General features: G+C 47.2%; 35 protein-coding genes, 1 tRNA gene, 1 riboswitch and 1 other annotated feature (2 of these 38 running past the window's edge). Of the genes, 26 read left to right on the top strand and 10 right to left on the bottom strand.

Annotated elements, in window-relative coordinates:
• Together ICW23_RS05045 and yobK are read left to right on the top strand one after the other, a co-directional pair.
• Positions 1–1,505 carry the 3' portion of a T7SS effector LXG polymorphic toxin gene (locus tag ICW23_RS05045; RefSeq protein WP_188154134.1) on the top strand. The gene continues 298 nt to the left of window position 1, outside the view, so the window shows 1,505 of its 1,803 coding nt (coding positions 299–1,803); the start codon falls outside the window, past its left edge; the stop codon is at positions 1,503–1,505.
• Positions 1,506–1,519: 14 nt separating this feature from the next.
• Positions 1,520–1,978: a type VII secretion system immunity protein YobK gene (yobK, locus tag ICW23_RS05040; RefSeq protein WP_188154133.1), complete on the top strand. Its 459-nt coding sequence runs from the start codon at positions 1,520–1,522 to the stop codon at positions 1,976–1,978.
• 31 nt (positions 1,979–2,009) lie between these two features.
• Here the strand turns inward: yobK and ICW23_RS05035 are convergent, their stop codons facing one another.
• Together ICW23_RS05035 and ICW23_RS05030 are read right to left on the bottom strand one after the other, a co-directional pair.
• Positions 2,010–2,300, bottom strand: coding sequence for a hypothetical protein (locus tag ICW23_RS05035; RefSeq protein WP_016936579.1), 291 nt, complete (start codon positions 2,298–2,300; stop codon positions 2,010–2,012).
• Entirely contained in the window at positions 2,293–2,871 is a 579-nt protein-coding gene (locus tag ICW23_RS05030; protein WP_188154132.1) for a MarR family winged helix-turn-helix transcriptional regulator, read from the bottom strand. The genes ICW23_RS05035 and ICW23_RS05030 overlap by 8 nt, the downstream gene beginning before the upstream one ends.
• Positions 2,872–3,047: 176 nt before the next feature.
• On the opposite strand from ICW23_RS05030, the gene ICW23_RS05025 reads away from it, so the two are divergent.
• Positions 3,048–3,272 carry a hypothetical protein gene (locus ICW23_RS05025; RefSeq protein ID WP_045926188.1) on the top strand — a complete coding sequence of 75 codons (225 nt, stop codon included), beginning with the start codon at positions 3,048–3,050 and terminating at the stop codon, positions 3,270–3,272.
• A 45-nt stretch (positions 3,273–3,317) separates the two neighbouring features.
• Here the strand turns inward: ICW23_RS05025 and ICW23_RS05020 are convergent, their stop codons facing one another.
• On the bottom strand, positions 3,318–3,602 hold the full coding sequence (locus ICW23_RS05020) for a hypothetical protein (RefSeq protein ID WP_095241653.1): 285 nt from the start codon (positions 3,600–3,602) through the stop codon (positions 3,318–3,320).
• Between the two features lie 83 nt (positions 3,603–3,685).
• Positions 3,686–5,740, bottom strand: coding sequence for a molybdopterin oxidoreductase family protein (locus ICW23_RS05015; RefSeq protein ID WP_188154131.1), 2,055 nt, complete (start codon positions 5,738–5,740; stop codon positions 3,686–3,688).
• Positions 5,741–5,887: 147 nt separating this feature from the next.
• Positions 5,888–5,980: riboswitch (SAM riboswitch) on the top strand.
• A gap of 121 nt (positions 5,981–6,101) precedes the next feature.
• Between ICW23_RS05015 and ICW23_RS05010 the strand changes: the two genes are divergently transcribed.
• Genes ICW23_RS05010 through ICW23_RS05000 form a run of 3 tightly spaced genes read left to right on the top strand, consistent with a single transcriptional unit; the run spans position 6,102 to position 9,885 of the window.
• Positions 6,102–7,103, top strand: a complete 1,002-nt coding sequence (locus ICW23_RS05010; protein WP_188154130.1) for a 2-hydroxyacid dehydrogenase — start codon at positions 6,102–6,104, stop codon at positions 7,101–7,103.
• A gap of 18 nt (positions 7,104–7,121) precedes the next feature.
• Positions 7,122–8,600: an FGGY-family carbohydrate kinase gene (locus ICW23_RS05005; RefSeq protein WP_188154129.1), complete on the top strand. Its 1,479-nt coding sequence runs from the start codon at positions 7,122–7,124 to the stop codon at positions 8,598–8,600.
• A 37-nt stretch (positions 8,601–8,637) separates the two neighbouring features.
• Positions 8,638–9,885, top strand: a complete 1,248-nt coding sequence (locus ICW23_RS05000) for an RbtT/DalT/CsbX family MFS transporter (RefSeq protein WP_016936572.1) — start codon at positions 8,638–8,640, stop codon at positions 9,883–9,885.
• A 30-nt stretch (positions 9,886–9,915) separates the two neighbouring features.
• Here the strand turns inward: ICW23_RS05000 and ICW23_RS04995 are convergent, their stop codons facing one another.
• Entirely contained in the window at positions 9,916–10,677 is a 762-nt protein-coding gene (locus ICW23_RS04995) for a hypothetical protein (RefSeq protein ID WP_188154128.1), read from the bottom strand.
• A 64-nt stretch (positions 10,678–10,741) separates the two neighbouring features.
• Positions 10,742–11,047, bottom strand: a complete 306-nt coding sequence (locus ICW23_RS04990) for a DUF948 domain-containing protein (protein ID WP_016936570.1) — start codon at positions 11,045–11,047, stop codon at positions 10,742–10,744.
• A gap of 129 nt (positions 11,048–11,176) precedes the next feature.
• Here ICW23_RS04990 and ICW23_RS04985 point away from each other — a divergent pair, with 129 nt between their 5' ends.
• The 4 genes from ICW23_RS04985 to proB all read left to right on the top strand — a co-directional run bounded on the left by ICW23_RS04985 (position 11,177) and on the right by proB (position 14,709).
• Entirely contained in the window at positions 11,177–11,893 is a 717-nt protein-coding gene (locus ICW23_RS04985) for a 3-ketoacyl-ACP reductase (RefSeq protein WP_016936569.1), read from the top strand.
• A gap of 282 nt (positions 11,894–12,175) precedes the next feature.
• Positions 12,176–12,544, top strand: coding sequence for a replication termination protein (gene rtp, locus ICW23_RS04980; RefSeq protein WP_045926195.1), 369 nt, complete (start codon positions 12,176–12,178; stop codon positions 12,542–12,544).
• A gap of 176 nt (positions 12,545–12,720) precedes the next feature.
• On the top strand, positions 12,721–13,569 hold the full coding sequence (gene proC, locus ICW23_RS04975) for a pyrroline-5-carboxylate reductase (protein ID WP_016936567.1): 849 nt from the start codon (positions 12,721–12,723) through the stop codon (positions 13,567–13,569).
• 21 nt (positions 13,570–13,590) lie between these two features.
• Positions 13,591–14,709 (top strand): glutamate 5-kinase, encoded by a 1,119-nt coding sequence (gene proB, locus ICW23_RS04970; RefSeq protein WP_016936566.1) that lies wholly within the window; start codon positions 13,591–13,593, stop codon positions 14,707–14,709.
• Positions 14,710–14,767: 58 nt separating this feature from the next.
• On the opposite strand, the gene gltC is transcribed toward proB, so the two are convergent.
• Positions 14,768–15,670: a glutamate biosynthesis transcriptional regulator GltC gene (gene gltC, locus ICW23_RS04965; protein ID WP_016936565.1), complete on the bottom strand. Its 903-nt coding sequence runs from the start codon at positions 15,668–15,670 to the stop codon at positions 14,768–14,770.
• A gap of 145 nt (positions 15,671–15,815) precedes the next feature.
• Between gltC and gltB the strand changes: the two genes are divergently transcribed.
• From gltB to ICW23_RS18895, 3 genes are all read left to right on the top strand, one after another.
• On the top strand, positions 15,816–20,375 hold the full coding sequence (gene gltB / locus ICW23_RS04960) for a glutamate synthase large subunit (RefSeq protein ID WP_188154127.1): 4,560 nt from the start codon (positions 15,816–15,818) through the stop codon (positions 20,373–20,375).
• A gap of 16 nt (positions 20,376–20,391) precedes the next feature.
• On the top strand, positions 20,392–21,873 hold the full coding sequence (gltD, locus tag ICW23_RS04955) for a glutamate synthase small subunit (protein ID WP_045926200.1): 1,482 nt from the start codon (positions 20,392–20,394) through the stop codon (positions 21,871–21,873).
• Positions 21,874–22,031: 158 nt separating this feature from the next.
• Complete coding sequence (locus ICW23_RS18895; protein ID WP_223152200.1) at positions 22,032–22,169, top strand: hypothetical protein; 138 nt, start codon at positions 22,032–22,034, stop codon at positions 22,167–22,169.
• 80 nt (positions 22,170–22,249) lie between these two features.
• Here the strand turns inward: ICW23_RS18895 and ICW23_RS04945 are convergent, their stop codons facing one another.
• Complete coding sequence (locus ICW23_RS04945; RefSeq protein ID WP_188154126.1) at positions 22,250–23,230, bottom strand: zinc-binding dehydrogenase; 981 nt, start codon at positions 23,228–23,230, stop codon at positions 22,250–22,252.
• A 118-nt stretch (positions 23,231–23,348) separates the two neighbouring features.
• On the opposite strand from ICW23_RS04945, the gene ICW23_RS04940 reads away from it, so the two are divergent.
• The 4 genes from ICW23_RS04940 to ICW23_RS04925 all read left to right on the top strand — a co-directional run bounded on the left by ICW23_RS04940 (position 23,349) and on the right by ICW23_RS04925 (position 28,434).
• Positions 23,349–24,215: a LysR family transcriptional regulator gene (locus ICW23_RS04940; RefSeq protein WP_188154125.1), complete on the top strand. Its 867-nt coding sequence runs from the start codon at positions 23,349–23,351 to the stop codon at positions 24,213–24,215.
• 105 nt (positions 24,216–24,320) lie between these two features.
• Positions 24,321–24,545, top strand: a binding site (T-box leader).
• A gap of 310 nt (positions 24,546–24,855) precedes the next feature.
• Positions 24,856–26,784, top strand: a complete 1,929-nt coding sequence (thrS, locus tag ICW23_RS04935; protein WP_188154124.1) for a threonine--tRNA ligase — start codon at positions 24,856–24,858, stop codon at positions 26,782–26,784.
• Positions 26,785–26,815: 31 nt separating this feature from the next.
• Entirely contained in the window at positions 26,816–27,118 is a 303-nt protein-coding gene (locus tag ICW23_RS04930) for an ArsR/SmtB family transcription factor (protein WP_007407355.1), read from the top strand.
• A 140-nt stretch (positions 27,119–27,258) separates the two neighbouring features.
• Positions 27,259–28,434, top strand: coding sequence for an MFS transporter (locus ICW23_RS04925; RefSeq protein WP_188154123.1), 1,176 nt, complete (start codon positions 27,259–27,261; stop codon positions 28,432–28,434).
• 46 nt (positions 28,435–28,480) lie between these two features.
• Here the strand turns inward: ICW23_RS04925 and ggt are convergent, their stop codons facing one another.
• Positions 28,481–30,256 carry a gamma-glutamyltransferase gene (gene ggt / locus ICW23_RS04920; protein ID WP_188154122.1) on the bottom strand — a complete coding sequence of 592 codons (1,776 nt, stop codon included), beginning with the start codon at positions 30,254–30,256 and terminating at the stop codon, positions 28,481–28,483.
• Positions 30,257–30,499: 243 nt separating this feature from the next.
• Here ggt and ICW23_RS04915 point away from each other — a divergent pair, with 243 nt between their 5' ends.
• The 3 genes from ICW23_RS04915 (at position 30,500) to ICW23_RS04905 (ending at position 31,703) form a co-directional block, all read left to right on the top strand.
• Positions 30,500–30,730, top strand: coding sequence for an excisionase family DNA-binding protein (locus tag ICW23_RS04915; RefSeq protein ID WP_016936555.1), 231 nt, complete (start codon positions 30,500–30,502; stop codon positions 30,728–30,730).
• A gap of 315 nt (positions 30,731–31,045) precedes the next feature.
• Positions 31,046–31,591: a site-specific integrase gene (locus ICW23_RS04910; protein ID WP_016936554.1), complete on the top strand. Its 546-nt coding sequence runs from the start codon at positions 31,046–31,048 to the stop codon at positions 31,589–31,591.
• Between the two features lie 39 nt (positions 31,592–31,630).
• Positions 31,631–31,703 (top strand) — tRNA-Arg (locus ICW23_RS04905).
• 94 nt (positions 31,704–31,797) lie between these two features.
• On the opposite strand, the gene ICW23_RS04900 is transcribed toward ICW23_RS04905, so the two are convergent.
• Complete coding sequence (locus ICW23_RS04900; protein WP_045926206.1) at positions 31,798–32,340, bottom strand: IseA DL-endopeptidase inhibitor family protein; 543 nt, start codon at positions 32,338–32,340, stop codon at positions 31,798–31,800.
• Positions 32,341–32,568: 228 nt separating this feature from the next.
• Between ICW23_RS04900 and ICW23_RS04895 the strand changes: the two genes are divergently transcribed.
• The 6 genes from ICW23_RS04895 to ICW23_RS04870 form a co-directional block, all read left to right on the top strand.
• A complete protein-coding gene (locus ICW23_RS04895; RefSeq protein WP_016936552.1) occupies positions 32,569–33,957 on the top strand; it encodes an MATE family efflux transporter in 1,389 nt (462 codons plus the stop codon).
• Between the two features lie 115 nt (positions 33,958–34,072).
• Positions 34,073–35,041, top strand: a complete 969-nt coding sequence (locus ICW23_RS04890; RefSeq protein ID WP_188154121.1) for an aldose 1-epimerase — start codon at positions 34,073–34,075, stop codon at positions 35,039–35,041.
• 19 nt (positions 35,042–35,060) lie between these two features.
• A complete protein-coding gene (gene dacB / locus ICW23_RS04885; RefSeq protein ID WP_045926208.1) occupies positions 35,061–36,536 on the top strand; it encodes a D-alanyl-D-alanine carboxypeptidase/D-alanyl-D-alanine endopeptidase in 1,476 nt (491 codons plus the stop codon).
• Positions 36,537–37,010: 474 nt separating this feature from the next.
• Positions 37,011–44,669 carry a non-ribosomal peptide synthetase gene (locus ICW23_RS04880; protein WP_188154120.1) on the top strand — a complete coding sequence of 2,553 codons (7,659 nt, stop codon included), beginning with the start codon at positions 37,011–37,013 and terminating at the stop codon, positions 44,667–44,669.
• A gap of 25 nt (positions 44,670–44,694) precedes the next feature.
• Entirely contained in the window at positions 44,695–52,392 is a 7,698-nt protein-coding gene (locus tag ICW23_RS04875; RefSeq protein ID WP_188154119.1) for a non-ribosomal peptide synthetase, read from the top strand.
• A 15-nt stretch (positions 52,393–52,407) separates the two neighbouring features.
• On the top strand, positions 52,408–57,671 hold the 5' portion of the coding sequence (locus ICW23_RS04870) for a non-ribosomal peptide synthetase (RefSeq protein WP_188154118.1). Its footprint extends 2,383 nt past the window's final position; the window shows 5,264 of its 7,647 coding nt (coding positions 1–5,264); its start codon is at positions 52,408–52,410; its stop codon lies beyond the right edge, outside the window.

The following is a 57,671-nucleotide window of genomic DNA, read 5'->3' as shown; positions in this document are numbered from 1 at the left end:
TAGAACACGAGCTGATTTATGCGAAGAATAAATCACAAGCCATCATGCAAGAGCAACGGAATGAAATGAGGGATATTCTTAATGAGATAAGTGATATTGTTCATCTTGATGTTTTCTCTACAGAGGATGTCGATCAAAAGCTGGATTCAGCAGACAAGAAACGGGACAATACCATACACAAGCTCGGAAAGCTCGATCATGATCTAACGAGGGAATACGCAGAAACCGAAGCGAACGAGCATTTCATCCAAGCCGACTTTCAACAGCTCCAAAATGCCACGGGTAAAGGGAAAAACGCAACACCACTTCACTATAACGCCAAGGCGTACAGAGAAAGTGGCATACATAAGAAAAAAGGCGAGATTGCAAAACATTCGGATGCTTATTTGACGATTAAAAAGGAAGAGGCGAAAGAGCGGGAAATCAAGGATTTGAAGAAAAAGCTCGCTGACGGTGTGACCGATCCGGATGAATATTTAGAAATTGCGAAGAAGATCGGTTACGAGAATCTTGAACCTTCTCAGCAGCAATATGTCATTCAGCTTGAACAAGCAAAACAGATGGAAGAAGCCGGAGAAGTGACTTGGGATATTTTAAAAGGAGCCGGCGTCGGTCTTTATGATGTCGGGAAAGACACGCTAACCGGTTTATGGGATTTCATAACCGATCCGGGAGAAACCCTGTCAGCACTGGGGAATGCAGTGCTTCATCCAGTTGAAACATACGATGCTATTGCAACAGCAATAGAAGAATCGTATCAAAAGGATATGGTGAACGGAGATGCTTACTCCAGATCTAGATGGGTGACATATGCGGTCGGTTCAGTGGCTGTGGCTGTCGTCGGAACCAAAGGCGCAGGAGCCGTTAACAAAGCTGATGCGGCGGGGAAGATCATAAACAAGGCAGGACAGGCAGGTCAGAAAATTAAGGATGTTAAACTTCCAGATTTGCTTCCGTATAACTCTAAGTATGATCTTGCTCTGGCCGATAACGTACCATACAATGTGGTTGACAGCCAAAACCTTAAAAATGAACTTTTGACCAATGCAAAGAAAATCCCGGATGGAACGAGAAAGCCGTTTACCGGTCAAGAAATAAACCTTCCTTGGTTAAATAAAGAAAAGTATGGTGCTTTTGAGGTTAAGGGCAAGGTAAAAGCAAAAGGAAAAGTTAAAGACATAAGCCGCAGAGTGTATACTATGAAAGATATTGATATTAACCAAAAAACAGAATTTGGCGCAACAAATCTTCAGCTTATGAAAAACGGCAATGCTCCTTATGCAAAAGATGGCACACAGATTAATTTACATCACTTGATTCAAGAAGAACCTGGCCCAATGCTTGAAATCCCAAACAGTTTACATACAAAATATAGTGATGTGATTCATAAGCTTAAGACTGATGGTGAAAGTTTTAGAAATGATAAGATTTTAAAAGCACAGTATGAAAGCTTTCGAAAGAGATATTGGAAGTGGAGAGCGAAACAATTTGAGAATGAGAATTGAGGTGTTTAAATTAAATGATTTATTCGAAGGTTGAAAACTTTATTAATGAAAACAAACAAAATGGTATATTCACAGAGGGTGCAAGCCATGAAAACATAACTCGCATTGAAGAAAAACTTCAATGCCAACTTCCTATTAGTTATAAATGGTTTTTAGAAAAATACGGTGCTGGCGGTTTATTCGGTGTTTTAGTTTTAGGCTACAACTTTGATCATGCATCAGTTGTAAATAGAACTAATGAATATAAAGAACACTATAGCCTTACTGATGGACTTGTGGTTATTGAAGATGTTGATTACTTTGCTTACTGTCTAGATACGAATAAAATGAAAGACGGAGAATGTCCTGTAGTTGAATGGGATAGGGTAATTGGTTATCAAGATACTGTTGCAGAAAGCTTTATTGAATTTTTTTATAATAAGATTAAGGAAGCGAAAGATGACTGGGAAGAAGATGAAGACTGGGACGATTAATAAAAGAAAGCTCTCTTTTAGAGAGCTTTTTTCAGGTTTTTAATTTTTTAACAGGATTTATAATGAGCAAACAGGCATTGCTCAAAATACTCGCCGCACCTATCCAAAGCAGCCATTGTGTTTCGGTCAGCCACGAGGCAGTTAGGATAAAGAGTCCAATGGCAATTGATATATAATTGCCGGCTCGGTCCAGTTTGCGTTTGCGATGAATTTTATATTTGGCATGAGAAATAAATTGATCAATTTTATCTTTCAGCTCATAGCTTTTTTCCTTTATCTTATTCTCTGCCTCTTTTACTTTTCGATAAAGCATATTATTCATCGTCTCCACTCCCGTATCGCCGTTTTGAAAATTCAGCCATGATTTTTTCCTCATAGTTATCTGAGATGAATTGAGCCTGGTTTTCAACTTTCAAATGTGCTTTTTCTTCAAAACCATCCTGTTCTTCACCATCAAAACGATAAAGTTTTTGCAATAGCCTCCAGAATGTTTCAACTTCTTCAGTTGTGAACTCATGAAACATATCCGCTAAAAAATAGGTGGATTTTTCTGAACAGGAAACTAACGCTTTTTTTCCTTCAGGGGTAATCTCAATATTGATTGCACGTTTATCCAGTTTGCTTGGCACAGTGTGAACATATCCTTTTTTCGCGAGGCTTGAAATTAGCTTGTTAGCGGTTTGTTTTGTTGTGCCCAGCTTTTTAGCGATATTCATAAGTGTGGTATCTTCCGTCGGTAAATGGGCAATAGCGATAAGAGTCATGTGCTGTCGGGAAGTCAACATTTCTAAGTATTCGTCTCCGCGAGTTTGCACCTTATTGACAACCGAAAACAGTGATGCGTAACTTTGTTGCATAAAATGCAGTTCTTTCATTAGTAAATTAATATCCATAAGTTATCTCCAATCTAAATTGTCACCATGTTGACAATTATAATATACATTGAAATGGGAAATAAGTCAACATGGTGACTAAAAGAGGGGGGTACGGCTGTTTTACAAATGTCACAGGCAGTCGGAGTATTTTCAAAAGGTGAAATAAATATAATAAATGCGAGAAGGTGTTTGGCATGCAGAAAGTGAACTGGTCAGAACAGTATGAATGGTTCAATAAACAGGATGAAAAAGACGGGCGTTTAATGGCGCTCCTTCGTCATGAGCTTGCATATGAGGAAGTCATACGGTTATATACGAAAGGGTTTTATTTGAAATCCAAAGAAGGGGATGTTTCGTTAAGTAAGAACGATATCTGTCGTATGTTTGGGGTTGAAGAGAGGCAGGGCGGCAAATCTTAATGAACGGGAAGAGGAGAACTCTCTTCCCGCTATTCACGGCAGCTGTTATTCTTTTTCCAGCATGGAAGTCAGCCATTCTCGTAATGCAGTTTTCTGTACATACCGCTTTCCGTTTCTGGTGATATGCGGAATATCGGAAGTGTCAGGCACGATTTGTTTTGCTTCTTCCTTAGTCACTCCTAAATAATAGCCAATGTAGAAGTGAAGATCTTTTTCTTTGATGAGAATTTGGTCAGTGTGTTCATGAGGATCAGGTGATTTAAAGTTTTTTAATCCGTCTCCTATGAAATATCCGGCTAAAGCGGTGCCAATGCCGGTAATAATATCCATACAGCAAACCTCCAATAAAAGTCATTATGTTTTATACGGTCAAATCCGCCGAAAGGATTCACTTTCAGTAAGACCGGGGGAGCTTATTTTTGCTTTCCGATCTTTTCCACCTGTACCTTTCCGGAGAAGAAAACAGCGCCTCCGCCCATATCTGCAAGCCGATCGGGAGTGAGTGAATTGACCAGCTGTTTTTTATCATCCGCGTCTGCCCAAAGCCCTTGGCTGACTGCAACGCCGGGAAGCACTTGTTCGCCGACTGAAACTGTCAATTCACATTCGCCGCGGTTGTTCCAAATTCTCACGGTTTCCCCGTCTTCGATGTTCCGGCGCTCAGCATCTTTTGTATGAATAAAAAGCTTTGGCGCTTTTTCCAGTTTTACGTGTTTTTCATTATTCGAAAATGTCGAGTTTAAAAAGTTATGATTCGGTCCCGGGACAAATAACAGCGGGAAATCATCATCGCTCTCAAGAGGGATGTGTGTGGGCAGCGCCGGATAACCGTCCTGTTTCATCTTTTCAGAATATAACTCGATTTTTCCGCTCGGTGTCTTGAGCTTGCCAGGAAAAAGCGGTTTTTTCCGATTGGCTCTCATGAAAGAATAGGATGAAAGCGAATCGTAATCAATATCCTCGATATACGGATTGGCGGGAAAGTCCAGCGCCTGTCTGATTAATTCTTCATCGGAATCCTGAAGCTCCTGCTCGGTAAAGCCCATCGCCCCAGCAAGCAAACGGAACACTTCCGTATTCGATTTGCTGTCCCCATATGGTTCGATCACCGGTTTTTGCAGCTGAATAAAATGATGCCAGTAAGACGTGTAAAAATCCGTGTTTTCAAAGGCGGATGAAGCAGGGAGCACGATATCCGCATATTTGGCGGTTTCCGTTAAAAACAGATCGTGAACGACTGTAAATAAATCCTCCCGCTGCAGGCCTTTTCTGACTTTATTCGCTTCCGGCGCAACCACTGCGGGATTCGTACCGTAAATAAACAGGGAGCGCACGGGCGGTTTTGTTTCTAAAAGAACGCTTCCGAGCCTGTTCATATTAAATGATCTTGGCTTCCTGCCATAAAGCAGATCAGGCCGCTGGAGCGCTTGTCTGTTATAGTTTAATATCGCGCTGTTGTGCTTGATTGCGCCTCCCCCAGTGCGGAGCCACTGTCCTGTCACAGCCGGAAGGCAGGCAACGGTGCGGACGATCATTCCGCCATTGTCATGGTGCTGAATGCCGTTTCCGATCCTGATAAGGGAAGGGGAGGTTTCGCCGTACATTCTCGCAAGGCGTCTGATATCGTCTGCTTTAACGCCTGTTATAACAGAAACCGTTTCAGGATCATACTGTTTGACATGCGCTTTTAATTCTTCACTGCCTTCGGTGTATTCTGTGAGAAATGCTTCATCGTGAAGGTTCTCGGCAAATAAAACATGCATGATACCGAGAGCGAGTGCGGCATCTGTGCCGGGGCGAATGGGAATAAACCAATCGGCAAGCCGGCCTGTTTGGTTCTTATGTACATCGATAACGACAATTTTAGCTCCTTTTTTCCGGGCTTTTTGAGCAATCATGACCTGATGCATATTCGTGCTGACGGCATTGATTCCCCAGAAAATAAAGAGCTTTGCATGTATGGTCTCTTCCGGATCAGTACCTGCGCCTTCTCCCATTGTATAGTTATAGCCCTCCGATCCGGCTTTGCTGCAGATCGTCCGTTCGAGCTGGCTCGCCCCGAGTCGGTGGAAAAAGCGGCGGTCCATTCCCTCTGCCGCCAGTTTTCCCATATTGCCGTAAAAGCTGTACGGGAGAATGCTTTCCGCTCCTTCTTCGGCAATAAGCTCTTTCCAGCGCGCACTGATCGTATTGATTGCTTCATCCCATGAAATAGGCGCAAACACAGCTTTGCCTTTTTCGCCGATCCGTTTTAACGGGACGGTTAAACGTTTTTCATCATAAATGCGCTCAGCCATGTGCCGGACTTTGTTGCAAATATTCCCTGATGTGCCGGGGTGATCCGGGTCTCCCTGAATGTTAACGATTTTTCCGTCTTTTTTTGTCACAAGTAAGCCGCATTGATCGGGACAGTCCAGTGAGCACACCGACTTAAAGACGCCGTTTGGCTGTTTTGCAGCAGAATTCATAGCCCATTTCTCCTCTTTTTTTATATTGTAAGCATTATAACATTTCGAAATAGATCGTCAATTCAGAAAAAAAGTGTTGACATCACGGAAAGACTTATCTATGATGAGTTTATTCTTTTTAAAAGCCTGACAATTTCATCATTTTATTTTCTATCAAGAGAGGTGGAGGGACTGGCCCTATGAAACCTCGGCAACATTTATTGTGCCAATTCCAGCAAGCGTATGCTTGAAAGATAGGAAAGAATGGTCTATACATATTTGTGCGCTTCAAGCGGATAAAGACGGTATATGAATCTCTTTCCTTCTTCGGGGAAAGAGATTTTTTTGTGAAAAAATTTATGTGAAAAGGATGTTTTGCACCATGACGGTTTTAATTACCGCACCATATCACGACGAGGGGCTGAAGGAGCTGACAGATCTGTTCGGCCGGACTGTACACCTGCCGTGGAAGAAGCACGGCCGGGCCTATCGGGAAGATGAATTAATCCGGATGATTCAAGAGACAAACGCGTCGGGGCTTATTACCGAACTTGATGAGGTATCAGAGCGAGTGATTGATATATTGCCGGATTCCGCTTTTATCGGCGTCTGCAGAGGGATGCCGTCTAATGTGGATATCACGGCGGCGACTAAAAGAAAAATTCCTGTCTTCTTTACACCGGCCCGCAATGCCCAGGCTGTTGCTGAAATGTTTATCGGAAATGTCATTTCATTTTTGCGCCACACGTATTCTTCTCATCAATGGCTGAAGGCCGGGAAGTGGAATGGTGATTATTTGCAGGCTTACGTCAAATTCAGGGGAAATGAGCTGACGGGGAAAACAGTCGGCCTTATCGGTTTCGGAGCTGTCGGACAGAGAATCGCCCGGCTATTGTCGGCTTTTGACTGCAAGGTGCTGTACTATGACCCCTTTGTTAATCATGAGAACCGGGAGTATGAAAAAACGACGATTGAACGGGTATTTTCTGAAAGTGATATTGTCTCCGTTCATTTGCCGCGCACCGAAGAAACCATCGGCATAATCGGCGCCCGGCATTTTCAATTGATGAAGCAAGAAGCTGTTTTTGTCAATACATCAAGAGCAGCAGTTACAGACCGAAAAGAGCTGCTGCGGGTGCTGAAAGAACGGCGGATTAAAGGAGCGATCCTTGACGTGTTTTATCACGAACCGCCTGAATCTTCTGATTATGAATTGATCTCATTGCCGAATGTGTTCGCGACTCCCCATTTAGCGGGCGCAACATTTGAGGTGGAGGATCATCATGTGAGGATTTTAAATGAGGCGCTTTTCAAATGGAAAAAAGATCAGCTTTGCTCAATACGTGAACTTTATAACAAAAGAGAACTTGAGATGGAAGGATAGAAAAAGGAGGAGGCTGTAATGGCTGAACAAAAAGGCTACCTTGTATTTGACATCGGGACAGGGAATGCGCGAGTCGCGGTTGTGACTGCCGGCGGCGACGTGACCGCACTGGAAAGGGAAGACATTGAATATGTGACGGATCCGCTTTATCCGGACGGCCGTTATTTCTCGCCGGAAAGATTATGGGCGCAAATCAGCGCTATAGCAAAAAAGGCTATTGCTAAAAGCCCTCATATTACATTAATCGGAATCACCTCAACAAGCCAGAGGCAGGGAATTGTTCTGATTAATAAAGATAAAAAGGCGTTTCTCGGTCTGCCCAACATTGATAATAGAGGGCGCGAATGGGAGGGAGAGATCGAGTTAAAAGAAGAAGTGCATCAGCGCGCCGGACGCCTTCCGAGCGCTTTATTTTCCGCCATGAAACTTGTCGGGTTAAAAAAAAGACAGCCGTCATTATGGAAAGAAGTGAAGTACATCACAAGCATCAGTGACTGGGTGACATTTGAGCTGAGCGGAATTTTAAGCTATGAACCGTCACAGGCCGCTGAAACACTGCTGTTTGACGTAAGGGAAAAGGCGTGGTCAGAGAAATTATGCAGCATCTTCGGGGTGCCTTCTGCCATTCTTCCTTCACTCGTCCGATCTGGGACGGTTGTCGGAATGTTAACGTTTAAAAAAGCGGCTGTTCTCGGTCTTTCTGAAAGAGTGCCTGTGATTGCAGGCGGAGGAGACACACAGCTTGCCATTAAAAGTGCAGATGCAAAGCCGGGAGATATCGTCATCGTATCCGGTACGACGACGCCGATTACAAAGATAACAGCGGAGCCCGGAACCGAAAGTTTAGAGAATGCATGGCTGAATTGCCATACAGAAGAAGGTCAATGGCTTCTTGAAACTAATCCGGGTGTAACAGGACTCAATTATCAAAAATTAAAATCCATTTTTTATCCGAATGAATCCTACGGCGTCATGGAACGGGAAATCGCCAGTCTGCCGAAACATGATCAAGCGTGTGTTTCTGCGTTAGGCTCCTATTTATCGCCTGAAAAAAACGCACTCGCAAAAGGCGGATTTATTTTTGATGCCCCGCTATCCCAAAGTTTAAGCCGAGCGCATTTTGTCAAAGCCGCTCTGATGGAAATCGCTTTTTCAATCAAATGGAACTATGAGGCGTTAACAGAAGTGACTTCCTTTTCAAAAAATGATGTGAAGGTGTGCGGCGGCGGTTTCCAAAGTGATGCGTTGACACAGTTTCTTGCTAACCTTCTGCAAAAGAAGATTTATAAGAGAGAAGGCTTCAGCCAGGCATCCGTAATGGGGGCGGCGATGATTTGCAACGAAGCTCTCGGTGTGAAAGAAGAACTTTCGAACCGCACAAAGGTAATTGAACCGGAATCGGATCAGACGGATCTCTTCCTATATGAAGAATGGAAACATACGCAAAAATTATTTGCGCATTTTCAGCCCAGCGGTGAAAGCCTGACTTGGGGATGAGATGACAACATGAAAGATTGCTGAGGAGGAACAAAAAATGCTTAATAAAATAGGAATTCCGAAACAGCTTGCCTGGGGATTTTTAGGGGTCGTGCTGTTTATGATGGGGGACGGCCTTGAACAAGGCTGGCTCAGCCCGTTTTTAGTTGAAAACGGCTTGACGGTACAGCAATCAGCATCCTTGTTTACGGTTTACGGTATTTCTCTCGCAATAGCGTCTTGGTTTTCAGGCGTCTGTCTCGAAGCCTTCGGCGCAAAGCGGACGATGTTTATGGGGCTGTTATTTTATGTTATCGGAACAGCCGCGTTTATCGCATACGGATTTGAAAATCTTAATTTGCCGGTAATGTATGTCACGTATTTTATTAAAGGGCTGGGCTATCCGCTGTTTGCCTATTCTTTTTTGACATGGGTGATTTACCGGTCGCCGAAAAGCAAGCTCAGTACGGCGGTCGGCTGGTTCTGGATTGCTTATTGCTGCGGCATGTTTGTATTCGGTGCTTGGTATTCTAGCTGGGCCATCAAATCCTTCGGCTATTTGAATACGCTGTGGAGTTCGATTTTTTGGGTATGCCTCGGCGCGTTTTTTGCTTTGATTTTAAATAGGGACCGCTTTGAAAAGAAAAAAGCAAGTAAACAGGAAAAGGTGCAGGAATTAATGAAAGGAATCACCATCCTTGCTGAAAATCCGCGTGTGCTTTCTGGGGGGATTGTTCGGATCATCAACAGTATCGGAACATACGGATTTCCGGTATTTCTCCCAATGCATATGGCGCAGCACGGCATTTCTACAAATGTATGGCTGCAGATTTGGGGCACGATCTTTCTCGGCAATATCGTCTTTAACTTAATCTTCGGTGCAGTCGGCGATGCGTTCGGCTGGAAAAAGACTGTCATGTGGTTCGGAGGAGCGGGCTGCGGCATTTTTACCCTTTTATTATATTATGCCCCTGTTGTATCACATGGGAACTTGCTTTTCGTCAGCATTGTCGGCTTTATTTGGGGAGGGCTTCTGGCCGGATTCGTTCCGATCGGAGCTATCGTGCCGACGGCGGCCGGCAGCGATAAAGGTGCTGCCATGTCTGTGTTAAATCTGGCCGCGGGCCTGTCGGCATTTGCCGGCCCCGCGCTTGCCTGGGCGTTTATCGGGCTTGTCGGCGCACAAGGCGTAGTATGGATTTTCGCGGCGCTCTATTTCGCAAGTGCAATCCTGACAAATCAAATCAAAATACCTGAAGAAAAAACGGCAAAACACGATAAATCATTGCCTGAATATGCTTCTTAACAGAAACGCCCCGAAGGCTCGGGGCGTTTTTTACAGCTTCTGAAGAAACTCGGCAAAGCGCTGAATTTGTTCACGTAACGATTGTTTGTTTTCGTGAAATTGTTTGAAACGATGTCCGTTTGCGCCGGACGGATGCGGGAAGCCTTCCAAAATGACCGCATGATTCATCCTCCCGTTCTTCTTCAGCATGCGGCAGGCGGATTCTGCTGCTTTACCGAGAGGGACGAGCAGAATGTCCTTTTTCATTATTTCTATTTCGTCCGGAAAATATTTCAGCGCATAACGGCTGAGAAGAGCTGACCTGCTGATTAGCGGCTGATGTCCCGTATAGTTTTTCTGTTTATAAAAAACAGGGTGTTTGATAACGGATGTCGTATGAAGCAGCTCCCGTTTTGAACCAAATAAACAGGATGAATTCTCAACTCGGAGCGCGGCCGGCAGACCGCATTCATTAAGCATTTCGATCATGTGCTGCCTCATGGAACCGGAAAGCCCGGCCGCTTTTTTTGTCTCATATGCTACCACCTCAAGAGATTCGCCGTTTTTTAAAAGCTGTGCCGCTGCTTTGTAAGCCCGCTGCATCTGAAAAAAACCGGGTGTAATTCCGGAGATGACAACTGCAGCATGAGGGTTGATATACTCATTATGAGGCGAATAATACATATCCAGATCTCCGTCCTTCGCTAAATGGAACTCCGGAGTCAGCAAATCCGATTTTGTAAATTCTCCCGAAGATGATAATGCTTTAAGCTGGCGCAAAAAATGTGCAAGCCGCTCACGATTGCAAATCATATTATGCCTCCTTGAACCCGCTCATTCTCTTAGTGTCAGCAAAAACGGCGGATGACATGCAGGCTCATAAATCGCTTTTACCGGCGTTCCAGAGCATCTTCAGGACATGAGGCGTTCCTTTTGCTTCGGCAGCCGTCGTTTGCACGGCTGTTTTTTTAGTGAGAAAGTCTTCCTGCAGTTCTTTCTGCTTTTGTGATAACCGACGGGTTTCTGTTTTGATTTCTTCAACGGATGTCTGCATGGACGCTGCCGTGACGTTAATCTTCTTTATATCAGGCGCTGTGTTTCTTTTAAAACGCACGGCTGATATGGCTAAATAAACCAAGGCGGCAGCCGCAACGGCAGCACTGATATACAAAATGATAATCATCTGCTTTTCACTCCTTTTTTTCAGTTGATACCCTTTATAGAGATTGATGAATCATTTTATTTGCTAATTGTTTTTTTTCTGCTTATAATGTGAAATCGTACATAAGGACATTCAGAAAGGGTGAAAGACGTGGAAAATATACAGAACAAAACGGCTCTTATCACGGGTGCGGGCAGAGGAATCGGCCGCGCCGCCGCTATTGCTTTAGCGAAAGAAGGAGTCAATATCGGTTTAATCGGCCGCACTGAAGCAAATGTGAAAAAGGTTGCAGAAGAAGTAGAAGCCCTTGGTGTAAAGGCATCATTCGCTGCTGCCGATGTGAAAAGCCAAAAAGAGGTCGAACAAGCCGTCGCTTCTATTAAAGAAGATCTCGGTGAGATTGACATCCTGATAAACAATGCCGGAATCAGCAAATTCGGCGGATTTTTAGATCTTACGCCAGAAGAGTGGGAAGACATCATTCAAGTTAATGTAATGGGTGTATACCATGTGACACGCGCCGTTCTTCCTGAAATGATTGAGAGAAAATCAGGAGATATCATTAATATTTCCTCTACGGCCGGCCAAAGAGGCGCCGCGGCGACAAGTGCGTACAGCGCTTCGAAATTTGCCGTTCTCGGTCTGACTGAATCTCTCATGCAGGAAGTCAGAAAACACAATATCCGTGTCAGCGCAATGACTCCGAGCACGGTTGCCAGCGATATGTCAATTGAATTAAATCTGACAGACGGCAATCCGGAAAAAGTCATGCAGCCTGAGGATCTTGCAGAATATATGGTTGCTCAATTGAAATTACATCCGCGCATTTTCATCAAAACTGCCGGTTTATGGTCAACCAATCCTTAAAAAACGGGATCTGTCTTTTTAGACAGGTCTTTTTTTGTTTCCTTAAAACTGAATGAGCAGATATAAAGGATTTGTGCGAAAAAAAGGAATGAAAAAGAAACCGATATCAGTTATAATTAAACTAAATAAACTATGTACCAAATGTTCAATTATATTTTTTCCCGCCGCTCTAAAAAACAAATAAATACAAATTAAACTGTTCGCACAATAAAAGGGGAAACGGAATATAAAGAGAATATTTAGTACATGGAATAATTTGTTATATGGAAGGGTGTGCACATATTGAAAGAAGAAAAAAGAAGTTCAACCGGTTTTTTAGTGAAACAAAGGGCTTTTTTAAAGCTTTACCTGATTACAATGACAGAGCAGGAACGGCTTTACGGACTGAAGCTTCTCGAGGTGCTGCGCTCCGAATTTAAACCCATCGGTTTTAAGCCGAATCATACTGAGGTATACCGGTCACTCCACGAACTCTTGGATGACGGGATCTTAAAACAGGTAAAGGTCAAAAAAGAAGGAGCCAAACTCCAGGAAGTCGTTCTCTATCAATTTAAAGACTATGAAGCTGCGAAGCTTTACAAAAAACAGCTTAAGACAGAGCTTGACCGCTGCAAAAAGCTGATAGAAAAAGCCCTTTCCGATAATTTTTAAATCTGTCCGGAACACACCCCGCCGCCCGGGCTCAGGCGGTGTGTTCTGTGATTCATTATACATAATAGCAGACAGGGAACAATACATATCAATAAAACCTTCAAACTTGACATTGACTCCTGACATGATAACATAAAAAACGTGTGAAAAATGCGAACAAAATACGAACAAGGGAGATGTTACCGATCTTAGATCAAAAGAAAGTTGCTTTTATAGGAGCAGGATCAATGGCTGAAGGAATGATATCAGGCATGGTCCGCGCAAAAAAAATTCCCAATCAAAACATCTGCGTGACAAACCGCCGAAATACAGAGCGACTCGCTGAATTGGAACATCAATACGGAATTCAAGGCACAGCTTTTGACAGCATGAAAACCGAAGACATTGATGTCTTTATTTTAGCTATGAAACCGAAGGATGCTGAAATCGCTCTGGAGACGCTGAAACGGCGTATTCAACCTCATCAAATCATCCTGTCTGTCTTGGCAGGCATAACAACCTCATTTATACAACAATCATTACATGAGAATCAGCCGGTTGTAAGAGTCATGCCGAACACATCCAGCATGATCGGCGAATCGGCAACAGCTGCGGCTTTCGGAGACCATATCTCTCAAAGTTCAGCACAAACTGCGGTATCCCTTCTGGAATGTCTCGGTGAAGTATATGTGATCAAAGAAGATCAGATGGACATTTTCACCGGCATCGCAGGCAGCGGACCGGCGTACTTTTATTATTTAATGGAGTTTATCGAAAAAGCAGGTGAAGAAGCCGGCTTAGATAAACAACTGTCCCGCAAAATTGGCGCGCAAACATTATTAGGCGCAGCAAAAATGCTGATGGAGACGGGGGAAAAACCGGATGTGCTGCGAGAAAACATCACCTCTCCAAACGGCACGACTGCAGCCGGCCTTGATGCGCTCAGGTCTGAAGGCGGCGGGGAAGCCATTGCCAAAGCCATTAAACATGCGACCGAACGTTCTATTGAGATCAGCAAAACAATTGAAAAAACAGCAGCACTATAAAATAAAAACAGGAGTGATACAGTGACGTCTCGGACGGAGATCAAAAGAGTCGCGGTGAAAATCGGCAGCAGCTCACTGACGAGCCTGCACGGAGAAATCAGCAGAAGAAAACTGGAGACATTGGTGGATCAAATCGCACAGCTGAAAGACAGCGGTTATGAAGTGATTTTAGTATCTTCCGGCGCAGTGGCGGCAGGTTATCGGAAGCTCGGCTTTATTCAGAAACCGGAAAGCCTCCCCGAAAAACAGGCTTCTGCTTCCATTGGGCAGGGATTATTAATGGAAGCTTATTCAAAGCTGTTTTTAGCTCACGGTTATGTCGCGTCACAAATTTTAATTACAAGAAGCGACTTTTCTGATGAATACCGCTATCATAATGTCCGCAATACGATGAATGTCCTTTTAGAACGAGGCATTATTCCGATTATTAATGAAAATGACACCGTCACAGTCAATCGGCTGAAATTCGGTGATAATGATACACTCGCGGCAAAGGTCGCAGGCTTAATTGATGCCGACATGCTTGTGATTTTATCAGATATCGACGGTTTATATGATGATAATCCGCGCAGCAACCCGGAAGCGGCACGAATCAGACATGTAAGTGACATCACCCCGGAAATAGAAGCAAGCGCGGGAGATGCCGGGAGTGAGATAGGGACCGGCGGAATGCGTTCAAAGCTGGATGCTTTTAAAATTGTGATGGCCTCCGGTATTAAAGGCTTCCTCGGGCAGGCTAACGCCCCGGACATTCTGCTTCAAGCGGTAGAAGAGGCGGCTGAAGGAACTTATTTTGAAGCGGAAGGAACCCTCCCGTTAAACCACAAAGAACAATGGCTTGCATTTAATTCCGGCCCCGAAGGCGAGATTGTGATGGAGAAGAAAAGCAGCCGCGATATAGCGAACGGAAATGTGGCGCTGTCACCGCAGGATATCGAACAGATTAACGGCAGATTCAGCAGCGGGGCGGTTGTCAGACTGCTTGATCAGCAGGGAGAGGAGCTTGGGCTCGGCATCGTCAATTATTCCTCAGCTCAGCTGAAGACATATAAAGAAACGCCGCATAAACAGACCGGCCAATCAGTCATTGATCCGGAAGCGTTTGTCTGCCACGTTGAACTGTCCATCCCGATCGGCTGAGAAAAATCAATAAAACATGGCAAAGCCCGAGGCTTCGTTTTGAAGCTCGGGTTTGTTTTTATTGATATTGTTCAAGTTTGGAGAAAAATTGAATGACAAAATGATAGAAATCATTCGCAGACGGAGCCAGTTCTCTGCCTTTTGGCTTAATAATGCCTACGGTGCGCTTCACTTGAGGGAATTCAATCGGAATTTTGACCGTGAACCGAGGTGTGGTTTCCGCAAAGGTGCTTTCAGGTAATAAAGTAACGCCCATGCCTGCGGAGACTAATCCTTTAATGGCATCTAAATCCTCGCCCTCCGTTGATACAAGCGGCGCAAAGCCAGCCTGTCTGCAAGCGTCAATCGCCATATTGCGGAGAATAAATCCTTCAGGAAATAAAACAAATTGGTCGCCGCGCAGATCAATTAAATGGATATTTTTTTGTTTGGCAAGCGGATGATGCAGCGGAACAAGCGCGTAAATCTTTTCTGTGAATAAGATATTGCCTGTTATGTCGGGAAATTCCGTCGGAACGGGGCCGAGCAGCGCCGCATCTATGTCCCTGTTTCTCACGGCTTCAATTAAAAACTTATAAGATCCTTGGCGGAGCAAAAACTCAACGTTCGGGTGCTCCTCTTTAAATGCTGAAATCACTGTCGGCAAAAGCTGACTTGCAAGGCTCGTCGGGAATCCTATTTTGACGGTTCCACGATTAGGATCAAGATATTCATCGATTTGTTCCTTCGCGTAATCAATTGCTTTCATCGCTGTTTTAACATGTTCTAAAAATTGTTTGCCGATCGGCGTTAACTTAATATTTCTGCCTTCCCGTTCAAATAAAGTGACCTTCAACTCTTCTTCAAGATTTGCAATCTGCCTGCTGATGGCGGATTGGGCGACATGAAGATGATCAGCCGCTTCTGACACATGTTCCCGTTCTGCTACCTCCATAAAATACCGAAGCTGGCGTAATTCCATTGCGTTCACACCTATCTATCTCATTTTGAGATGTATTTGATCTAAATTATATATTGTTTATATTGTTTTGAAAACTTACAATTAATTTAAAGTTGTCAGATTTTATGACCGATAATTAACGGAAACTGATCGGGGGAGAGGAATTATGACTTACAATCAAATGCCGAAAGCACAAGGTCTCTACCGTCCGGAATTTGAGCATGATGCATGCGGAATCGGCTTGTATGCCCATTTAAAAGGGAAACCTTCACATGACATTGTGAAAAAAGGACTGCAGATGCTTTGCCAGCTGGATCACAGAGGAGGACAGGGCAGTGACCCGAATACGGGAGACGGCGCCGGCCTGATGGTTCAGATCCCTGATGCTTTTTTTAAGAAGGAGTGCGGAGAAATGAAGCTGCCTGAAAAAGGCCGTTACGGGGTAGGAATGGTCTTTTTCTCGCAAAATGAAGAGGAAAGAAAAAAGATCGAGAAACAGGTGAATGCATTCATTGAGCAGGAAGGGCAGACCGTTCTCGGCTGGAGAACCGTCCCCGTTAATGTCGGAAAAATCGGAACAGTGGCACAAAGTACTTGCCCGTACGTGCGCCAAGTATTTATCGGTGCCGCAAACGATTTGAAAGACAGCCTTGCTTTTGAACGCAAACTGTATGTCATCCGGAAGCAGGCGGAAAATTGGGGCGTCCAAGAACAGCTTGATTTTTACTTCGCAAGCCTGTCAAGCCAGACTATCGTTTATAAAGGTTTGTTAACGCCTGAGCAGGTTGACGCGTTTTATTTGGATTTGCAGGATGAAACCTTCGTATCTGCATTTTCACTCGTACATTCACGGTTCAGCACAAATACCTTTCCTACTTGGGAACGTGCCCATCCGAACCGCTATCTGATCCATAACGGAGAAATCAATACGCTCCGGGGCAATATCAATTGGATGCGGGCGAGAGAGCAGCAGTTTGTTTCAGAAAGCTTCGGAGACGATCTTCATAAAGTGCTGCCGATTTTAAATGCTGAGGGCAGTGACTCATCCATTCTTGATAATGCGTTTGAATTTTTCGTGATGGCGGGACGGAAGCCGGCACATACGGCAATGATGCTGATCCCGGAACCATGGACCGAAAACACTCACATGTCTAAAGCGAAACGGGCTTTTTACGAATATCACAGCTCTTTAATGGAGCCGTGGGACGGACCGACCGCCATTTCGTTTACGGACGGTAAACAAATCGGCGCCATCCTTGACCGTAACGGCCTGCGTCCGGCACGTTACTATGTGACAAAAGATGACCATATTATTTTCTCATCTGAGGTGGGCGTTATTGAAGTGGAGCAGGAAAACATTCTTCATAAAAAACGCCTGGAACCCGGAAAAATGCTGCTCATTGACTTAGAGGAAGGCCGGATTATTTCAGATGAAGAAGTAAAAACGGAAATCGCCAATGAATTCCCGTATCAAAAATGGCTTGAAGAGGAATTGGTTCAAGTGAATCCTGATCCGGAAATCCGGGAAGAGGAACAATTCGATGATCTTCTCGTCCGGCAAAAAGCATTTGGCTATACGTATGAAGATATTCAGAAATATTTAATTCCTGTTATTAAAGAAGGCAAAGACCCGCTCGGCTCCATGGGAAATGACTCGCCGCTCGCCGTTTTATCCGACCGTGCCCAATCACTGTTTCATTATTTTAAACAGCTGTTTGCGCAAGTCACAAACCCGCCGATTGACGCGATCCGCGAGCAGCTGGTGACCTCCACGGTGACATGGCTCGGAGCTGAAGGCGATCTGCTACATCCGAGTGAAAGAAATGCCCGCCGCATTAAACTGTACACTCCTGTATTATCTAACGAACAGTTTTATGCGCTGAAAACACTTGTGCATCCTGACATTAAGAGCCAGAACATCCGCACGCTGTTTTCCGATGACCTGGAAAAAGGCCTGAAGGATTTGTTTCAGCAGGCGGAAAAAGCGATCAAGGAAGGCGTATCTCTGTTAATTTTATCTGACAGGGCAATGAGTAAAGAATTGACACCGATTCCGCCGCTTTTGGCCGTCAGTGCGCTGCATCAGCATTTAATCCGTCAAGGTCTGCGTACTAAAGCAAGCATTATCGTTGAATCAGGCGAAGCGCGTGAAGTTCATCACTTTGCGGCTCTCATCGGATATGGGGCCGATGCTGTCAATCCATATTTGACTTATGCTACGTATAAGCAGGAAATCGATGAAGGACGGCTTGATATTCCGTATGAAGAAGCTGTCAGCAAATACGGAAAGAGCGTGACAGAAGGCGTCGTGAAAGTGATGTCAAAAATGGGGATTTCAACTGTGCAAAGTTACAGAGGCGCCCAAATTTTTGAAGCGGTCGGCATCGGTGAAGACGTCATTTCCAAATACTTTACGGGAACTGCATCCCAGCTTGGCGGAATCGATATCGAAACGATCGCGCAAGAAGCAAAACAGCGTCATCAAGCGGCTTACAAGGATGATTACAGCCAAACTCTTGAACCGGGTAGTGAATTCCAATGGCGAAACGGGGGAGAGCACCACGCTTTCAATCCGAAAACCATCCATACCCTGCAATGGGCGTGCCGCAAGAATGATTACAGCCTGTTTAAGCAATATTCTCATGCAGCGGATGAAGAACGAATCGGGTTTTTACGTAATCTGTTCGCATTCAAAGAAGACCGCAAACCTTTAAAATTAGAAGAAGTCGAATCAGCTGCGTCCATCGTAAAACGTTTTAAAACAGGGGCGATGTCGTTCGGTTCATTAAGCAAGGAAGCGCATGAAGCTTTGGCAATAGCGATGAACCGGCTCGGCGGAAGAAGCAACAGCGGAGAAGGCGGCGAAGACCCGAAACGTTTTATTCCGGATGAAAATGGCGACGACAGAAGAAGTGCAATTAAACAGATCGCATCCGGCCGTTTCGGCGTAAAAAGCCATTATCTCGTCAATGCGGATGAATTGCAGATCAAAATGGCGCAAGGGGCGAAGCCGGGAGAAGGCGGCCAGCTTCCGGGCAACAAAGTATATCCTTGGGTCGCGGATGTCCGCGGTTCTACACCAGGTGTCGGGCTGATTTCACCGCCTCCTCATCATGACATTTATTCAATTGAAGATCTGGCTCAGCTGATCCATGATTTGAAAAATGCAAATCGAAACGCGCGAATCAGCGTCAAGCTCGTGTCAAAAGCCGGCGTCGGCACGATTGCGGCCGGTGTGGCAAAAGGTACGGCCGATGTCATCGTCATCAGCGGGTACGACGGCGGAACGGGTGCTTCACCGAAAACGAGTATTAAACATACAGGTCTTCCGTGGGAGCTTGGCCTTGCAGAAGCTCACCAAACGCTGATGCTGAACGGTTTACGGGATCGCGTGGTATTGGAAACGGATGGTAAGCTGATGACAGGGCGCGACGTCGTGATGGCCGCCTTGCTAGGCGCGGAAGAATTCGGATTTGCCACAGCGCCGCTCGTCGTTCTAGGCTGCGTCATGATGCGCGCCTGTCACTTAGATACATGTCCTGTAGGTGTCGCGACGCAAAATCCGGAGCTTCGCAAAAAGTTTATGGGCGATCCTGATCATATCGTAAACTACATGCTGTTTGTCGCGGAAGAAGTGCGTGAATATATGGCGCAGTTAGGTTTTAAAACGCTGGATGAAATGATCGGCCGCACAGACGTTCTTCATGTAAGCGAACGTGCAAAAGCGCATTGGAAAGCGGGACAGCTTGATTTGTCTACGCTGCTGTATCAGCCTGAAGGCGTGCGCACTTTCCGGACTGCGCAAAATCATAAAATCGGTCAGTCACTTGATATGACGGAAATTCTTCCGGCGGTGCAGGCTGCAATTGAAGCCGGTCAGGAAGCGGAAGCGGAAATCAAGATCAATAATACAAATCGCGTAGCCGGAACCGTGACGGGAAGTGAAATTTCCAAACGCTACGGAGCGGAAGGACTGCCGGATGATACGATCAGGCTCCATTTCACCGGATCAGCCGGACAGAGTTTCGGCGCATTTGTCCCTAAAGGGATGACGCTTCATTTGACTGGGGATTCAAATGACTACGTAGGAAAAGGGCTGTCAGGCGGAAAAATCATCGTGAAAGCGCCTGATGCCTTCAATTGCGAAACGCATGAGAACGTTATTATCGGGAACGTCGCCTTTTACGGAGCAACAAGCGGGGAAGCGTACATTAACGGGCGAGCCGGTGAACGTTTTGCGGTCCGCAACAGCGGAGTCAATGTCGTTGTAGAAGGTATCGGAGATCACGGCTGTGAATACATGACAGGCGGCCGGGTTGTCGTCCTCGGTGAAGTCGGCAAAAACTTCGGAGCGGGGATGTCAGGCGGTATCGCATACGTCCTGAGCGATGATACCAAAGCATTTAAACGCAAATGCAACATGGAAATGATTTCATTTGAAAAACTGACGGATGAAACGGAGATCAAAGAAGTGAAAGAAATGGTCAAACGGCATGCGGCGCTGACAAACAGCAAAAAAGCCGCAGACCTCCTGGATCATTGGGAAGACGCCGCAGAAACCTTTATCAAAGTCATTCCGAAAAACTATAAACAAATGCTCCTCAGCATCGAAGAACAAAAAGCGGCGGGTTTATCAGAAGAAGACGCCATTATGTATGCTTTTGAAGCCAACACAAAGGCTCACCAAACGCCGGCCAAAGATCAAAAACAAGCGGTAGTGCAGTAAGAAAGGGGAGAGGAACATGGGGAAACCAACTGGATTCATGGAAGAAAAACGAGAAAAACCGGCTGAGCGGGACCCTCTCACTCGCTTAAAAGATTGGAAAGAGTATTCGGCTCCATTTTCAGATGAAGCGTCAAAGCGGCAGGGGGCGCGGTGTATGGATTGCGGCACACCGTTTTGCCAAATCGGCGCTGATATTAACGGTTTTACATCCGGATGTCCGATTTATAATTTAATACCGGAATGGAATGACCTCGTCTATCGGGGGCGCTGGAAAGAAGCACTGGAGCGCCTTTTGAAAACGAATAACTTTCCTGAATTCACAGGGCGGGTCTGTCCCGCTCCTTGTGAAGGATCTTGTACACTGGCCATTTCAGATCCGGCTGTTTCAATTAAAAACATCGAGCGGACGATCATTGACAAAGGTTTTGAGAACGGATGGATTCAGCCGAGAATTCCAGCGAAACGCACAGGTAAGAAAGTCGCTGTTGTCGGTTCAGGCCCGGCAGGTCTGGCAAGCGCTGATCAGCTGAACCAAGCCGGTCATTCCGTAACGGTCTATGAACGTGCTGACAGAGCCGGCGGCCTGCTGATGTACGGCATTCCGAGCATGAAGCTTGAGAAAAATGTCGTCGAACGCCGTATTAAGCTTTTGACGCAGGAAGGTATAGATTTTGTGACAAATACCGAAATCGGCGTTGACATAACGGCTGATGAGCTCAAAGAACAATTTGATGCCGTCATTTTGTGCACAGGCGCCCAAAAGCAGCGCAATCTGCTGATTGAAGGCCGGGAAGCAAAAGGCGTCCATTACGCAATGGATTATTTAACACTGGCGACGAAAAGCTACTTAGATTCCAACTTCAAAGATAAACAATTCATAGACGCTAAAGGGAAAGACGTCATCGTGATCGGCGGGGGAGACACAGGAGCTGACTGCGTAGCAACCGCGCTGCGCCAAAAAGCGCGCAGCGTGCATCAGTTCGGGAAACACCCTAAACTTCCTCAGACGCGCACGAATGACAATATGTGGCCTGAACAGCCGCACGTCTTCACCCTTGAATACGCCTATGAAGAAGCGCAGGCAAAGTTCGGCAAAGATCCGAGAGAATATTCAATTCAGACGACAAAAATGGTGGCCGATAAACAAGGCCGCTTAAAAGAGATCCACACCATCCAAATGGAAAAAGTCAGAAATGAATTCGGTAAGTATGAATTTCATGAACTGCCCGGAACGGAGAAAGTATGGCCTGCTCAGCTGGTGTTTATCGCCATCGGTTTTGAAGGAACTGAACAGCCATTATTGAAGCAGTTTGGTGTCGATTCGGCAAATCATAAAATTCAGGCGGCATATGGGGATTATAAAACGAATGTTGACGGTGTTTTCGCCGCAGGGGATGCGAGAAGAGGCCAAAGCCTGATTGTATGGGCGATTAATGAAGGCCGGGAAGCAGCGCGCGAAGTCGACAGTTATTTAATGGGGAGCACTGTTTTACCGTAAATAAAGGGGATTAATTATAGAACCGGCTGGGCTCAGCCGGTTTTTTCATATGTCATGGAACTGAACTGTTAACATGATCTGCTTTCTGAAACAGAGCGACGTATGATTTGTTCTTCCGTTCAGCAGTTTCAAATCGGTGAACGTTTAGAAGGCCTGTTTTGATAGCTGCCGCAAAACGTTACGTAAAGGCTTGTGCTGACACAAGTTATCTGGAAGGGCTGTGCAAGCTCGGGCGGCGCCGTTTAAAGACACTTTTGCTGTGCATTTTATTGACGGGCATCATCGAAAAGTTTTAAAAACCGGGAAAACACTTTTTTATATTTTTGATAGAAATATATCAAGAGTATGTCAGAGCGGAGGGGGTCCGCTCCTCTTTTTAGACATCTATATGAAAGCCGATATTGCCGAACTGCCGTCCTTCCTGCATTCTCTTAATGGCATCGGCTGCTTCTCTAAGAGGGTACATATGGTCGATAATGGGGCGGATGCCGCAGCGTTTTATCAATTCCAGCATTTGCGCGAATTCCTCATTGCTTCCCATTGATGTACCGAGAATATGAATCTGCGGAAAAAACAGCGAGCGAATAGGAAATCCAAGCTGATCACCTGAACTGGCACCGAATGTTACGATCCGGCCATTCGGTTTCATAATGTCAAGGTAGTGTTGATATAAAGCGGGACCGACACCGTCAAGTATGATATCTGCTTTTTGGCCATTGAGCGCTTCATTCCAGTCGCCGTAACTGTCAATTGCCCGGTCTGCACCGTATGACAGTGCGGTTTGTTTTTTGTTTTCACTGCGGGAGGTGACGCTGACTGTCGCTCCGATTGCTTTTGCCATTCGTAAAGCGTATGTTGCCACGCCGCTTCCGATGCCCGGAAGGATAAGGTGTTCGCCCTTTTTCAATTGTCCTTTTGTAAATAAGGCGCGATAAGCGGTTAATGCTGATAACGGCAGCACGCCCGCTTCCTCCCATGTCAGATGATCGGGTTTTACAATGGCATTTTCCGCAGGAACGATGACATAAGGTGAAAAAGTTCCGTCGCTTGGACCGCCTAAAATATCAGGGACGTCTGGTACATCCTCAACAGTCTTCCAATTCAGCACCGGGTTGATGATGACTTCCGCATGCAGTAAATGAGAACGGACGCCGTGTCCTATTTCAGTTACGATTCCCGCGCCGTCTGAACCGAGAATAAATTCACGGTTTCCGGTTTCGTGGTTTTTCATTAAAAACAAATCCCGATGGTTTAATCCGGCTGTTTTCAGCTTTATTTTGACTTGTCCGTTCCCCGGATGTTTGTCAGGTATCTGCCTGAAATGAAAGCTATTTTCGTGTATGATAATGGCATCCATTATTTTTCTCTCCTTTATGGTTGATGAGAAAAATTTTACAGGCTGTAACAGCTGCAGTAAATGAAGGAAAATTGATAGCCGGCTATCAATAAAAATCATAGCAAGAAGGTGTCCTTACATGGAAAGCGGAGACTTAAAGATTTTTCAGGCTGTCGCCCGAAAAGGCAGTATTTCAAAGGCGGCCGAAAGTCTGCATTATGTTCAATCAAATGTGACAAACCGGATTCAGCAGCTGGAACGGCAATTGCAAACACAGCTGTTTTACCGGACGAATCGGGGAATGACGCTGACGCCAGCAGGTGAAAGCTTATTGAAAGATGCAGACAGAATTCTGCAGCTGCTATATGAGGCGCAAAAAAATGCGCAAGAGGCAGGACATCCGAACGGCCCGCTCCGCATCGGTTCTTTAGAAACGGCGGCAGCCGTCCATCTCCCTCAATTTTTCACGGAGTATTGCAGACGATATCCGAAAGTACAGCTGTCACTGTCAACCGGTGATACACATACCTTAGTGCAGCGCGTCCTGCAGTATGAGCTGGACGGGGCTTTTGTTTATGGGCCGGTCGAACACGAAGACCTTAAGCAATCCGCCGTATTCCAAGAAGAATTGATCGTGGTCTCAAATGTGCGGGAAGGCAGCTTGCAAAACCTGCTGCGAGAGCCGATTCTGTTTTTTGCCGCCGGCTGTTCGCACCGCCGTAAAATAAAAAACATATTGAAAGAGGAAGCAGTGCCTGAACAGAAAATCATTGAATTCGGAACGCTGGAAGCCATTATTGGAGCGGTGCAGGCAGGGTTGGGTGTTTCCTTTTTGCCTGCGTCAGCCGCCCGTTATTTTAAAAACCGGGAAAATCTTTTTCATCATCAGCTCCCTGAACGTTTTCGGGATATGAATATATCATTCATCTACCGGCGTGATTTATTTTTGACATCGGCGTTTGAAGAACTGTTGAATGGATTAAAAGCGTTACCGAATGGAAGATGACGTAACAGGACAGCTGAATATGCCGAATTTTTTACCGATTTTTTTTAAAAAAACTTTCTTTTCGCGGAAATTTATGTATAATAAAAGAAAGTTTTTTCGGATAATGAATCTGCAATGATAAGGACATGAGTCATTCGAACCGGCCATACAGAGAGGGAAGGCAAGGCTGAGACCTTCCCGGCACGAAGAATGGGCTTACCGCCTTTTGAGCTGTATCGGTGAACGAAAGCAGCCGATACCGTACAGCCGCGTTACGGCAACAATGAGCCGCCGCTTGAAGCGGCGGGAATTTGGGTGGAACCGCGGGTCTGACACACACTCGTCCCTTATTTTGGGATGAGTGTGTTTTTATGTTGATATAAGAAAAATGGCAATGATAAGGACATGAGTTATTCGAACCGGCCATACAGAGAGGGGAGGCAAGGCTGAGACCTTCCCGGCACGAAGAATGAGCTTACCGCCTTTTGAGCTGTATCGGTGAACGAAAGCAGCCGGTACCGTACAGCCGCGTTACGGCAACAATGAGCCGCCGCTTGAAGTGGCGGGAATTTGGGTGGAACCGCGGGTCTGACACACACTCGTCCCTTGTTTTGGGATGAGTGTGTTTTTATTTTCTTAAAAATAAAGGAGAGATCAGACCGTGAAGAAACCGCACATTGTGATTACTTTTCCTGACGGGAAACAAAAAGAATACCAAAAAGGCGTTACGTTAGAAGAGATCGCCCAATCAATCAGTCCGGCTTTGAAAAAGACATCAGCCGCCGGCAAGGTAAACGGATCGTTATATGACCTTAGAAGAAGCATTCATGAAGATGCTGAAATTGAACTGTGCAGTTTTCAATCTGAAGAAGGGCTGGGAGTGATGAGACACACAGCAGCGCACGTATTGGCGCAAGCGGTAAAACGTCTGTATCCGAAGGTCTGTTTAGGGATCGGTCCCGTTATTGAAAATGGCTTTTATTATGATTTTGACATGAATGAAACGATTACAGAAAAAGACCTGGCCGCCATTGAGAAAGAAATGAACAGAATCATTTCAGAAAATCCGGAAATCATCAGAGAAGAAATCTCCAGAGAAGAGGCAGAGCATCTGTTTGCTCACGAGCCGCTGAAGCTCGAGCTTTTAGCCGATATTCCGCAGCAGGATACAATCAGTATTTACCGTCAGAGCGACTTCATTGATTTATGCTGGGGGCCGCACTTGGCGTCTGCCGGTCAGATAAAAGCTTTTTCGCTCACTCATGTGTCAGGGGCTTATTGGCGGGGCGACAGCAATCAAAAAATGCTGCAGCGCATTTATGGGAAGGCATTTTCTTCAAAAAAGGAGCTGAACAGGCATTTTCAGCTGATAAAAGAGGCGGAGAAGAGAAATCATCGAAAATTGGGAGCGGAATTACAGCTTTTTATGTTTTCAGAAGAAGCGCCGGGTATGCCTTTTTATCTGCCGAACGGTCAGTTCATCCGAAATACGCTTGAATCATTTCTGCGTTCAAAGCAGGATGCCTATCATTATCAGGAAGTGCGCACACCTATGATGATGAACCAGCGTCTTTGGGAGCAATCAGGCCATTGGGATCATTATAAAGAGAATATGTATTTCTCAGAAGCCGATCTCCAGCGCTTCGCGTTAAAGCCGATGAACTGCCCCGGCCACATGCTCATTTTTAAAGAAAAGCTTCGTTCTTATCGCGATCTTCCGATTCGGATGGCTGAATTCGGCCAGGTGCACCGTCACGAATTCAGCGGGGCGCTCAATGGCCTGCTTCGCGTCAGGTCCTTTTGCCAGGATGATGCGCATATTTTTGTAACGCCCGATCAGATCGAGAGCGAAATTACTTCAGCGCTTCAGCTGATTCACGAGGTGTACACCGCATTCGGTTTTTCCTATGATATTGAGCTGTCAACAAGACCGGACAATTACATGGGAAGCGAACATTTGTGGGACCGGGCGGAGAGCGCATTAGAGAAAGTATTAAAAGAACAGGGATATCGTTTTCGATTTAATCGGGGGGATGGCGCATTTTACGGCCCGAAAATTGATATTCATATAAAAGATGCGCTGAATCGAAGCCATCAATGCGCTACTGTCCAGCTCGATTTTCAAATGCCGGAGAAATTTGATTTAACATATATTGATGAAAAAAATCAAAAAGTCCGTCCTGTTGTTATTCACCGGGCGGTATTCGGATCTCTTGACAGATTTTTCGGAATCATTACCGAACATTTCGGGGGAGCGTTCCCTTTATGGCTTGCTCCGGTACAGGCAAAAATCATCCCGGTATCAAATACCGCACACCGGGACTGCGCAGAACAGGCGCACCGGCAGCTGAAGAACGCGGGGATCAGGGCTGAGCTTGATCTGCGCGATGAAAAACTCGGGTATAAAATCAGAGAAGCACAAATGAAAAAAATACCGTATATTGCTGTTGTGGGGGATCACGAGTGCCGCCATCAATCTGTACAGGTAAGACAATACGGACGGGACGACACATTTGAAGAGAGTGTGAGTGATTTTGTTTCCCGGATCATAAATGAAACAAAACAAGAGATTCAAGTAAATCGACATTGACATATCGTAAAATCACGATATAATAAAACGTATGAAACCTATTGATGTTTTTAAAGCGTTGTCTAATGAGTCCCGGCTTGAGATTTTACAATGGCTGAAAGAGCCGGACCGTCACTTCGCCCCGCATGATGGCATTGATATGAATGAAATCGGAGTATGTGTGAGTCAGATCACCGATAAGCTTCAGATGACACAGTCAACGGCGTCTCAATATCTTTCCATCCTTCAGCGGGCGGGCCTTATCCAAACGAAACGGATCGGCAAATATACCTATTATAAAAGAGATGAAGAAGCGATAAAGGCGATGGCCGATTATTTTCAGCGCGAAATGTAGGGCTGAATCCTTTGAAGAGGGATTCAGTTTCTTTTTCTGATTACATATCGACATATTGCGATTTGTTTCTGTTTTTAATCTTTTATATCGATATATCACAATATATCTTTATATAAATCATCAATGAAGGAGTGTATCAGATGCAAAATACATGGAAGGTTTACATTTTAGCGATTATCAGCTTTTTAGTTGGGACCTCTGAATATGTGATATCCGGGGTGCTTGATAAAATTGCAGGATCTTTGGGCGTCACTGTGGCAGCGGCAGGGCAGCTGATTACAATTTTTTCACTCGTTTATGCAATCGGAACGCCCGTCGTGATGGTTCTGACAGCAAGGCTGGACAGAAGGAAGCTTATGATCTATGCTCTGGGGCTGTTTGTTATCGGAAATATCATTTCTTTCCTTGTGCAGGGATTCGGCTTATTTGCGGGAGCACGGGTGATCATGGCGCTTGGAGCGGGAAGCGTGGTGGTAACCGCGCTTACGATTGCAGCAAAAATTGCTCCTCCGGGAAAGCAGGCAAGCTCTCTTGCGACAGTCATTATGGGATTTACGGCGGCACTCATTATCGGTGTGCCGATCGGAAGAACCGTGTCTGAAGCTTTCGGCTGGAAGATGGTTTTCGCCGGTATTGCGGCACTCGGAATCATTGCCATGCTGATTATACGTTTCGCGCTGCCTGAGATAAAAGGAGATAAACCCGTGCCGCTCATTCAGCAACTTTCTTTTTTGAAGAAACGAAAAGTGGCTGTCGGCCTGGCCATCACGTTTTTTTGGCTTGGAGGCTATTCGGTTGCGTATACGTACCTTTCGCCATTTTTACTGAACGTTACTCATATCAGCAGCGGAATGCTGAGCACATTGCTCCTTATTTTCGGGGTTGCAAGTCTTGCCGGCTCTAAAGCAGGCGGTTTCAGTGCAGACAAATGGGGGGCGCGTGTCACATTGACCGGCGGAATGGCGCTTCATGCTATCATGCTCATGTTATTGCCCTTTGTTACACATTCTGCTGCCGGAGCAGCGGCAGTGCTTATTTTTTGGTCCTTTTCCGCCTGGTCATCCGGGCCGGCTCAGCAATATCATTTGGCAACGATGGAGCCGGAATCATCAGGTGTATTACTTGGCCTCAACCAGTCTATGATGCAGCTGGCTATGGCTGCCGGGGCAGGTATCGGGGGCGTTGTTGTCACTCATCTGTCTCTTGCGTCAGTGACATGGATTGGTGCAGGCGGTGTTGTTATTGCGATGTGCGGCGTACTTTCACTTATGTTGTTAATGTCTGAAAAAACCTCATCCGAATACAGTGCCGAATAAACAAAAGCCTCGTTTCTCAGTTTGAGAAATGAGGCTTTTTGTCTTGTTATTTTTCACATTTCTTCAAGTTTACGCCGATTGCAGCTCCATTTCGGCTGGAGTCGGCAACGCCGGTGAAGGTGCCGTTTTCACGATCAATCAGGATGCTTTGCACGTTTCCGATATCAATCGGACTGCTGCCGAATTTATGCCCCATTTCGTTCAGTTTTGCACGGGCTTCTTCCGGCACTCCTTTTTCATAACGATAGGACGTCATACTGTTTGTGTAAATTCTCGGCTCTTCGACCGCCGCTTTCAGATCCATGCCGTACTCGACTTTGTTCAGGATCGTTTGCAAAACGGAAGAAATAATCGTTGCTCCGCCGGGGGAGCCGACAGTCAGGACGGGTTCGTTATTTTTAAATAAAATGGTCGGAGTCATGCTGCTGAGCGGACGTTTATTCGGCTGCACTTCATTTGCGCCGCCCGGCACCGCGTCGAAGTCTGTTAATTCGTTGTTCAAAACAACGCCATATCCGGGAACCATAATGCCGGAACCGAACAGCTGTTCAATCGTTGTTGTATAAGATACAACATTGCCGAAGCGATCGGTTACTGTGAAGTGAGTCGTTTGACCCTCTTGTTTATCAGTCGGCTGTTCGACTTGTTTATAGTTTGCAGCGCCTTCCTGATAAGCCCAAGGATCACCGGCTTTCGGTTTTTTATTCACTTTATTAATATCTATCAGCTGTCTGCGGGCATTGATATAATCTGGATTCAAGAGACCTTTGAGGGGGACGTTGACGAATTCTGGGTCCCCGGCAAATGCGGCGCGGTCAGCATAAGCCAAATGCATTGTTTCTGCGAGAAGCTGATATTTTTGCCAAGAACGGATATCATATTGGGAAAGCTTAAAATCATCCAGAAGGTTCAGCATTTGCAACAGGAAAACACCGCCGGAGCTTGGAGGAGGAGCAGTTGCGATATGATAGCCCTGGTAATCTCCCCAGATCGGTTCATCAATCGTTACATTGAAGTTTTTAATATCTTTTTCTGTCATTGAGCCGCCGAATTCCCGCACTGTTTCCGCGAGCTTTTTGGAGAATGCTCCGTCATAGAACGCTTTTGTGCCTTTGTACTTAATAGCTGTAAATGTTTTGGCTAAGTCTTTTTGGACCAGTGTGTCTCCTTCTTTCAGAGGTTCTCCGTCCGGAAGAAACACGTCTTTTGCAGCAGTGTGTGATAATTTGTCTTTATAATCTGAGATGGCGTCAGCTAAAACCGAATCAATCGGAAAGCCTTTTGAGGCAAGTTTAATGGAAGGGGTGATGAGTTGTTTCATGGAGCGGGTGCCCCATTTGTCGAGCGCTTTTTCAAGTCCTTTTAATGTTCCCGGAACACCGACTGCAGTCCCTTTTGTAACCCGCTCAGAGAAAGGAATGGCTTTGCCGTTTTCGTCCAGGAACATATCCGGTGTTGCGCCTTCGGGTGCGCGTTCCCGGCTGTCGATAATGGTGGTGTCTTTCGTTTTCGCATCATAAACCATCATAAATCCGCCGCCGCCGATACCCGACATCATCGGTTCGGTTACGTTTAATGCAAATTGAATGGCCACCGCGGCGTCAATTGCATTGCCGCCTTTTTTCAGCACGTCGGCACCGATTTGTGAAGCGAGAGGATGGGCGGTGGCGACCATGCCGTCTTTGCCGACATCTACCTGTTTGTAGTCATCATAGGAAAACGGGTGTTTCTTAGCCTGAGCGTGATAAGGGATGCTTCCGGCTGCGAGCAAAGTACTGAGCAGAACGATAAAACAGAGATTCATAAACTTTTTCTTTTTCATAGTCTGCCTCCTTTGTTTTCCGCTTACAATTATAGAGTAAGTAAAATGTGCTGTTTTCACAAGTGACAAACGGAATAGTCCGGTGTGCAAAAAAACGGGGTTTCTGTGTGAATGTAATCAGTCGGAAATGGGATAAATGGGAAACCGGACAGAAAAAGCTGTGAAACAAGCATTAAGGCAAAAAATAAGCTACAATAAATAAAACAGAATTCACTCACATGACATATGAAAGGAACGTGAGCCATGTATTTAACCATTAAAGAGACAGCGGAGTTTACCAGTCTTCCTGAAGAATATGTACACAATCTTATTTTGACGAATAAAATAAGAGCGGTCCATGACGGGCAGCAATATTTAATCAACAAAGAACAATTTCAAACCCATCTTGAACAGCTGGAGAAATATAAAGAAATGATACAAGAGTTTTTAAATGAACCGCTCCCTGAAGACATTGATGTAAAAGACGAAGATTAGGACACAATTTCATATTGTGTCTTTTTTTTGCATTTCTTCAGCTGTTCACAAAAAAATCGGACGCTCATATTTCGTTTTAAGGGCGCTGTTTTCTTTTTTGAATACTAAGAGACTCCGATGTCTCAAAATCCCGTCACGGGGATATAAACGATGTTTTTGGGGATCTTTTTGAAAACAGGTGTTTTATTTTCTTTATGTAACACTATGTATATTATGTTACATAAGAGGCTTTATCCTTTATCATTCAATGGGTTTCAGCTATAATAGTAACATAATCCTCAATATGTTACTTTACCAATTATAAGGGGTTTTTTGATGCATATCGTACAGCCGATCCGAAGTTTGGAGAAGATCCAGGAAGTCAAACAGTATTTAATGAAGAAAAGTGAACGTGATTATTTTTTATTTATTTTCGGCATGAACAGTGCACTGCGGATTTCTGATGTTCTGCCGCTTCGCGTAAGGGATGTCAGAAACAAAGATCATGTATGGGCGACTGAGAGCAAAACGAGAAAGAAAAGAAAAATTCTGATATTGGAATCTCTAAAGGCCGACATATACGCATATACAAAAGATATGAAAGAGAATGACTATTTGTTTAAATCGAAACGGACGAATAAGCCTATTTCGCGGATTCAGGCATACAGAATATTAAAAGAAGCAGCTGCTGCGTGCGGATTGGAGGAGATCGGGACGCATACGCTGAGAAAGACGTTCGGGTATCATTTTTATCAGAGGACGAAAGATATTGCCGAACTCCAGCGGATATTAAATCATTCTTCTCCGTCTATTACGATGCGTTATATCGGAATAGATGAGGATACGACGAGAGCGGCTTATAAAGTGTTCGGCGGGCTGTAGGCTTGAAAAAAACGGCCGCCAGCGTTACTATATAAGCAGGCTCTAGTAGCACAGCGGATAGTGCAGCAGTTTCCTAAACTGCAGGTCGGGAGTTCGAATCTCTCCTAGAGCGTTTCATTTTAATCACATCTGCCAAATATAAAAATCCCTTGTTATACAAGGGGTTTTTTATCATTCAAAAAAGCCCGCTAAAAGCGGGCTTTTCTTTATATAACAGCATCAAATTGATTGACTTTCCAAACGTTGTTTTCTTTTACGAATGTAACGTCGCGTTTTGCTGACGGAGAACCGTCAAGAGTCGGTACAGTGAAGCGGTACGTTTGGACGCTTCCTTTTTTAGAAAGAAGGGTCATTTTTGCTTTTTTCCAATTCAGGAGGTTATCTCCGTCGCCGACCGGAACAGCCAATTTGCCGTCTTTTACAGTGAAGTGGTACTCTTTAAGCCCTTTATCAATCGCCTGCTTTGTAAAAGCGGGTGTCAGATATTTTACGGCTTTCGCTTTTGTTCCGAGTTCTTTGCACATGAATACATATTGAAGATTTTGATATTCGAACTGCTCGGATGTGCAGTTTGCTTTTGACTTAAGCGTTCCTCCGCTCATGGTGTTCCAAAAATGTTCTCTTGCTGACAGAGCCAGCTGAAGTGCTTGTTTTTGTGTTAGGTCATTAGGCGTATTTTTGGCAGTCGCCGCAGTGCCCAGTGATAGAATCAATGTAATAGTAGTGAGGAATAATAGCCATTTTTTCATGATATAATCTCTCCTTCAACGAATCTCTTTCTCTTATGTTACAAATGTTACAATAATTACGGTAAGATTACAATACCTTTTCAGAAATATTTTCCGCACTTTTTATTTTTATGATTTATTTCCATGTAAGACGGTAGAAAAAGATAAAGAGTTTCATTGAACAAAAGGTTTTTACAAGCTGTCTGCTGAATAATAAAATGGAAGAAAATCAAAAAAGGAGTCCTACATATGGAGGTACAAGATAATCTGGAGACAGCGGAAGGCCCTGGCCAGTCTGTCTGGCGGTCTATGTCATTATTTTTAGTCCCGCTGCTATTAAGCAACGTATTGCAATCTGTCGGCCAGTTGGTCGGAATGGTGTTTGTCGGGAGGTGGCTCGGAGTCGATGCGCTTGCCGCCGTATCGTCTTTTTTTCCGCTGTTTTTCCTGCTGATTTCCTTTACAATCGGAATCGGTTCAGGAAGTTCCATTCTGATCGGGCAGGCTTACGGCGCGAAAAACGAAGAGAGAATGAAAGCGATTGTCGGCACTACGCTGACGTTTACCTTTATGCTCGGTATTGTTCTGGCAGTTGTCGGCAGTGTGTTTACGCTTGATATTTTGCGGCTGATGGGAACGCCGGAAAACGTAATAGATGTCAGTGTCCGATATGCGCGCATTCTGTTTTGCGCGATGCCGCTGATGTTTTTATATTTTGCTTATACAACATTTTTACGCGGAACGGGAGATTCAAAGACCCCGTTTTATACGTTAATCGTCAGTACGGTCATTAACATCGGGCTTTTGCCTTTATTGATTCTCGGACTTTTCGGGCTTCCGAAGTTCGGCATTTACGGATCAGCGTATGCAACGGTCATTTCAAACATCGTGACATTTATCGTGCTGATGGTTTATTTGCGGAAAAAGAAGCACCCGCTTGCATTTGACCAGACTGCGTTCCGCTCTCTTAAAATGGACAAAAAGCTGCTCGCGCTTTTACTGCGGCTCGGTATTCCGTCGAGCATCAATATGATTCTCGTATCGCTTTCTGAAATCGCGGTCATCTCTTTTGTGAATCATTACGGATCAAATGCGACTGCTGCTTACGGGGTTGTCAACCAAGTGGCGAGTTATGTGCAGATGCCGGCGGTAAGCCTCGGTATCGCCGTTTCAATTTTTGCCGCCCAATCCATAGGAGCCAATCAATTCGGCCGGCTGAAGCAGGTCATCAAAGTCGGCATCGGCCTGAATTATTTGATCGGCGGGGTTTTGATTGTGCTGATTTACACCTTCTCCCGGCAGATACTGGCTTTGTTTTTAACCGATCAGGACACGCTTCATATTGCCCGCAATCTTATTATGATTACACTTTGGAGCTATCTGATTTTCGGTCACGCTCAGATCGTTTCAGCGACAATGCGGGCGAGCGGTACGGTATTATGGCCGACTGTTATCAGCATTTTTGCGATTTGGGGAATCGAGGTGCCTATCGCCTTTATACTATCTCATTACACGAAACTCGGCATTCTCGGCATTTGGGTCGGTTATCCGGCGGCTTTTGTCATCAGCCTGCTGCTGCAGTACGGGTATTACCGGTTTGTATGGAAGAAAAAACAGATTACCCGGCTGATTCAATAAGGTTTTACCGCACATCGCTCAGTTCATACGGGCGATGTTTTTTTCAGAGAAGGAAAATGAGTTTAGAAAATGGAATTCCTATACATGCTAGAAAACAAGGAAAGGGCAGGTGCTTATGACGATTGAACATACGACTTATTTAGGGGCTTCGGCCGTAAAAGCGGAAACTGAACAGGCTGAATGCATCATTGTGCCGGAATGGGGCTCACATGTCATTTCGATCCGGGATAAAAAAACCGGTATGCAGATTCTGAGAGAACCGGAAACCGCGGAACAATTTCGCGAAAAACCGATGCTGTACGGTATTCCCGTTTTATTCCCGCCGAACCGGATTACGGACGGGACGTTTCGTTTTGACGGCCGCACGTATCAATTTGACATAAACGAAGAGGATAAACATAATCATATTCACGGCTTTCTTCACAACCAGCATTGGAAGTTGGCAGCGGCGAAAGAAGAGGCGGATGAACTGACAGTCGAAACAGAAATTGATCTTACAGAAATTCCCCGTGTCCATAAACAATTTCCGCACGATGTCATTGTCCGGATGACTTATACATTAAAAAACAATGTGTTTACGCAGCGGGCGCTGATTATCAACAAGGGAACCGAGGCTTTTCCTTGGGGGCTGGGCTATCATTCAACTTTTGTTTTCAATGAGGAGCGATCACGTCTTTTTCTGACGGCTGACCGCATGTGGGAATTAAATGAACGTTTCGTGCCGACGGGCCGTTTATTGGATGTGCCTGATAAAGAAGCGTTCCGTAACGGAATGTCTTTAAAAAATAAGCAGTTTGACGATGTTTTTCTTTCTTCCGGACGGAATGGCGGCAATAACGAAGCTGTTATTTATCATCCTGATGAGCAGCTATCCGTTTTGTATCAGGCAGACACGTCTTTCAAGCATTGGGTGGTATATAACGGTGACGGAAAGCAAGGGTTTGTCAGTCTTGAGCCTTATACCTCCGTTACAGATGCATTTAATCTGAATCAGCCTGCATCACTGACGGGGCTTCAGATACTGAAACCGGGCGAAGAAGCGGCGGCGTCATCCCGGATCACCATTTTGCATGACGAAGAATAAGAAAGAGGCGGGGATAACATTGAAAACATATGTCAAACGCTTGGCCGCGGTGTTTCTCCTTTTGGTCATAGCCGCTGTTCCTTATATTGATGATTCCGCCAAAGCGGCCGAACAAAAAAATGCGTTGCAAAAAGAGCTGGAACACATTCTGAATGAAGAACCTGCCTTAAAGGGCGCCGCGGCAGGCGTCAGTGTCCGATCGGCAAAAACAGGGGAGGTGCTGTTTGGCAGCCGGGAAGATATGAGACTGAGGCCTGCATCACTGATGAAGCTGCTGACGGCATCTGCAGCGCTTTCCGTTCTTGGAGAAGATTACACCTTTAAAACAGAAGTGCGGGCAGACGGCGCCGTGAAAGGAAAACAGCTGCGCGGAAACCTTTATCTCAAAGGAAGTGGCGATCCGACCCTATTGGCTTCTGATTTTGAGAAGATGGCTAAACAAGTCAAAGCCAGAGGCATCCGTGTCATTCAAGGAGATCTGGTCGGGGATGATTCACGGTATGATGATACCAGATATTCAGTTGATCTTCCGTGGAGTGATGAAGGCCAATATTATGGAGCGCAAGTATCAGCTCTTACCGCTTCACCGAATGAGGATTATGATACCGGAACAGTGATTGCGGAAATCAGCCCGGCGAAACAGCCCGGTAAAAAGGCGCATATTACGATTTCTCCCCATACGGACGTCGTACGTGTGAGAAATGAAGTGAAAACCGCCGCTTCTGATGAAAAGAAAGATTTGACGGTTGAACGGGAGCATGGGGGCAATGTGATTACGGTAAAGGGAACCATGCCGGCGGGCGCGGCAAAGGCAAGAGAATGGGCGGCAGTGTGGGATCCGTCGTCCTATGCATTAGATTTATGGAAACAAGCGCTTACTAAACAGGGCATCACTGTAAAAGGAAAGGTCAAAACAGGGTGCATGCCGCATCACACCCAGCCAGTCACATCACGGACATCAATGCCTCTTTCGGAATTATTGATCCCGTTTATGAAACTGAGCAACAACGGGCACGCCGAAATTCTGATCAAGGAAATGGGGAAAGTGAAAAAAGGCGAGGGCAGTTGGGAAAAGGGTTTGGACGTGATGAAATCGGAGCTCAAATCGTTCGGGCTGAATCCGGATGAATTGATTGCCAGAGACGGATCCGGCGTTTCTCATATTAACGGCGTATCCGCCGGCCAAATCGGAGAGCTTTTGTATGCCGTTCAGAAAGAAAAGTGGTACCCGGCTTTCCTTCGTTCGCTCCCTGTCGCCGGTGCAAGTGACAGAATGACGGGAGGCACCCTTCGGAACCGGCTGAAGAATACTCCGGCAGAAGGCAAAATTAAAGCGAAAACCGGGTCACTAACATCAGTCAGTTCAATCGCCGGCTATGCGGAAACAAAAACAGGGGATACGCTTATTTTTTCCGTGCTTCAAAACGGATTGCTTGACGAAGATGACGGAAAAGACATTGAAGACAAAATCGCAGTCGTGCTGGCAAATCAATAAAAAAGCCGATCCTTATAGGATTCGGCTTTTTTTGATGGAAAACGAATATTATATTGCTATTATGAAACAATCTCTTCAAAAAATAATATCTTCAATATTCCGACTTTTTGACACTTTCTTTTCTTATGTGTCACCGTTTTTTCATTTTTATTATAAAAACTTCTTTCCGGGAGGCAAAATCTTTTTAAAGATGCGATTCATTATACATTTTATTCCTTATTATAGTATTTAAGAACTAGTTTGTGATGTGCATACATACCGTTTCACATGGTATAAAAATTATAGAAATGAAGAATATAAGTAAGTACAATATACTATATTCTAAAAAATGTTAGAGGAAATTTAATTTTTTATTGTGATTTCTAAAATATGTTTTAAAATAATGCTATATGGATGATTTAGTCATATGATGTCGAATTTTAATTGTAATTATTTCACTTTCTTATCCTCTTAAATTGAAATGGAGGGATTCCATTGAAGAACACTGTTTATTCTTTAACTCACGCCCAAAGAAGAGTCTGGTTTACAGAGCTGCTCGAGCCGGGCACAAGTATCTGCAATCTTGCGGCGTGCGTCAAATTCAGGGGAAATATCGACTTTGACGTATTGCGCCGTGCTTTAGATTTCTCTATCTTGCAAAATGATTCGCTCAGGTTTCAACTGACGGAAGGGGACGGCTCAGAACCCCAGCTGTATCTGGCCGGGCATCGGCCGATTTCTTTAGAGACCGTTGATTTTACTCATATTGATCAATCAGAGCGGGATGCATGGATTGACACACAGACGCGTGTTCCGTTCAAGCTGTTTCATTCACCGCTGTATCAATTTACTCTGCTTGTCATGTCAGACGAAGAAGTTTGGCTTTATTCAAAATTTCACCATATTATCATGGACGGTATCTCGCTCAATCTGCTTGGCAATCAGCTCATTGAAATTTACCAAAAAATCATGCGAAGCGAGGATTTGGCCGAACACCAAAGCCCTTCCTATCTCAGCTACATGGAAAAAGAACAGCAATATTTACAATCTTCCCGTTTTCAAAAAGATCGTTCATTTTGGACTGAAACGTACCGAACTGTTCCTGAACACCTTTCACTTGCGGAACGAACCTCTCATCTTAGACAAAGCACTGCAGCTTCCAGAGATACAATCACTCTTTCCTACTCCTTAGAACAATCAATCCGGCGTTTTTGCAAAGATCATAATGTAAGCATCATCTCTCTGTTTATGGCTTCGTTATACATATGCATCAGCCGTCTGACGGCTAAAAAGGATATTGCCATCGGTACTTATTACGGAAACCGGGGTTCCAAGCTCGAAAAGGATATGCTCGGCATGTTTGTCAGCACACTGCCGATCAGAATGACGGCAGATCCGGATGCGGAGTTCCTGTCTTTTGTCCGCAGTGTAGGAAAACAGCAGCTGTCTGTTATGCGGCACCAGAAATATCCTTACAATCTTTTTGTCAATGAATTAAGGCAGGTTCATCACGATCTGCAAAATATCATCGGGATTTCGATGCAATACCAGCCTCTCGCGTGGCATCAGGCGGAGGGCTTCGATTATGAAACGGCGATGTTTTTCAGCGGGCATACGGCAAATGAGCTGTCCATTTTAATTAAGGAGCGGACAGATACGGGATTGATTGAGCTGAATTTTGATTATCAATCCGCTTTATTTACTGAAACATCGATTAAACGGATTCAAACTCATTTGCTGACGATCGTTGAAAATGCCGTTAGAAATCCAAACCGGCTGATTCGGCATATTGATATGGCGGATGAAAAAGAAAAGAAACGGGTGTTAACTGCGTTTAACCGGACAGAAGCGGCTGAACCGCCGGCTCCTACGCTTCACGGGCTGTTTACCCGCCGCGCCGCGCTTTCGCCGCATCGTCCGGCGCTTCGTTTCTCAGACGGTATGCTGACGTACGCCGAGCTTGACCGGTACACAGACAGGCTCGCTTTTTGGCTCCGCCAAAAAGGCGTCCGCAAAGAAAGCATGGTCGGTGTGCTCGCTGAACGCTCGCCGGAGATGGTGATTTCAGTGCTTGCCGTGTTAAAAGCAGGCGGCGCCTACGTGCCGCTTGATCCGGAATATCCGGAGGACAGGCTGCGCTATATGCTCGACGACAGCGGCGCCTGTCTCCTGCTTCAACAGTCAGGATTATCCGTTCCCGGTTTTTCCGGCGAGACGCTAGAAGTGGCTCTTTCTGCCCTTACAGGTGAGACGGAGACAGGGGCTGTCTCTGAAGAAGCGGATGCCGATTCGCTCGCTTATATCATTTACACGTCCGGTTCGACGGGAACACCGAAGGGGGTGGCTGTTGAACACCGTCAGGCCGCCGCCTTTTTATCCGGGATGCAAGAGCAGTTTCCGTTAACGGAAGAGGATATGATCGTGCTGAAATCATCCTTTTCCTTCGACGCTTCCATCTGGCAATTGTTTTGGTGGACGATGTCAGGCGCCTCCGTGTATCTGCTTCCGGCCGGATGGGAGAAAGATCCTGCGCGGATGATCGAAGCGTTTGCCTCGGAAAAGGTGACGACCGCGCATTTTATTCCGGCGATGGTCAACAGCTTTTTAGACGCGCTGGAAACAGAGCCTGAGGAAACAAGAATCCGTCTCGGCAAAACCTTGACACGCGTGTTTGCCGGCGGGGAAGCTCTTTCACCGCTTACGGCTGCCCGGTTTGCCGATCTTCTGCCGGAGACCGTGCTCATTCACGGCTACGGGCCGACAGAAGCGACGGTTGATGCGGCGTTTTACGTCTGTGACCGAAAACGGGACAGCGGACGGACAAGGCTTCCGATCGGAAAACCCGTTCCGGGTGCCCGTCTTTATGTGTTAGACGGCGGGGGAACCGTTCAGCCTGCGGGCGTTGCCGGAGAGCTGTACATTGCGGGGACAGGGGTGGCCCGGGGCTATTTGAACCGGCCTGAACTGACGGCAGAACGTTTTCTCGATGATCCGTTTTATCCGGGAGAGCGTATGTATCAGACGGGCGATATCGCACGCTGGACTGAAGACGGGCTTGTCGAATGGCTCGGCCGTTCAGACGGACAGGTGAAAGTCCGCGGCTACCGGATTGAACCGGGAGAGATCGAAGCGGCGATCCGGCGCATTGACGGCATTCGTGAGGCGGCGGTCACCGCCCGGACCGAACACGGCGAGACCGCGCTTTACGCTTATATCGAAGGACGGGAAAGCGATGACGTGCGGGCGGAGCTTGCGACACGCCTTCCGGCCTACATGGTGCCGGCTCAGTTTATAGAGATGAGCGAGTGGCCGGTCACACCGAGCGGAAAGCTTGACCGCCGCGCACTGCCGGCTCCTGACGGAGCGGCAGGCAGACAGGCGTACACCGCACCGCGGAATGTCACGGAAATGAAGCTTTGCGCCCTTTGGGAAGAGGTGCTGAAAAACGGCCCCGTCGGCATTCGGGATCACTTTTTTGAGCGGGGCGGCCATTCGTTAAAAGCGACGGCTCTCGTCTCCCGCATCGCCAAGGAGTTCGGCGTTCAGGTGCCGTTACAGGACATCTTCGCCCGGCCGACGGTGGAAGAGCTCGCTTCGGTCATTCAGGACCTCGAAGAGAGCCCGTATGAAGCGATTCAGCCGGCGAAAACACAAGACACCTATCCGGTGTCTTCAGCGCAGAAACGGATGTATGTGCTCCAGCAGCTTGAAGACGGCGGTATCGGCTACAATATGCCGGCAGTGCTGGAACTGACGGGCCCGCTTGACCGCGGCCGGCTGGAGGAGACATTCCGGCAGCTTGTGGAGCGGCACGAGTCGCTCAGAACGTCCTTTGAAACGGGACATGACGGCGAACCGGTGCAGCGCATCCATGACAGCGTGCCGTTTCAGCTGGATGAGACCGAGTCAGCAGACGCATTTGTCCGGCCGTTTTGTCTGGAGAAAGCGCCGCTCTTCCGCGCGGCCCTCGTGAAAGAATCGGACGAACGCCATCTTTTATTAACGGATATGCATCACATTATTTCCGACGGTGTGTCCGTCAACACCTTGATAAAAGAATTCGGCGAGTTGTATGCCGGCCGCTCGCTTGCGCCGATGCGCCTTCAATATAAAGACTATGCCGTCTGGCAGCGGTCGTTTCAGGAGAAGGAAGGATATCAGAAGCAGGAAGCGTATTGGCTGAAGCGGCTGGAAGGTGAGCTTCCGGTGCTTGAGCTTCCGGCTGACAAGCCTCGTCCGGCTGTCAGAAGCTTTGCGGGCGGGAACGTATCGTGCACGCTTGACGCTGAAACGGCATCTGGTCTTCACCGGATCGCCCGCGATCACGGCTCCACTTTGTATATGGTGCTTCTCGCCGCGTACAATACGCTGCTCGCGCGGTTGAGCGGACAGGAAGACATCATCGTCGGCTCGCCGATTGCCGGGCGCCCGCACAAAGACCTTGAACCGATTCTGGGGATGTTCGTCAACACGCTCGCCATCAGAACGGAGCCGAAAGGGGACAAACGGTTTACCGATTACTTGGCGGAAGTCCGTCAGGCGGCGCTTGAGGCGTATGAGCATCAGGACTACCCGTTTGAAGAGCTTGTGGAACGGCTCGGCGTGCAGCGGGACATGAGCCGCAATCCGCTGTTTGATGCGATGTTTATTCTTCAGAATATGGAGCGAGAGGAGATAAATCTGGCCGGGCTGAAGGCGTCACGATCAGAGCATACCGAACATGATGTATCAAGTTTTGACCTGACCTTATCAGCTGCTGAATCCGATGGAAACATCCGCTTTGAAATGGAATTCAGCACCGAGCTTTTTATGAAAGAAACGATTGAACGCTGGATGGGCCACTTACTGAATCTCTTGCGCCATGTTGCCGCCGAACCGGAAGTCACACTATCAAAAGCTGATATGTTGACCGAAGAGGAAAAGCAAAAGATACTGACTGAATTTAATAATACACAAACCGAGTTCTCGGAAAAAGACAAACTGTTCCATCAGCTATTTGAAGCGAAAGCAGCAGAAACGCCTCATCAGACGGCCGTCATTGAAGGAACACAACAGATCAGCTATTCGCAGCTTAATGAGCAGGCAAATCGGCTTGCACGAACATTACACAAAAATGGATTCGGTCCGGGAAAAAGAGCAGCTATATTGGCAAATCGTTCGATTGAAGCGATCGTCAGTGTTCTTGCCGTCATGAAATCGGGAGGGGCGTATATCCCTATTGATTCACATTATCCTAAGGAACGGATTCGCTATTTATTAAAGGACAGCGCGGCATCCGTCTTGTTGGTGCAGTCTGAATACAAAGAGCTTGCTTCACAGCTTGCGGATCACAATTTGTTGCTCATTCAGCTCGATCAGGAAGATCAATACGATATTTGTGCGGAGAATATTCATCCGGCAGTGTCTCCGGATGATACTGCTTATATCATATATACTTCGGGAACGACGGGAACGCCGAAAGGAGTCGAAGTCAGAAATCGCAGCTTTACCCATGCAGCACTTGCATGGCGCAGCATTTATGAGCTTGACCGTATACCGGTCAAGGTGCTGCAGATGGCGAGTTTCTCATTTGATGTTTTTTCAGGAGATCTTGCCCGCGCCTTGCTAAATGGAGGGACGCTTGTTATTTGTCCGGATGACGTCCGGCTTGAGCCGAAACAGCTTTATCAGCTCATTGATCAGCACCGTATCACATTTATGGAGTCGACACCCGCGCTGATTGTTCCGTTTATGGAATATATATACCGCCGGAAACTTGCGCTGCAAAGTGTAAAAGTACTGGTACTGGGCTCAGATATGATCAAAGCGAAAGATTTTTATACGCTTCATAAGCGTTTCGGAGAAAACATGCGGATCATAAACAGCTACGGTGTAACAGAAGCGACAATTGATTCTTCGTATTATGAAGCCAAAATGAGCGAAAAGCCGCGGGAAGATGATGTGCCGATCGGTGTTCCGCTTCCGAATGTGCAAATGTACGTCTTAAACAAAGACAAACAGGTTCAGCCAATCGGCGTTTTCGGAGAACTGTATATCGGAGGCGCCGGCGTCGCCAAAGGATATTGGGGACAGCCGGAGCTGACAAAGGGCGCATTCAGCGACCCGTTACAAACGGGAGAAATACTTTACAGAACCGGAGATCAAGCCTGCTGGCTGCCGGATGGCACTCTTCGTTTTCAAGGGCGGATTGATAAGCAGGTAAAAATCAGAGGATACAGAATTGAGACGGGAGAAATTGAAAGTGTGCTTTTGAAACACGATCAAGTTAAAGAAGCGGCTGTTACCGTGATGAAGGATGCCGAAGGACAGGGCAGATTAGCGGCGTACATCGTACCTAAAACAGCTGATATCTCATCACTTCGCGAGTTTCTTATGCAGGAGCTTCCTGCTTATATGATGCCGTCTCATATTATCGGTTTAGACAGCATGCCCCTGACACTGAACGGCAAACTTGATAAATCGGCTCTGCCGGCAGAAGAGATACATTCATCACAGGCATTTGTCGCGCCCGGCGATGAAAAACAGGCGTTGTTATGCCGAATTTGGGAAGATGTGCTTCATATTCAGAAAGCGGGCATTCATCACTCTTTCTTTGAGCTTGGGGGAGATTCCATTAAGGCGCTTCAAGTGTCAGCCCGACTCGCCGGAGAAGGCTGGAACATGTCGATCCGCGATTTGTTTCAGTTCCCGACGATTGCAGAACTCGCGAAGCACCTCACGCCGGCTGTTGCAATGGCTGATCAGGGGCTGATAGAAGGAAGCGCTCCGCTGACACCGATCCAGAAGAGATTTTTTGAGGAACCGGGTGCTTTTGATCTTCATTATAACCAATCAGTCATGCTGTGCAGTGAAGAAAGATTCCAGATAAATGCTTTGTCTCAGGCGGTTCGCTCGCTGACAGAACATCACGATGCGCTGCGAATGACATTCACTGAAAATGAGCATGGGGAAATTGTTCAATATAACCGCGGAATCACAGAGCAGCATGAAGAAATCTTTACGCTTAACGTCATAGATCTTTCAGAAGAAACACAGCCGGAAAAACGGATAGCCGCCGAGGAAAAAGAAATACAGCAGGCCATGCGCCTTGATCAAGGTCCTCTGTTTCATCTCGGAGTGTTCCGGCTGAAAGAAGCCGACCATCTGCTGATCACGATTCATCACCTTATCACGGACGGCGTGTCGTGGAGAATATTGCTTGAAGATCTGCAGACAGCTTATCAGCAGGCATTAGAAGGCCGACAAATCAAACTGCCGCCGAAAAGCGATTCTTATATCAAATATGCCGAACAACTTTTTGACATATCCAAAAGCAAAGCGCTGCTTGAAGAAGCCGCGTACTGGGACAATGTGTTGTCTTTTGAAACAGCGCCGCTGCCGAAAATAAATGATGGAAATGCCGGACGGATGCAGGAAAACGCGCGCACGGCATCGTGGATATTAAGCAGCGGGCTCACAAAACAGCTGCTTTTAGAAACACAGCAGGCATACGGCACGGATGTTCATGAATTGCTTTTAACGGCGCTTGGAATGGCGCTTCATGAGTGGACAGGTTCTGAACAGATGCTTATCAGCACTGAAGGACACGGACGCCAGGGTCATATGCCTGACATTGATATTTCGAGAACGGCAGGCTGGTTTACATCTGTTTATCCCGTGCTCTTAGATATGAGAGTGCCGGACGGCTCAGGCGAAAAAACCGCTCACCGTATAAAGACGGTAAAAGACATGATGAGACGGGTTCCTCATTACGGAACCGGCTACGGGCTGCTGAGATATTCGCGAAACATTCTTTATAAAGACCCAGAAATAAGCTTTAACTATCTCGGTGCGTTTGACGGTCTTGAGGGAGGACTGAAGATGTCGCCATTCAAGCCGCAGCATGATATAGCGGCCGGGCGCATCCGCGAGTTTGACCTGGATATTAACGCGATGACGGCGGACGGACGTCTGGAGGTAAAAGCCGTTTATACCGGCGTATTTGCACCGGGGGCAGTTGAGTCTTTCATGAATCGTTTCCAAACTCATCTTGAGGACATCATCGCCCACTGTTCTGGCAAGAAAGAGCGGGAAAAAACATTGACTGATTACAGCCATAAGGAATTGACCGCTCAAGCACTATCAAGCATTGAAGATCTCGTAAAAGGACTTTAATTTCATAAAAAGGTGTGTGGCATTCGTGACACAAGCGACAGAAATCCAAGATATTTATCCTTTATCATATATGCAGGAAGGCATGCTGTTTCATTCGCTTTTAGACTCCGGATCAAACGCATATGTCGAGCAGATTTCGTTTACGGTCAGCGGAGATTTATGCGTGGATACATTTCAAAAAAGCCTTGATATGCTTGTCAGCCGCTATGATATTTTCAGAACAATTTTCATAAAAGAAGTACCTGACCTTGAAGGGCCGCAGCAGGTAGTCCTTTCGCGCCGTGACACTGCCGTACGGACTGAAGACATTTCAGATTATTCGGAAGAACAGCAGCAAAGCATCATTGACGAATTTAAGGAAAACGACCGGCATAAGGGGTTTGATCTGCAAAAAGGCCCCTTAATGCGCCTTGCTCTTTTTCATACGGGAAAAAACCGCCATACATGCGTTTGGACTCACCATCACATTATGATGGACGGCTGGAGCCTGGGCATTGTGCTGAAAGATTTCTTCAGCATGTATTATTCGATCCGGAACGGGCGGCCTGTAAACCTCGGCAGTCCGGATCCTTACAGCACTTATATCAAATGGCTACGAAGCCGGAATAAAGAAGAAACGTCAGCGTTCTGGTCCGGCTATTTGAAAGATTACGGAGAAACCGTTTCTGTTCCGCAAACGAAGAATAAGCCGGCGCAAAACGGTTATACATCTGAGCATTTTCAATTCTCCCTTGAGCCTGAAACCGTACAAAAACTGACAGACATCGCCCGGGGCATCGGGGTCACACTGAATACTATATTTACGGGCATCTGGGGCCTGCTTCTCCATCGTTACAACGGGACTGAAGATGCGGTCTTCGGTTCGGTTGTTTCCGGCAGGCCGTCAGCTATTGGCGGCATTGAATCCATGGCCGGGCTGTTTATCAATACCGTTCCGGTGAGGGTGCGCGCAGCAGAGGATATGACTTTTACATCGCTTGTTAAAGCAGTGCAAAAAGATTCACTCGCAGCGGAAGAGCATAGCTATTATCCGCTTTATGACATTCAAAACGAGAGCGGTCTGCAAAAAGATCTCTTGAACCATATCCTTGTCTTTGAAAATTATCCGGTTCAGATGCAGGCTGCGGTAAACGGCTGGCAGCAGACTGAAAGCCATGCTCTCTCTCTTGAAAACTTTTCGATGGCGGAAGAAACGAACTTTGATCTCAACGTCGTCATCGTTCCGGGGGAAGAGTTTTATGTGAAATTCAGCTACAATGCTGACATTTATGATCGGGAGGACATGAAACGGATCAAAGGGCATATTCTTGAGGTCATCTCCTGTGTAACAGAGGATCCGGACAGGCTCTTATCAAGCATCAGTCTCGTGCCGCCGGAGGAAGAGGCCTTGATTCATTCGTTTAACGACACAAACCGTCCGTATCCTGAGACAACCGTTCACGGGCTTTTTGAAGAACAGGCTGCCAAAACGCCCGACCAGGAAGCGTTGAGATATAACGGGATAAGCTGGAGCTATAAGAAATTAAATCAGCGGGCGAATCAGATTGCGCATGCGTTAAGGGAAAAAGGCGCCCGTCCCGATCAGATCACCGCTGTTATGCTGCGCCGATCGATGAATACGGTCGCCGCTCTGCTCGGAATTTGGAAATCGGGCAGCGCTTATATGCCGATTGATGCGGAATATCCGCCTGAACGGATCTCATTTTTGCTGAGAGACAGTGAAGCTTCACTGCTCGTGACTGAAAAAGACCTGCTCCCCCTCATTCCGCCTCATTTCAAGGGAAACGTCGTCATCTTGGAGGAAACGGTTTCCCGGCAGACCGGACCGCTTCCGCCGGTGTCCGGCAGCGGAAATTGGGCGTATGTCATTTACACCTCGGGAACGACAGGCCGTCCGAAAGGCGTGCTTGTACAACACAAAGCGATCAGCAATACATTGCAATGGCGGCGTGAAGAATACGGCATGTCAGAAGGCGACATAGCGCTTCATCTTTTTTCATACGTATTTGACGGCTCTTTGACAAGTCTTTTCACTCCGCTGCTGTCCGGCGCTTGTGTACTGTTGACTGATGAAGACGATGCAAAAGACGTTCTTTCAATGAAACAGAAAATCGCCCGCCACGGGGTAAGCCATCTTCTGATCGTTCCGTCCCTTTATCGCGTCCTGCTTGATTCTCTGACAAAAAAAGATGCACAGACGCTTCGGGCGGTGACATTTGCCGGGGAAGCGGCAACCCCTGATATCGTGGAAGCGAGCCGGAATATATGCCCGAATGCCGAGCTGCTGAATGAATACGGCCCGACGGAGAACAGTGTGGCAGCGACGATCCTGCGCAATCTGCAAAAAAGCAGCCGGATTACGATCGGACGCCCGATCTCCAATACATCCGTCTATATCATGCACGGTGTCCAGCTGCAGCCGGTCGGAGCCGTCGGTGAACTGTGTATTTCAGGAAAAGGTCTTGCACACGGATATTTTCAGCAAAAAGAGCTGACGGACAAAGCCTTTACCCCTCATCCGTTTCGTGAAGGTGAACGGCTGTACAGAACGGGGGATGCAGCCCGGTTTTTACCGGACGGAACGATTGAATATATGGGGCGTTTTGATGATCAGGTGAAAGTGAGAGGCTACAGAATCGAATTAGGAGAAATCGAAACGGCACTCAGAAGTCTGTCCGGGGTAAAAGAGGCGGCAGTTACCGTGCGCAAAACGGCGGACGGAGATCAGGAGCTTGCAGCTTATGTCGTACTGCAAAACGCGGGTGTGACATTTGATCCGCACGCCGAATTGGCGGGGACATTACCTGCTTATATGATACCGGGAAGCTTTACCAGACTGACGGAAATGCCGCTGTCTGCGAGCGGAAAACTTGATAGAGCCGCGCTTCCTGAACCGGAAGAAGCTGAGAGAACCGGTGATTATCAAGCGCCCCGCACAATGCTTGAGACTGAGCTGCTGTCTATTTGGCAAGATGTGCTGAAACGGGACCGCATCAGTATGAGAGATGATTTCTTCCAAATCGGCGGACAGTCGCTGAAAGCCGCATCACTTGTTTCAAACATACATAAACGGCTGCAAATTGAACTTGCCGTCCGCCATGTCTTTGAACATCCGACCATTGAGAGCATGGCCCGCTTCCTTGAACAGAAGAAAAGAGGAGAATATGCGGAAATCACGCCTGCAAAGACGAAGGACTTGTACCCGTTATCTTTTGCTCAAAAAAGGCTTTATGCCCTTCACCAGCTTGCGGCGGACAGCACGGGCTATCATATGCCCGCTTGTCTGGAACTGAGCGGCAGGCTCAATCGGAACCGTCTGCAAGAAGCCTTTTCAGCGCTGCTGCAAAGGCATGAAGCGTTACGCACATCATTTGTGTTACGAAACGGGGAGCCGATGCAGCACATACATTCACATGTGGAGCTCGAACTCACAGAGCTTCACATGCCGTCCGAGTCACTTCTTCACGAGACGTTGGAAACTTTCGTTAAGCCGTTTGACGTGGAAAAAGCGCCGCTTTTGAGGGTGACTTTAGCCAAAGTCAATGAAGACCGCCATTTTCTGCTGCTCGATATGCATCATCTTATCGCAGACGGTGTGTCAATGAGCGTTCTGATTCAGGAATTGACGGATTTGTACAGAGGGAAGGAATTGCGGCCGTTAAAACTGCAGTACAAAGATTTTTCCGTCTGGCAGCATGACCGGTCTGCCGCTGAAGAGTTCAAAAAACATGAGCGGTATTGGCTGGATGCGCTCGGGGAAAACATTCCCGTTCTTGATCTGCCGCTGGATAAAAAGCGCCCTCAGTTTCCTGATTTCAGCGGATCCGCGGTTCGAACGCGTCTTCAAAAGGAAACGGCGGAGAATTTGCGCCGGCTCATGGATGAGACGGGTTCCACGCTGTATATGATTCTTTTGGCCGGCTATTCCCTGTTCCTGTCTAAATTGAGCGGACAGGAAGATGTTGTCATCGGTTCACCTGCGGCAGGCAGAAGCCGCGCTGAGCTTGAAGGGGTCATCGGCATGTTTGTTAACACCGTGGCCATGAGAAGCAGGCCGGAAGGTGATAAGACATTCCGCGCTTATTTAGAAGAGGTGAAAATGCTCGCCCTCGGCGCAGCCGAACATCAGGAATTCCCGTTTGAAGAACTCGCCCAAAAGCTTGATACACACCGGGAAGTCAATCGCAATCCGCTGTTTGATGCCATGCTCGTTCTGCAAAACAGTGATGATTTCAAAGTGAATCTTCCGGGCTTATCCGTTTCTGCACATGCAGTGAAGCATGACATTTCAAAATTCGACTTGACGCTACATGCTGAGGAACGGCTGGATGGCGCCCTGGATTTTCATTTTGAATACAGTACCGCATTATTTGAAAAAGAAACGATCGAACGGTGGGCCGGTCATTTTAAAGAGCTTTTAGGACAAATCGCGTCGGATTACGATCGGAAGCTGTCTGATATTCATTTGCTGGACACAAACGAGCGGCAGATGCTTCTGGAAGCTGATAATCAAACGGCTGAGTATCCGCGGCATGAAACGATCGTCAGTTTATTTGAAACACAGGCGGAAAAAACGCCGGATCAAATCGCAGCCGTCATGGCCGATGAGCGTCTCACCTACCGCGAGCTCAATGAGAAGGCGGATCAAATCGCCGATATGCTCTCAGAAAACGGGCTCCGCTCCGGACAGATTGTCGGGATGATGACTGAACGATCTCCGGATATGCTGATTGGGATTCTCGGTATTTTAAAAGCGGGAGGGGCGTATCTGCCGATTGATCCTGAATATCCGGACGAGCGGATTTCATTTATGCTGACTGACAGCGGCGCGCGTGTTCTTTTGACGCAATCGGGTCTTGGGATTTCCGGAATGGACGGTCTGCCGGTTTTATACATTGATAAGCCTGAATCTGTCTCAGCAGACAGTCCGAAAGAAACGATAACACCTGAACAGCCGGCTTACGTGATTTACACATCGGGCACAACGGGGAAACCGAAAGGCGTTATGACGGAACACCGCAATGTCATCAGCCTTATCACACATAAAGGGCTGCCGCTTGATTTTGGGCCAGAAGACGTCTGGACGCTGTTTCATTCCTATTGTTTTGATTTTTCTGTTTGGGAAATATTCGGTGCGCTTTTATACGGCGGAAAAGTAGTCATCGTGCCGAAAGAAACAGCCCGTGATCCGCATTTGTACCGGCAGCTGCTGCTAAGTGAAGGCGTAACGGTGCTGAACCAAACGCCGACGGCTTTTTCCGGACTCATTCATGAAGAAGCCGGGCATACGGACAAGCTGAAGCTTCGATATGTCATTTTCGGCGGAGAAGCGCTTCAGCCCGGCATGCTGAAAAGCTGGAAAGAGAAGTACCCGGAGACGGAGCTTGTGAACATGTACGGCATTACGGAAACCACGGTTCACGTCACATACAAAAAACTGAATATGGAAGATATTGAGAGAAATAAAAGCAATATCGGCAGACCGCTGGAAACCCTTCATGCTTTTGTCATGGACGCCTATATGAATCCGCAGCCGATCGGAATTCCCGGTGAGCTTTATATCGGCGGAGAAGGCGTCGCGAGGGGATACGTAAATAGAGATGATTTAACTGCCTCCCGTTTCATCCCGAATCCGCACGTTTCCGGCATGCGGCTCTACCGGACGGGCGATATCGCCAAAAGGCTCTCAAATGGCGAGCTGGAGTATGTCGGGCGGAAAGATGCGCAAGTAAAAGTCAGAGGCCACAGAATTGAATTGGGGGAAATTAAATCAGCGCTGCAGAAGCTTTCTTTCGTGAAAGAGGCCGCCGTGATCACACGTGCTGATCAGCACGGTCAGCACTCCATTTACGCCTATGCCGTCTTACACGGAAACGAAAAGTTAAAAGAAGCAGAGGTTCAGGCCTCTCTCAGAGCTTTCCTGCCGGAATATATGATTCCCGCACGCTTGACAGAGCTTAATGAACTGCCTCTGACGGCGAATGGGAAGCTGGATGAGAAGGCGCTCCCGCAGCCTGAATTAAACGAAAATCCCGGAGATGATATCAGCCTGAGGAATGAAACTGAAGAAATGATGGCTGACATTTGGGAGGAACTCTTAGGTGTTGAAGGCCTTGGCCCCAATGCTCATTTCTTCCATCTCGGCGGAGATTCGATTAAAGCGCTGCAAGTATGTGCGAGGCTGAAGCAGCAGGGCTACGAAACGACCGTCCGTGAGCTGTTTGAGCATCAGACACTGGGAGAGGTGTCGATGCGGCTCCGGAAAGTCCGCCGCGTAATTGATCAGGCTCCCGTCACGGGAGAAGTGCCGTTGACGCCGATCCAGCACTGGTTCTTGTCACAATCATTGCCGCATGATCATTTTAATCAGACCGTTATGCTCCGCAGTGCGGACAGAATCAATGAATCTGCCATGAGAAAAGCGCTGGCGCATCTGGCGGTTCATCATGACGCATTACGGATGATATGCGGCACGCAAAATGGATCGGTGATGCAATATAACAGAGCTGAGAACCTTTCTGATGAAGAACTCTTTACGTTTGAAACGCTTGACGTGAGAGGGAAAGGGTCATTACAAGAGGAGCACGCCGCAATTGAACAGGCGGCCGCCCGTATACAATCTTCCATTCGGCTGGAAACGGGTCCGCTCGTAGCTGTCGGTTTATTTTACGCCGCAGATGGCGATCATCTGCTGCTTTCCATTCATCACCTTGTCATTGACGGAGTGTCATGGCGGATTTTATTTGAAGATCTCACCGCGTGCTACAGGCAGGCGCTTGTTGGAAAAGAAGCCGTTCTTCCGGCGAAAACTGATTCCTATCAGACTTATGCAAAGCAGATTTCTGATTATGCAAAAAGCCGCCGGCTTCTGCAGGAAGCAGATTACTGGTCTGAAAGAGAAGAAGCAGCGGTCAAACCGCTTCCGAAAGATGCCCGCATCTCTTCCAATCTCCTTAAAGATACAGATGTGATGACCATTACATTGACAAAACAGGAGACCGAGCAGCTGTTAACGGAGGCAAACAGGGCATACACAACGGAGACAGGTGAATTATTGCTTGCGGCGTTAAGCCTTGCGCTGAACAGATGGACCGGAAACGAGACATTCAAAATCAGCATGGAAGGCCACGGAAGGGAAGAGCATCTGGAGCATCTTGATATCAGCAGAACCATCGGCTGGTTTACGTCAATTTATCCGGTATTGGTTGACGCAAGTTTTCAAGATCAGGCTGATGACGGGGGGCGTCTCGGTTATCACATTAAGCGGACAAAAGATATGATGCGCCGCATTCCGCATAAAGGAGCGGGATACGGGGTGCTGAAATATATAAGCAAATTCTGGGAAGAGGCTGAATCTGATTCTCCTGAAATCAGTTTTAACTATTTGGGGCAGTTTGACCGGGAGATCCGTTCAACCGGCTTCGATGTTTCTCCCGTAAAAGCGGGAAATGAAGTCAGCCCAGACTGGGAACGTCCGTACACACTTGATATCAGCGGCTCCGTATCATCGGAATGTCTCAGCTTGAATGTGGTGTATAACCGTTTTCATTATCAAAAAGAAACGATTGAAGTTTTGACGGGGCATTTTCATACTTTTCTCAAGCAGATCATCACGCATTGCACAGGCAAAGAGGAGCGTGAATGGAGCGCTGCTGATTTCAGTGATGAAGAGTTAACGCTGGAAGATCTGAGTGACATTATGGGAGCCGTCAACAAACTATAGAAAAGGAGAGGCGCAATGGGGCAGCAACCGGAAATACAAGATATATACCCTTTATCTTTTATGCAGGAGGGCATGCTTTTTCATTCTCTTTTGGATCATGACTCAAGAGCCTACTTCGAACAAGCAGTGTTTACGATCAGCGGACAGCTTGACCGGGAACGATTCCAAAAAAGTATAGATGCTGTTTTTGAACGATACGATATTTTCCGTACGACGTTTATTCATAAGAATGTGGCGAAGCCCCGCCAAGTCGTGTTAAATAACAGGCCGAGCCGCGTTCAGTTTCATGATATTTCTCATTTGGATGAGAAGGCGCAAGACATGTATGCCGACCGGTTCAGTAAAGAAGACAAAGATAAAGGCTTTGATTTGCAATCAGACCCTCTCATGAGAGTCTCCATTCTGAAAAAAGCGCCCGAACGCTATGTTTGCATTTGGAGCCACCATCATATCGTCATGGACGGCTGGTGCTTCGGAATTGTTATGAAGGAATTTCTGATGATCTATCAATCTCTCGGAGACGGGCGGCTCCCGTCTCTCGAGCCTGTTCAGCCATATGGAAAGTATATTAAATGGCTCATGAAGCAAGATCGTAAAGAAGCCGAGTCATTTTGGAAAACGAGACTTGCCGATCTTGAGCAACCGTCGTCTCTTCCGAAAAAATCCGCGGAACCAAACGGCGAGCTTGAGCAGGCTGTTTTCACTATTTCTGAAGAGCAGACAAATGAGCTGAAGAACATTGCGGCAAGGGCGGGAGCGACGCTGAATACGGTGTTTCAGGCACTGTGGGGCATTTTGCTGCAGCGAGTCAGCCGCTGTGAAGACGCCGTTTTCGGTTCTGTCGTTTCCGGCCGGCCGTCGGATCTGGCGGGCGTAGAAAAAATGGTAGGACTGTTTATCAATACGGTTCCCGTGCGGGTAAAAAGCGGTTCGTTTTCCTTCCTGGAGCTCGTCAGGCATTTACAGCAGGAGACTCTGCAAGCAGAAGCGTACAGCTATTATCCGCTGTATGACATTCAGGCGCAAAGCCCTCTGAAGCAGGCGCTGTTTGACCATATTATCGTGTTTGAAAATGTGCCGGCCCAGCGTGAAATTGAAAATGTGAGTCAGGCCGGTTCATTTGATTTTGCGGTAGAGGATTTCACGATGGAGGAAGTCACAAACTACGGATGCAGCGTAAAGGTGATTCCGGGAAGTTCTCTTTATATCCGCTTAAACTTTGATACCGGTATATACGATCGTGTTTTTATGAAGAAGATTGAAACCTTTTTACGGCATATGATGAAATCAGTCATTTCCGACCCTGAAATGAGCGCCTCCGAGATCGCATTGCTGGATGCGTGTGAAGCCAGAAATATGCTGGATGGGTTTAACCGGACAGAAACGGCTGAACCGCCGGCTCCGACGCTTCACGGGCTGTTTACCCGCCGCGCTGCGCTTTCGCCGCATCGTCCGGCGCTCCGTTTCCCAGACGGTATGCTGACGTACGCCGAGCTTGACCGGTACACAGACAGGCTCGCTGTTCGGCTCCGCCAAAAAGGCGTCCGCAAAGAAAGCATGGTCGGCGTGCTCGCTGAACGCTCGCCGGAGATGGTGATTTCAGTGCTTGCCGTGTTAAAAGCAGGCGGCGCCTACGTGCCGCTTGATCCGGAATATCCGGAGGACAGGCTGCGCTATATGCTCAAAGACAGCGGCGCCTGTCTCCTGCTTCAACAGTCGGGGTTATCCGTTCCCGATTTTTCCGGCGAAACGCTAGAAGTGTCTCTTTCTGCCCTTACAGGTGAGGCGGAGACAGGGGCTGTCTCTGAAGAAGCGGATGCCGATTCGCTCGCTTATATCATTTACACGTCCGGTTCGACGGGAACACCGAAGGGGGTGGCTGTTGAACACCGTCAGGCCGCCGCCTTTTTATCCGGGATGCAAGGGCAGTTTCCGTTAACGGAAGAGGATATGATCGTGCTGAAATCATCCTTTTCCTTCGACGCTTCCATCTGGCAATTGTTTTGGTGGACGATGTCCGGCGCCTCCGTGTATCTGCTTCCGTCCGGATGGGAGAAAGATCCCGCGCGGATGATTGAAGCGTTTGCCTCGGAAAAGGTGACGACCGCGCATTTTATTCCGGCGATGGTCAACAGCTTTTTAGATGCGCTGGAAACAGAGCCTGAGGAAACAAGAATCCGCCTCGGCAAAACCTTGACACGCGTGTTTGCCGGCGGGGAAGCTCTTTCACCGCTTACGGCTTCCCGGTTTGCCGATCTTCTGCCGGAGACCGTGCTCATTCACGGCTACGGGCCGACAGAAGCAACGGTTGATGCGGCATTTTACGTCTGTGACCGAAAACGGGACAGCGGACGGACAAGGCTTCCGATCGGAAAACCCGTTCCGGGTACCCGTCTTTATGTGTTAGATGGCGGGGGAACCGTTCAGCCTGCGGGCGTTGCCGGAGAGCTGTACATCGCGGGGACAGGGGTGGCCCGGGGCTATTTGAACCGTCCTGAACTGACGGAGGAGCGTTTTCTCGATGATCCGTTTTATCCGGGAGAACGCATGTATCAGACGGGCGATATCGCACGCTGGACAGAAGACGGGCTTGTCGAATGGCTCGGCCGTTCAGACGGACAGGTAAAAGTCCGCGGCTACCGGATTGAACCGGGGGAAATCGAAGCGGCGATCCGGCGCATCGACGGCATTCGTGAGGCGGCGGTCACCGCCCGGACTGAACACGGCGAAACCGCGCTTTACGCCTATATCGAAGGACGGGGAAGCGATGACGTGCGGGCGGAGCTTGCGACACGCCTTCCGGCCTACATGATGCCGGCTCAGTTTATAGAGATGAGCGAGTGGCCGGTCACACCGAGCGGAAAGCTTGACCGCCGCGCGCTGCCGGCTCCTGACGGAGCGGCAGGCAGACAGGCGTACACCGCACCGCGTAACGTCACGGAAATGAAGCTTTGCGCCCTTTGGGAAGAGGTGCTGAAAAACGGCCCCGTCGGCATTCGGGATCACTTTTTTGAGCGGGGCGGCCATTCGTTAAAAGCGACGGCTCTCGTCTCCCGCATCGCCAAAGAATTCGGCGTTCAGGTGCCGTTACAGGACATCTTCGCCCGGCCGACGGTGGAAGAGCTCGCTAAGGTCATTCAGGACCTCGAAGAGAGCCCGTATGAAGCGATTCAGCCGGCGAAAACACAAGACACTTATCCAGTGTCTTCAGCGCAGAAACGGATGTATGTGCTCCAGCAGCTTGAAGACGGCGGTGTCGGCTACAATATGCCGGCTGTGCTGGAACTGACGGGCCCGCTTGACCGCGGCCGGCTGGAGGAGACGTTCCGGCAGCTTGTCGAGCGGCATGAGTCGCTCAGAACGTCCTTTGAAACGGGGCATGACGGCGAACCGGTGCAGCGCATCCATGACAGCGTGCCGTTTCAGCTGGATGAAGCCGAGTCAGCTGACGCATTCGTCCGGCCGTTTTGTCTGGAGGAAGCGCCGCTCTTCCGCGCGGCTCTCGTGAAAGAATCGGACGAACGCCATCTTTTATTAACGGATATGCATCACATTATTTCCGATGGTGTGTCCGTCAACACCTTGATTAAAGAATTCGGCGAGCTGTATGCCGGCCGCTCGCTTGCGCCGATGCGTCTTCAATATAAAGACTATGCCGTCTGGCAGCGGGCGTTTCAGCAGAAGGAAGGATACCAGAAGCAGGAAGCCTACTGGCTGAAGCGGCTTGAAGGTGAGCTTCCGGTGCTTGAGCTTCCGGCTGACAAGCCTCGTCCGGCTGTCAGAAGCTTTGCGGGCGGCAACGTCTCGTGCACGCTTGACGCTGAAACGGCATCCGGCCTTCACCGCATCGCACGCGATCACGGCTCCACTTTGTACATGGTGCTTCTCGCCGCGTACAATACGCTGCTCGCGCGATTGAGCGGACAGGAAGATATCATCGTCGGCTCGCCGATTGCCGGGCGCCCGCACAAAGACCTTGAACCGATTCTCGGAATGTTCGTCAACACGCTCGCCATCAGAACGGAGCCGAAGGGAGACAAACGGTTTACCGATTATTTGGCGGAAGTCCGCCAGGCGGCGCTTGAGGCGTATGAGCATCAGGACTATCCGTTTGAAGAGCTTGTGGAACGGCTCGGCGTGCAGCGGGACATGAGCCGCAATCCGCTGTTTGACGTGATGTTTGTGCTCCAGAATATGGAGCATGAATCCTTGGTTTTAAATGAGCTGCATTTGACTCAAGCTGCGGATACCGGCCATAAAACAGCAAAATTTGATGCCACGCTTTATGCGGCAGAAGGGTCTGACGGCACCATCAGCTTTGATTTTGAATTCAATGCAGATATCTATCAAAAACAGACAATCGAAAAATGGCTTTCTTATTTTACTCGTATTCTTACGAAAGTGATTGAAGACCAAACAATACCGCTTGGTGACATTCACGTGCTGGATGATGCTGAAACAAATCGCGTCATTTATCAATTTAATCAGACGAAAAGCGATTATCCCAAACACGAAACCATCAGCCGTTTATTTGAGCGGCAGGCGGAAGAAACACCTGATGCCCAGGCTGTTGTATATCGCGGACAAATCTTGACATACAGAGAGCTGAACGAACGGGCTAACAGAATTGCTGCGGCGCTCCGATCAAATGGCGCCGGTCCGGAAAGTGTGGTCGCACTATTAACCGGCCGCACAACAGAGCTTGTTTCCGGCATTCTCGGAATATTAAAAGCGGGGGGCGCCTACTTGCCTATCGCTGACGATGTGCCGCGGGAACGGGCTGAATGGATGCTTAAAGACTGCAAAGCTGATATTCTCCTTCAATCTGATAAAGTTGACGGTCTGCCGCTTTCAGGAAAACGTTTATTCATAGAGGATATTCAAACACAGGCTGGATTGAGTGCAGTTAATCCCGAACCGCTCGGCGGACCCGAATCATTGGCCTACATGATTTATACGTCCGGGTCAACGGGTGCGCCAAAAGGCGTCATGGTTGAACAGCGAAGCGTGATCCGCCTTGTGAAAAATAGCAATTATATTGATTTCACGCCGAAAGACAGACTGTTGTTTACTTCATCATTAGGATTTGACGTCACGACATTTGAGATATTCGGCCCGCTTTTAAACGGCGCTTCTTTATATGTAAGTGACCAGGAAACCTATCTCGATTCTGATGACTTGGAAACATTTATACAGCAAAACGGTATAACGACACTTTGGCTTACATCGTCTCTGTTTAACCATTTATCTGAACAAAATGAACATGTGTTTTCGGGATT

Source organism: Bacillus sp. 1021 (genome assembly GCF_014534735.1).
Taxonomy (GTDB): Bacteria; Bacillota; Bacilli; order Bacillales; family Bacillaceae; genus Bacillus; species Bacillus siamensis.
The sequence above is the reverse complement of the archived record's forward strand: the minus strand, read 5'-3'. Positions and strand labels throughout refer to the sequence as shown.

Coding starts and splice junctions, on each gene's coding strand:
- yobK (WP_188154133.1), top strand. CDS start 1,520: ATGATTTATTCGAAGGTTGAAAACTTTATTAATGAAAACAAACAAAAT.
- ICW23_RS05035 (WP_016936579.1), bottom strand. CDS start 2,300: ATGAATAATATGCTTTATCGAAAAGTAAAAGAGGCAGAGAATAAGATA.
- ICW23_RS05030 (WP_188154132.1), bottom strand. CDS start 2,871: ATGGATATTAATTTACTAATGAAAGAACTGCATTTTATGCAACAAAGT.
- ICW23_RS05025 (WP_045926188.1), top strand. CDS start 3,048: ATGCAGAAAGTGAACTGGTCAGAACAGTATGAATGGTTCAATAAACAG.
- ICW23_RS05020 (WP_095241653.1), bottom strand. CDS start 3,602: ATGGATATTATTACCGGCATTGGCACCGCTTTAGCCGGATATTTCATA.
- ICW23_RS05015 (WP_188154131.1), bottom strand. CDS start 5,740: ATGAATTCTGCTGCAAAACAGCCAAACGGCGTCTTTAAGTCGGTGTGC.
- ICW23_RS05010 (WP_188154130.1), top strand. CDS start 6,102: ATGACGGTTTTAATTACCGCACCATATCACGACGAGGGGCTGAAGGAG.
- ICW23_RS05005 (WP_188154129.1), top strand. CDS start 7,122: ATGGCTGAACAAAAAGGCTACCTTGTATTTGACATCGGGACAGGGAAT.
- ICW23_RS05000 (WP_016936572.1), top strand. CDS start 8,638: ATGCTTAATAAAATAGGAATTCCGAAACAGCTTGCCTGGGGATTTTTA.
- ICW23_RS04995 (WP_188154128.1), bottom strand. CDS start 10,677: ATGATTTGCAATCGTGAGCGGCTTGCACATTTTTTGCGCCAGCTTAAA.
- ICW23_RS04990 (WP_016936570.1), bottom strand. CDS start 11,047: ATGATTATCATTTTGTATATCAGTGCTGCCGTTGCGGCTGCCGCCTTG.
- proC (WP_016936567.1), top strand. CDS start 12,721: ATGTTACCGATCTTAGATCAAAAGAAAGTTGCTTTTATAGGAGCAGGA.
- gltC (WP_016936565.1), bottom strand. CDS start 15,670: ATGGAATTACGCCAGCTTCGGTATTTTATGGAGGTAGCAGAACGGGAA.
- gltB (WP_188154127.1), top strand. CDS start 15,816: ATGACTTACAATCAAATGCCGAAAGCACAAGGTCTCTACCGTCCGGAA.
- gltD (WP_045926200.1), top strand. CDS start 20,392: ATGGGGAAACCAACTGGATTCATGGAAGAAAAACGAGAAAAACCGGCT.
- ICW23_RS04945 (WP_188154126.1), bottom strand. CDS start 23,230: ATGGATGCCATTATCATACACGAAAATAGCTTTCATTTCAGGCAGATA.
- ICW23_RS04940 (WP_188154125.1), top strand. CDS start 23,349: ATGGAAAGCGGAGACTTAAAGATTTTTCAGGCTGTCGCCCGAAAAGGC.
- ICW23_RS04930 (WP_007407355.1), top strand. CDS start 26,816: ATGAAACCTATTGATGTTTTTAAAGCGTTGTCTAATGAGTCCCGGCTT.
- ICW23_RS04925 (WP_188154123.1), top strand. CDS start 27,259: ATGCAAAATACATGGAAGGTTTACATTTTAGCGATTATCAGCTTTTTA.
- ggt (WP_188154122.1), bottom strand. CDS start 30,256: ATGAAAAAGAAAAAGTTTATGAATCTCTGTTTTATCGTTCTGCTCAGT.
- ICW23_RS04915 (WP_016936555.1), top strand. CDS start 30,500: ATGTATTTAACCATTAAAGAGACAGCGGAGTTTACCAGTCTTCCTGAA.
- ICW23_RS04910 (WP_016936554.1), top strand. CDS start 31,046: ATGCATATCGTACAGCCGATCCGAAGTTTGGAGAAGATCCAGGAAGTC.
- ICW23_RS04900 (WP_045926206.1), bottom strand. CDS start 32,340: ATGAAAAAATGGCTATTATTCCTCACTACTATTACATTGATTCTATCA.
- ICW23_RS04895 (WP_016936552.1), top strand. CDS start 32,569: ATGGAGGTACAAGATAATCTGGAGACAGCGGAAGGCCCTGGCCAGTCT.
- ICW23_RS04890 (WP_188154121.1), top strand. CDS start 34,073: ATGACGATTGAACATACGACTTATTTAGGGGCTTCGGCCGTAAAAGCG.